Genomic DNA, 57,671 nt, shown 5'->3' with positions numbered 1-57,671 from the left:
TCAATTTATTCTTAATAAGTTCGAAATAAGTGTATTTATGATAATCTAACAATTCTACAAATTGCTTATCCTTTTCAGATTGTTTGCTTTTTAATCGAGAGTGTTCTATTGGTAGCCAAAGACCAGCCCAAAATATTCCAATAATGAAACAAATCAGTTGAGTCCGTTCAATATCTAAACTGGATGAAAGAATGTTTTTGTCAACAAGCCAATTTAGAAATAAATCATTTTTACCAATGAAGATTAATAAACTTGCTAATAAACTAAATCCAATTATTCTTATGTAATCTTTCATTTTATTGGATGGTCATAATTTCAATGTTATCAAGATTCACTTTTGTCTTTTTTATTTTTTCAACAATTTCTGATTGATTTTTATAACCATCAAATAGTTCTAGATAATTTTCAGTCGTTCGAAAGTGAGTTTGTAATTCTCTGATGTTTCCTGATAGGTAATGAGTATTTATAATGCTATTTATAAAAGCTCCTTTATTACTAAATTTACTTGGTTCATAATTAGTTTTTGAAACTATTTCAACTAATTCATATATAGCATTGTTAATGACTTCATTTGATACTAGTTTAAAGTTTCCTTCTAACTCGTCATCGATTAGTTTGTAAAGTAGGTAAACTATATATTCCTCACCTACATTTAATAAATTATCAAATTTTGTGGAAAATTCAGAATCTACAGAGTATTGACTTTTTCTATATTCCGACTTAAAAATTTCTATTAAGGAATAAACAAAAAACAATTGACTATAGAATGGTGAATCAATATCACCTTTTAAAATTTCATATAATTGGTGTTCCGATTTATTTGTTGCTTGAAAAACCTCTTTATACATAAGTTTTGGTGCACTTAATGCAATGTGTGGTGATTCATAAAATGCAGAATACCAGAAGGGAATTAAGGATGTGTTGTGAATTGTTTTGGTAAGTGTATCACTATTGTTTACAAATACTTCACCTCGTTTAGTTATATATCCAATCCCTTTATTTTCGAAAAGCTCTTTCGCATAAATATTGAATTTCTTGTTACTAATTTTATCCCTAAATCCAATTGCACTTTGTGTGTTGGTAGCATCTGTAATTAGTTCAACGAGTTCAGGGTCTTCAGTTTCATATAATCGAATAGTTATGTAAACATCATCAAGTATGTTTTCGTCTTTTAAGTATTCTTGATAAAGAATATAAGTAGTTTGTAGACCATTAACAATTACAGGATTTTTGGTTGGTAAATTATAAGTACCTAACTGCGGATTGTAAGGTAAAGTAAACTCATTGCAGATAATAGTTATCCCGTTATTCAGGAAAGGAAAATAAACGTTTTTATCACTATTTATTGTTTCAAGTATTTTTTCATTGGTTAAATTCTTTTTACCTAAAAAACCTCTGATATTTTCTGCAAATATTTTTTCAAAAGTGTCATTTTTCGATTTCTCAAGGTCAAGTAATTCACATAATTGTTTCGCAGGAATTCTGAAAATTGCTGCTTTTACTTGATAAATAGAAAAACTAATTAAACCCTGATTGTCTTTTTTCGAAGTTATATTCGAGTTTTCTGGTTTAAAAATAAAATTGATTTGTTTTCTTTTATTAAGAGATGTGACTAATCTCCTTATTTTTTGATACAAATCATTAGAATCCCAAATTTCAAATTCATCCTCAATATGAAAATTATCTGTCAATATCTTATTTGAGGCATATTTAGGGTCATCATATTTTCCGTTGTAAACAAAATATTGCTTACAATCTATCATTTTACCAGAAGTAATAATATGGCTAAATCGTTCTATTGACTTGTCAAGTCCTGATATATGCAGCTTATTTGATTTGTTTCCGTTGAAAAATATTTCTCTAAAATCATTTCGAAACTTTTCTATTTGATTCTGTCCAACTTTTTTTGAATTTTTACATTGAAAAATATGCATTGTATAGTTTCCATAATCTTCACTGAAAAATATTCCATCAATACCACCGTCTTCGTTTCCTTTAATTAATATATTGTCATAAACTTCATCAAAACTTCTGTCTAGAATTGCAGAAATAGAAAAAACTTCAAACGCATCATCTAGGTTGATGTTGAATTTTTTAGATATTTTATTCAAATAACTATCAATAAAAAGTTTACAGTTCATATTTTTTTATAATTAGGCACAACGTTTACTGTATGGTGTCGTAGCATCCCGCAGGGTGCTATGCACTATACAGATTGTTGTGTTTTCGTGTTTTTATTTTTCAAGTTTGTCAATTTCATATCCAATCTGCTTGAAGCGATTTATTTTGTCAATTGATAATGTCCCTTTTTTAAAATGTCTTTTCTGAGCATTAAACCAATTGTTTAATTGTTGAAATTGCTTGTTTGATGGAACTTTGAAGTGACCGTTATCTCGTTTAAAATTGACAAGCAATTCTATATTTCCTCCAAAATTTTTATCCTGAGGAAACCAAACAAATTCTAATTCTTCAAGTAGTTTTATTTTATCAGCTTTCAAAATGTCATTTCTATAATTTTGTCGTTGTTTAAAGCACCATTTACCTAATGCAGGGTTTTCTTTAAAAATTACCGGAATATTTGAATGCTTATGTTCATTGTAGTATGTTTTTAAATCACAATACAGAGCTTGCCAATGTGTTTCATTTGGATTCCAATCAAACCCAATTTCTTCAAGCTTGTCAATCTGTACTTGACTTAAACTATCTTTAACAGCTCTCTGTCTTACAACCCAAGTACCAATAGCTATTTTATTAATTTTTGTTCTTGCTGGTACATCAGTATTGCCGTTTGTCATTTTATATTGAACTAACAAACCGTAGTTTTTTAACCATTCATTATAATAATTCTGTTTTCTAGCTGCAATTCCATTATCTCCAGTTGTTAATTTCTTTCGAGGACTTTTTCTTGATTTTTTAGTAGGTTTTAAATCCTTTTGATTCTTTTCCATTATATCTGGAAAACCTTTTTCCACCCAATTATTGAACCTTGCCCAAGAAATTAGTTTAGTAGTGTAAATTGTCTTAGTTCCAACTGTTTTTGATTCACCAAAAAAATCTGGGTACATTTCAATAAATTGAGCAGAATTAAATGGTGTAAGAACAAATACATCATAAACAAATTTAATTTTCTCCAGTTCCAATGAAAGTTGTGAAAGTTTCTTACAAAAGTTTTCTCTTCTATTAAGGGCTTTAAATTCTTGTCCTAATTCAGTCAATTGAAATATTGATTTCTTTAATTCTATGATTTTTAATATTCTAAAATCCCTTAAGAACTCTTTGTCGGTGACTGAAACATCTAAGCCACTATTAATAAAATCATTAAACATTTCAAACGCTATAAAAGGATTACTCCTTAAAAAAATCGTTTCTTTCTCTTTGTCGAAATTTTTTAGTGCTTTTCCTTTTTGAGGTATAACAATTCTATCGCTAATGTCGATATTTAAAAACTTCAACCAGTTTGCGAAGTAATTGGAATATGTTTTCCAAGTCTTTTCTTTGTGTGAAACACTTTTAAATATATCCTGAAGAATACTTGAAATCTGAGAAATTTCTATGGTCTTAGATTTAAGTTCTGTAAGTTTTTTATAGGTAGAAAATTCTAACACCTTTCCTCGAATAACCTTTTTAAAGGTGCTTTCATTTATATTATACTTTTCAGGTACAGAAAATAAGTCCTTGCCAGGAACTTTTTTAACCAACTCAAAATTTCTAAGTTCTATCAATATATTTCCCAAAGTACCCTCTCCTAATCTGGCATCTTGGTTTGCATGTAACTCACTAAAACTTTGTTTTCGGGCTTTTTTAAAAGAAAGAAATACGTTAAGACATGGCTGAGCTCCTTGTTTAAAAATATATCCTCTTCTAATTAATGGTACTTTGCCATTTACTAAATAATCTCTAAAAATATCCCAATAAACATTGTAGTTGAAGCCTGAACGGATAATTAACCGTTTGTCAATTAATGATTTAACCTCTTTAGACAACTTGTACTCACTGATATCGTTTTCATCAAATAAATCACCTTTGGTTGCCTTGTTTGCAATTAATTCTAAAGCTTTTTGTTCCTTATGAACTATATTAGAAAGGTCAGATTTGAACAATGATTTTATATTTAAATTATCGTCGATTAAATCGTCTAAATTTTGACCATTTTTGATTTGCTCGAAAATGTGAATACATAGCTTTTTTATAAGCCATGGAAAACCTTGACTGTTCTCAATAAGTCTATTTTTGATATCACTATTTAGTTGTAGAGCAGCGTGTTCATAAATGGATTTCTCAAGTTGCTTTAATATTCCATTAGTTTCTTTAACTCCAAACTCTGGTACAATAAACTCAAGTGCCTGTTCTTTAGCTTGCTGAAACCATCCATAAGACGGGATGTCTGGTTGAATATAAAATTCAGATTTCCAAGAAAACCCAACAACAATATTTGATTGAGTTTCACTTACATCAGATAAGAATTTATAAAAGTATTTGAAAATATCAGTTTTACGAAAAACATCTTCAAATTGGTCAAAAATGATAATTAGCAGTTTATCCGATTCTTCTAAATAAGATAAGTAATCTCTAATAAAATCTGAATCTAGAAGACTATAATTTGATGTAAACTTGATTGCAGATTTATCTAATTTTTTATTGGATATGAATTCTTTTTCAAAAGTTTTTGATATTGCTTTTTGAAATGCTTTGGCTACAAAATTTTCAGTAATTGCACTACGGCAATCAAAGGCAATAGTAAAAAATCTTTTGTTATAATAACTTCTTTCGCAGGTTCCTTTAATAGCATTTACAAGTGAACTTTTGCCCCAACCTGAATTTCCTTTTAAATAAAATGCCCTTTTGGATGTGTCTTTAGAACGAACTTTTCTAAAAAACTTAAATGTGTCTGACTTTAAGTTTTCTCTCCCTACAAAATAGTCGTAATGTGCTGGTTTGTAATCAAACCAATCATCTCCAGCTTGAACTTCTGCAACTATTTCGAAATCATCTGTACTTTTTATTTTTTGTTCTTTCTTACTCTTATCTTCTTTAATTGACCTAAATTCTAATTGTTGAATTTCAGGAATTTTTGCTAAAATTGATTTAATTTTTGTTACATCAACTAAGGATTGTCCAGTTTGGGCATCAAAAATATAGTAGTAGGTAGGGTATGCAAGGCTAGACTGTCCAATATAAATTATATAATCGCCTAGATATGATACTATCAAAAATTGTTGCGTAATATGACCTAAAGCATCATAAGAAATAGTTTTTATTTTTTGAGAATCCTTTAACAAGTCAATGAGCATACTTGGCCCATAAAATGTAACATTTTTGAACGATTCATTATTGTCAAACTCATCTATTTTTAAGGCTGATGCTTGTTTGTCTAATTCAACTGTATGTATGAAATATGCATAATCAGGTTTCTTTGTAAATACATTAAATCCAAAATTCTTAATTTCAGTCGACTTGACCTTTTGTTTTGCTTTGCATTCAACGTAAAGATTTTTTTTATCATACTTATGTGTTGCAATTAAATCTACTTCCAACCCCGTGAAATGAACATTGGGGTTAATTTCATACTTCTGTAGTTCCAAAACATTTCTAATCAATTTTTCGAAACAGTTACCTTTTTCAAAGTTTTCCATTCCTTTAGTTGATTTTTGAGGTATGACAATTATTTCACTTTTCATTAAGTCTATTTCTTTTCAATTTGGCTCTTAGTTATCAATAATGTCAAATGAAACACAACGTATGCATAAAGACAATTGCGTTTATACAACCTATTAGTTGCTAAAAAATAAAGAGGGGAGTATGGGTAAATGTAAGAAAAAAAATGAAACCTCCTGCCTATCGGGAAATCAGGCAGTAGTATAGGGAATAAAAAACCTAAAAATAAATTACTTATTATTGAGCAACTTCTCTAAATAAGTGATTTTTTCTTGCTCTACTTGTATTAGCCTTTCATACAACTTTTTGTTTTCTTCTACAGTTTCCATTAATTTATCCAATGGGTTGAAAGTGCAGGTATTATTATGACCAAAATTACTGCTAGAAACTTTCTCATTAAAAGTATTAAAGTAGTTTATAACCTGTTCTTCTGAAAAATTCTCGATGGCTTCTTTAGTTACTCCTAAGATTTCAGCCACTTTTTCCAGCTTTTCATCTTCCAAAGTTTCACTTTGTTCAATAGTGGAAACACTCTGTTGGCTGATGCCCAGTTCTTCAGCCAGAGTCTCTTGTTTCATTCCGCGCAGTTCACGTATGCGGCTGATCTTTCTTCCGATGTGGTTGGTCTTTGCTGTTGTATTCATAGTATAAAAATAACTAAATATTCTAAAAGTAGCACCAAGCTACTACTTTTTAGTAAAAAACAAGTGGGTTTTGGTAAATAACAATACCGATTGGTTCGGTACGGTATTTTTTTAGGCTTACTTCAACAGGAATAATCAAAAGTACCTGTTATGAAAACACCCATCAAAATCCGAAATAATTTTCCTTATAAAAAAGAACTAGAAGGATTTATAGAACAAATTATCACCTTTATATCAGTAGAAGCGGTTTATCTCTCCAAAAAACATAACGAGGAAGAAGAGCAACAATATTGGGTAGTGGTTCTAACTGCTCAAGATATTCAGCACATTCCCCCACAACTACTTTCCTATGCCAATACATTTTCAACTGTTCATATGCATTTAAAAATTCGGGTCTATGGCATTTCATATGCTGCCATTGAATGTAAAAAAGGATGTTCCTTTTTTATGCAACAACTCTTTTTTGGTCAATGTGTCTATGGAGAACCGCCCCAATGGCTAGCCTATTTTAAAATGAAAAAATTTCCTGCGATTATACAGAAATTGAAAGACCACATCGATTACGAACTGGAAAAGATTCAAGCTTTTCTCTCGGCAGCCATTATGCACAAACAACAAGGAGCCTTTGAAGTAGCAGCCTTTAATTACCATCAATCCATTGAACTGTTTTTTCGGGTGGCTGAATGGCTGCTCATAGGAAAATGTAAAATCACCCATCACATTTTAGACCACATTACCTACCTGCAAGCTTTTGAGGGTTGTTTCAATGATATCCTTACGATAGATAATCCAGATAATAGAGTGATATTTGAAAAATTGGACAGCGCCTATTCAAATGCGCGGTACAGTAATGAATTTTCGGTAAGTAAAAATGAATTGGAACAGTTTCACCAAAAGGCAACCCAACTGATCACTTTAGCCAAAGAGCGATTTGAATTTGAGTTGGATATTGTACAATCACTCTACAACCAACAACCATTACAAACTAAAAAAAAAGAAAACAAACCTTTAAAAGGCACTTTATATACTGAGAATATACACCTTATAAAAGCTACTGAGCTTCTTAAGACAAAATTTGATTTGCAAAATGCCTATCTCCTTCACAAACAATCTCAGTCCACAATTCAGAAGCGATATTTGGACTTTTTGGAGGGTTCAAAAAGTCTTTTCAACACCTATACGGTAGTACTGTTTACCCCTAAAAAAATAAAGCTGCCTCCACAGCGACTCACCGATACTTTATATAAAAAAAGCAATCAAGGATGTAAAATATACTGTATTTGCTATACAGTAGGGGAAGCTGTTACTGCTATGGATGAAGGGGATAACTTTCTCTGCCACATACGAGACCGGGCAAAGCAAGTGTACTCTCATAATTTTTCCCTTCAAGAATTAAATCAAAAAGCAGTCTACTACAAGCCGCTTTGGGAAGCGATGTACAGCAATTGGAGCATTCGCTATAGAAGAGCCCGATACCTGTGTTCTATCTTTACATACGAACAATATTTAGCAGAACCTTCCGCTCAACTTTCTATATTATATACCGCTTTTTGTCAAATCTATTTAGGGCTGTTGTTTGTCTTTTGGGAGTATACCCCAAAACGGTATTCCCTTGAGTATCTCATAGGCCTTTGCAATGGTATCACATCAATCCCCTACAATGGGTTTGACTTTTCTACTATGTTGCCCCCTAGTTGGTATGAAAGTTTACTTGAACTGCCCAATCATTTAAAAACAGCGAAGCAAACAACACTAAACAAAGAAGAGATTGATCAAGTTGCAAAGGTATGTAATGCATGTATAGACCATTGCCGGCAATTGGCCGAATCAGAATTGGAAAGGAGCAAACCCATCTATTATAGAGTAGCCCATTAAACTTAACTATCCTAATAAACAACTAAAGCAATAAACGATGAAAACAAAAAAAACACTTAAAAAACTTAATAAATCCCGGGATGTTCATTTGTATCGACTCAAGCCAGAAAACAATAATAGAATGGGTGACCATTATGAAGTTTCCTTTCCAGTAACCGGTCATATGGATTTGATGTTCCTGATCGGTAATTTACTTAAAGTCTGCATACGTGCCTTAAGCGAAGGAGAGCATCCTGATGATCCGCTTATTCCACAACCGTATTATAATGTACAGGAAGTATTACGCCATATTTTAAACCTCATCCCTTTTGGAGAACAGAAATTTATAGATGAAGTCACAGAGCTACTGGATAAGCTTGAAAAGAAAAAAAATAATCCGAAATAGTATTTTTTAAGTTAATGGGATAAACTATTGTAAACAAAAAAAGCGAAGGAAGCATTATATGTTTTAAAAAGCTAACAACCCATAAAACTGGAAACCGTGATTTAAAATGATGAAAATTGGTTTTCACGGAAATTTGTCGCAAAAAAGAGCCTGTTTTCAGGGGTTTACAAGGCGTTTGACGCAAATTCACGGAAAAGCAAAAACCCACATAGTTTTAATTAATTGAAAATGAGTGTATTATAAAATATAACATCGCAGCGCGTGTTATCCTCTTGCTACTCGATTCCTTCATTACATTTCAGGATCTTCATACTTTTCAACCAAGGTCGAAAAGCTATTTTGGGTACTTTAAACACCTTTTTTTTTAGTAATAAATTGAAGTTGATTATCTACAAAAACTGACAATCATTTAAATAAACTAATTTTCATATTCATTTTGGATGGTTCATTTGATATAATTTGACATACCTTACCTTTTAAAATCACATACTTATTATATCTTGAGCGTTTTCCTTTTCTTTTGATTATGAGTTCTAATTTTTTTATAAGTACCAATATTATTTGTAGTAAAATGATATAGATCAGGACACAATTCAATTTCGTTCACTTACTTCCCATAGCGCTCTCGCCGTTACCTTTTCAGTAACCGACATTAAAATTATGAACGAGTAAGAACTTATAATAGAGAGTGCGCGAACGGTTATGCAGTTCGTCTCGGGCAGAATTTTAAACTTTGTGTAGAAAAAGGTTGTGGTAATCTTTTTGCTTGACGAACGCTGTCGCTTTTTCTGCGACTGGGTTCAAGATAATATAGTGAACCGCTTTTCTTGGAATGAAGCTTTTTGCGAAATGCAGAGGAATGGGGTGGAACGGGTAGTAATTGGTATGCTAATTTTATGTTATGAGCTGATTAGGAATGCTATTCGGCTCATATTTTGGGATATTTTGAGGTGATTACTAATGCTTATTTTACAATGGTTTAATATCATTAATATCACTCTCCATACCCTGTTCTTTGCTTGGATTTGAAATACCTAACTGTATAATTCTCCGATTCTTTTTCCAAAGTAAAAGCCAATTAAAAGATATTGTAGTTTGAACTAGAGGTTCTTTGTCAAGCTCTTCTTTAGAATAGCCAGCATTTAACCATTCTGATTTAAGTTCTTCATTTTTATTTAACTCAATAATTGAACTATAAAGTTTTAAACTTTTAGAAATAGGTTTTAATGCTAATTTAGTCTTTTCTTTTTTGGAAATATCTCTCTTCTGCAATCTAGGTAAATCATCCCTATTTAAAATAAAGAAAATATTTCTAAAATGATTATTAGTACTATGTCTTAAAAGTATATCAATTTCGGCATTTTTAATTTTTTCTTTGATTTGATAATCAACATTAAAACCTAAAATTATTATATTCTTTTTTTTAGTTTTACCACTTATTGTTTTTTCTAAAGCGCCTAAAATATTATCTGAACTAACTAAATATTTTTCCGTTTTAGCAACTGAGAAAGAAGTTGGAATATTTTTTTTCACAGAATTACGCACAATACTTTGTGCAAGTGCATCATCAAAGTTTAAATGAGGAATATCATTATCAACAAATGAAGATTTAGGCATAATGTCAACTCCTCCATTTACAACTAATTTTAGCGTGTCCTCATAATCTAATTTTTTATCATAATCAAGAAGTATATTCTTATACTCATTAAATGCTTTTTTAATAATAAACTTTGACCTTTTATTAAATTGAGAAATTTTACTTTCAGACAATTCTTTTACTTCTTGAGTATAATCTAATTTTTTTATAGCAGCTTCTTCTACTTCTGATAAATGCTTCTTTATTATCTCCTTTTTTTCTTTATTTATACTATCTAATCCAACCTCACTCAGTAATTTGTCATTTTCAAGAATTTTATCTAAATAACTCCTAAAAACAGGTATTCCATTGAGTATTCCTTTTAATTCTCTTTTTTCATCTGGTAGATTTGGCATTCCAGTATGATTATGAAAAGTCATAAATCGAACTAATGTAAATTGGCGGATATATAATACACAGATATACGAGCAAATCCAAAATTTTATTTTATGGCTCACTCCGTAATTATCTAAATCAGGGAATTTGAAATAAACTTCAATATCTTCCATTCTTAGATTTGAACTATTACTAAATCTTTCAAACCAATAAAAAATATCACTAATTGATTGAGGTAGTAAAACATAATTCGGTGGTGATGAGGATGAGTAATTGAATAGATAATTCATTACACTATATTTATTTTTTTGCAATAGTAATCCTCCTAGAGTATAATGAAACTCTAAAAACCGTAAGCGCTCCTTTTGTTTAATCTCAATTTCTTCCTTGTTAATAGGTTCCGTCTCACCATCTGCATACTCAGGATAGACCCTAAAAGCATAGGTGTAATATTGATTTGCTTTTGACCAATACATCTTTAAATTCCTATCATTATCTAAATTAAGAATCAAAATCTTCCAAACCCATCGGTAAGTTAGTTCTGAAATTTTGAGTTGATGATAGTCTTTGCCATATAGCCACCATCCACTTGTAGCATTAAACTCAAGACTTGTAGTAAGGTAATTAGTTGTGTTTTTTGTTTCTAAATTAATTCTGTAGATTAATTCGTATAATTCTATTGGATATTCAACCCCTTGAGTCAATAATTTTTTATATTCTTTTTTCTTTTTTTTATTCTCGATTAAACTGTCTAACTGTTCCTTATGATTTACTCGACATTTCTCAAATTCACTCCAATAAAAATCAAGTAATAGTTGTTGCAAGTGATTATCTTGGCTTTTAATTGTATAATAGGCAAAATCATTGATTCCTCTTAAAAAGTATTTTTTGGTTTCTGCTTCAGGATGATCAATCTTTTCGTATCTACTAATAAGGTGTTTCAATAGTCTAACTGATTTTCCATTATATAATGATACGGTCTGCATCCAAAAAATAAAGCAGAAAATCAATATCAGGGTAAGGGCTAGAATAATTAATTCTGCTGAATTATTGATTATTATATTATCCCATCCAAATAATGGTTTCCTATTAAGGATTAAAAAAAGAAAAGAGGTTATCGTTGAAAGTAATATCAGTTGAAAAAATGATACTCGGATTGACCAAAAACGAATTTCTTTAGAAATCCATTCTAAACGGAATAACTCTGATAAATAGTTAGAGTCGTACTTATCTCCAATTTTATTAATTTCAGTTATTATAATTGGATATGCAATGCCAAAGATAGCAACGTCTATACCTACACATATTTCAACGATATATTTCAAACTCATATTTATAAGTGTTAATAAGCCACAAGCAAATCATTCAATTCTCTTTTATAAGTTTTCCAATTTGGCATAAATTTATCTAAAAGACCTTTGAAATTATCGTTATGATTACGCTCTAAAAAATGCATTAACTCGTGAACAATAACATACTCTAAACAATGCCTCGGTTTTTTTGCCAACTCAAGATTCAACATTATTTTTCTTTTTTCAATATTGCAAGAGCCCCATTTGGTACGCATTTTTTTAATGTTCCAATTCTCACAATTCAAATTGGTCTTTTCTTCCCAGTTTTTAATTATGTTCGGAACAATTTCTTTTAAATGGTCTCTATACCATTCATTAAATACTTTTTCTTTTGCCTCAATAGTAGCTTTAGGACTGACATACAATTCTAAATAGCTTTTGTTTTTTATTTTCAGCTCGTGTTTTCCGTATCGCTCTATTACTCGTAATAAATATCGTTTACCATCAAAGTAGTGACTTTCTCCATCTATATACTCTCTTGATGTTTCTCTTAGTTGTTCGTAGAAGTTTTTTTGGTGCTTTTTGATCCACCTTATCTTGCTTATAGCAAATAGTCTAATGGCTTCGTCATTCAAGTCTTTAGGTGTAGCAATACGGATTCTTCCCGTCGGTGGATAAACGGCCAAGTGCATATTATTGATGTCTTTTTTTACCACATCAATGGTTAAATCCAAAACTTGTATTTGCTTTTCTTTAATACTCATTTTGATTTTTTATAATTTCAAAAATCTCATCAACGCTGTAACCATCTGGAAGTATATGCTTAATAGCAATTTTAATCTTTTTCTCTTTTAATTTATTGCCCCTGAAGTCTGCTTGCTTATTATACTTTACAGCTTCATCCATTAATACTGCAAGTGCCTCATCTTTTCCTAAATTATCATACAATGCTCTTTTTGCATTAGTGTCTAATACATTTGGATATTCCGAAGTTTTATTTGGATGAGTAACCCTTTTAGTAAGTTCAATTATTTTATGAAGATACTTTTTGTAATCAAATGCTTCACGCTTGCGCTCCAATATCAATTCGTCCAAAATAACTGACATCTTCTCAAAATATCTTGGATTAGTTGGTGCTTCTTCAATAATTACTTTACGCAAATTATTTTCAATGGTTTCTGCAACTGCTTCTTTATCTTTTCTGATGCCCTCGGGCAATGATTCAACAGCACCCTCGCCACGTTCAATAATTAACTGAACTAAGGATAAATCATCAAAAGCTGAAATTTTTTCACTTTCATCTGCTCTGATGTAACTATCAATTAAGTGTCGCATTGCCGGCTCAAATCGTTTTAAGTCGATGTAGTCGCCACTTGCTTTTTCGATTTCATCTCTTAAATTCGTATAGAATTTAACCTCTTGTTTTATTGTTTCGATTTCACTTATTGAATATCCAGCTTCTTTCATTTCATTAGCAACATTTGCATACGAACGAATTAAACTAACAGTATATTTATATAAATGAACTCTTAAAGGTTCTGTATTTTTTAAATCTTCCTTATTCTCAGATACACCACAAAAAAAGCGTTGAAAGTTTAACGTGTTTTGAGGGAATACTGGCTCGCATAATGCCTTGATAGTTTCTCTTGCATTTTCTAATCGTTCTTTTGCTTTGTCAAGTCGATTATCCAAAAGCCCTTGTACATCGTCGTTTTCAAATTCGCCAAAGGCCTCTTTTGTATAATCATTAATCGAGTTTTCTAAACTTTTAAATAAATCTTTGTAGTCAATGATGTAGCCATATTCTTTGCTTTCTCCATCCAATCGGTTTACGCGACAAATTGCTTGAAATAGACCGTGGTCACGCATCTGCTTATCAATGTATAAGTATGTAGCAGATGGCGCATCAAAACCCGTTAGCAGTTTATCAACCACAATTAAGAGCTTCATTTGAGCAGGTTCTTCGATAAACTTTGTTTTTGCCTCTAATTCAAAGTCTTCGGTAGTTTTTCCATCAAGCATTCTTTTATAGGTTTCATACTGCATCAATTTTTCAGTATAGCCTTCCTCTCCAGTTGTTTCGTCTTTTATGCTTTGAAGTGTGGGATTATAAGATGTTATAATGGCACAACGCTTAAACCCTTTCTGTTGAAATATTTCGTAATAACGACAGGCTTGATAAATACTTCCTGAAACCAACATAGCATTTCCTGTCCCATTTTGCAGCCTATCTTTAATTTCAAAATCCATTAAAATATCATCGACAATTCTATTTAATCTGTCCTGAGAACTCAATACCTTTTGCATTGTTCCCCAACGGCGCTTTAATTTTTGCTTAGCTATATCGGTTAAGCCTCTCGTTTTAGCATCGAACCACTGGTCTATTTTGCTTTGTGAAGTAATATTTTGTTCCACATCCCGAGCTTCGTATCTCAAGTCCAAAACCACTTTGTCAATAACCGCTTCATCAAATTTGTAGGTATGAATGTATGAACCAAAAATCTCTATACTTTTTTGCTTGTCTTTTTTAAGTAAAGGTGTTCCTGTAAAACCAACAAATACAGCATTGGGAAGTATTTGCCTCATAGCTTTATTCAAAGTGCCAGATTGTGTCCTGTGACACTCGTCTACAAATACAAATAGATTTCCTTTTGCTTTAAAGTTTTTAGGTAAGCTGCTCGTTAATTCATCAGCAAACGCATCAAAGTTGGCTTCGTCCTTGCCTCCAAATTTGTGGACTAATGAACAGATAAGCCATTCATTTTTTTGATTTAGCGTATCAATTAAATCCCGGCCACTTGTTGTCCTGTAAATATCCTCTTGAACTCCTTTAAAAACTTTTTCAATCTGGCTATCTAATTCTTCTCTATCGGTAATTATCAATACTCGCGCATCATCTACATTTTTGCGTAACCATTTGGTAAGCCAAACCATCGTTAGGCTTTTTCCACTACCTTGTGTGTGCCAAATGATTCCGCCTTCTCTTTTTTGAACCTTCTCCTGAGCGGCTTTTACTCCAAAATATTGATTGTGTCGGCACAATTTTTTAACACCTTTATCAAATACTATAAAATCGTGAATGATTTCTAAAAAACGTTCTTTATTACATAATTGGGAAATGTGTTTTATAAGTTTACTTTTTTCGTGCACTGAGCTCGTCGAATTGTTTTCTTTCCATTGCAGATAATATTTTTCTGAAGTTTCGATAGTTCCATAACGCAAACCCTCAGTATCATTTCCAGCCATTACAAACTGAATTGTTGTATAGAATGAACCAATTACATCCTTTTCTTGGTTCAATAAGTTCTGCCTAATACCTTCTGTAACCCCTACAGTACTTCTCTTTAATTCTATCACGCCAAGAGCGATACCATTTACATAAATAACAATATCTGGTCTTTTGGTATGGTTTCCCGAAATAGTAACTTCTTCAGCAATGGCAAAATGATTGTTAGTTGGTTTTTTCCAATCTATAAGCCAAACGGTTTCTTTATTTTCGCCAACGTCAGGTCGTACTTTAACGCCATAACGAAGCAAACTGTAAATATCTTTGTTGGCATCATACAAGCTTTTGCCTAAATCATCTGCATCTTTGGTCAATCTTTCAATGGCTTTGGTAATAAGCGTATCTGAATAGCCTTGTTTTTTTAAGAACGATGTTAAGTATTGAGGTTCTATATTACTGTTTTCGGTTCTGTCTTTCCAGTCGCCCAAATAATCATAGGTCAAACCCAATTCAAAAAACTGAACTACTTTTTTTTGCGTAATGCGCTCTATTTGACCTACGTTTCTCATATTTAATATGTTTGTAATTCCGTTAATCGACTTAAAAAATTTAACTCTTCTCGCTTAACTTTTTCTTCGTTCAAATCTGTATAATCAATCCCGTCGATTAGATACTTTGTCTTCGTTGTTTTTTGACTAAAAAGTGTTTCGGATTTATTTTTGAATTGCCTATCTGTATTAAACTCTTTTGATAAAGGATATAAAAGTCCGCCGGCAATGACATTTTTACTTTGATGGTAATAATTTATATAAGTATGTATTTGAAAGAAATCGGCTCTGTCATAATCGTAATAATCAAACTCCATTCTCTTGTACTTAGCATCCCATACCATCAAATTATTATCTCTTTCCAAAACAATATCCGGAATGAGCAATCTTTTAAAATCCTTATTCTGGTATGTCCATATTTTATCTTTTTTCAGTTTCCAACCGGACTTCGAAAAATGTCTTTTTAAAATTGTCCTTAAATAAATCTCCCAAACTTCCGCCATATCAATAAAAAAACTAAAACTATCAGAAGATTTATCATCGTCATTACTGAAATTTTTCTTTTTGATTATATCCCAAGAGAGGTCTACAACAGGCTTAAATGACTTATAAATATCATTGTATTTTACTTTTTTAAAATCTAACTCAGTCAAATAAGTTTCTCTTGTGCTGGAAGCCAATAATTGTTCGATTGCGTTTTTAGCGCCTAATGATACTTTGATTGAGGACAGTTTGTAATCTGCTTTTAAAATCTTGTAGGCTTTAAGAAGAATTTTAGAAATATTAGAATCAACTACCTTCTCCGTATATCTACTCACAATTTTTTCTTCGACTTTAAGGGGAATAATACTTTTTCTAACATCTAACCGACCTCTTACAATTGCGCCTTTGTAATATTTTGTAACATTGTGTTTTGGAATACCGTGTTTATTCGCTTTCGACAAAAGGTTTAACCATAAAAAAGCAATCAGTTGTTTTATTAAGTATTGGTAGTCGTCCTGTTTTTTAATGGAACTCTTAGATTTGGTTAGCTTGATGTTAAAAACCTCTTCTAACATCCTAAAAAGCTGCAAATTTCCAAATCTTGGCTTAATTATTATTTTGTATTCAACGTCCTTAAAAATAAAATGAGCCTCTCCAACTAATCTTCCTGCGTACCATTTTGCATCTTTTGTATTGAAGTATGCTATCTCTAAATCATCGTCCTTATGAAGGTCTCCAATGTGAAATAAATTCAACTTTTGTTGATTAGAAATAAAGTATTGGATTGCCTCGCCATTTCCTTCTTGATTTTCAAAAGGAAAGCAATCTTTAGCTTTTATAATAATTGGCGATTTTGACATTATTTACTGAAGAATATACTTTTAAGCTCTTTCAATATTTCATCTCGTAAATCAAGATCCATATTACCCAGAAATGATACAAGCATAGGTTGAATAGAAATATTCCATAAAATGCCTGTTGGACCTCCATCATTTCGATAAAGTTGATTTTGTAAGCTGGTGTAACCACCTATTTCTTTATAGCTTTTATAAATCTCAACGATTTCTCCAAAAAATGTCTGTCCTATTTGATATTGTTTGCCGAGTTCTGGGATAGTGGAAATTTTTTTGTTGAGATTTGTCACATTACGAACATATCTCTCCATTTCATCTTCCATCTTTAATCGTGTATCTAAAGCATCGTTTTTCTTATGTATTATTTGCCAAAGTATATCCTTATTATATCCATAAAAGAACCATAAAAAGCGTCTTCTCAATGCAAAATCAATACGCTCCAATGAAAAATCAATCTCATTCATTGTCCCGATTACGTATAGATTATTGGGTATCGTGAGCATTAACTCACCAACTCCTACTTCAATAGGCTCGTCTCTATTTTCGAGTGCTGAAAAGACCTCTCCAAATAGCCTTGATAAATCAATTCTATTTATTTCATCTAAGATTAAAACGTGTGGTAGCCCCGCTGAATCTTCTTCTGCTGCTTTACAGATATTGAACAAAGTTCCCTTGGTTTTCTCTGTATTACCATTTTTTAATTGATAGCCTGCAATAAAATCTTCATACGTGTAATTTGGATGAAGCTGTAAATGGTGTATGCGATTCGCTGTAAAGTCTGGTTTATCCTTAAAGTATTTTACAACATTCTGTCTGTCTTTTAAAAAGCTATGTGAGATTATGGCTTCGGCCAAATGCTTTGCAGTATGTGTTTTACTTGTTCCTGGTGGACCATATAGAATTATAGCTTTTTTATATTGCAAACCTTGAACTTCAGAAAAGCCTTCTTCTGTCAATGAATAATTCCAAATCTTAGAATATTCTCGTTCATAAAAGTCAAAACCTATCTTTGTATATTCTCCTAACTTTTCCCTGATTGCAAAGATTTTTTCATCTGCATTTAAGTTCTTTTTCTCCTCATCACTCAATAAACCGTTGAAAGAAACAATGATTTGATTTTTATGATTTTCAGAGGCAATGCGTTCGTAATTATCAGGACTACTGGTGTATGTTAAAATGTTGGTTAGCGCCAGTTTACTTTTTGGTAGTGCTTCTTTAAATTCTGATGATAAACCATACCCTTCAATTTCATTTCCGTATTTGTGATATAAACAGATATTTTCAATCCAATCCTTAACTTCTTGTAATTCGCTAATTTCATTACTATTTACCTTTTCTTTGATAAATTGGATTATTAGCAAGCAAAAGGTGATTTCATAATATTTATTATTTGTGTGCCATTGTCCTGCACTTCCAAATCCTCTTGGATAAATATCTTTTACCAGCTTGTCTTCACTTAGTTCGGTTGTTCTTCGAGTGTAGTGAATTTTTTTATGGTAGCCAATATCATCTACTGCAAAAGCCCAAAGCCATTCAGCGTGGGCAAACACCAATCTTGTTTCTAAATCTGCATCTTTAAATTGTTGTGTTATTTTTGAATCAAAATTGCTCCCTTGTTCATCGTTATAATTTTCAACAAAGTTTTTAAAACACTTGTTTATGGTGGTTTTATTAAGAATATCCCGATGTTCAGTAGTTAGAATACTATTTCCTTCTAAAAGAAACTCACTAATAAATTTGTCGTAGCATCTATAAACATCCTTTGCGTGTTCTTGTCTCATATTTTAATTCGTTCTTTTAACCAAACAACTGGTTCACTTTAATAATTGCACTTTTTATATTTTCATCTGAAAAGGTTGGCCTCTTAAGTTTTGGTCTCCATTCTTTATCGTCATTAATTAATTGTTTTACGCTTTGAAAATTCACTACTTTGTTATCCTTCAATAAATCTTGCATCGCCATATCAACCGTTGCCCAAAGCTCTAATTGATTTCGTTTTGTGTATTTGAACTGTTGAATCCATTGTAATGCATTTTCTCCGTACCATTTTTTGAAGTATTCAATTGCTTGCGTGCAATTGTCGCCTGCAACAAAATTTTCGTATTTCTTTCCTTTATAGTTAGAAATATGTTTTTTTACATATCTATTCTGTAATGCAATTTTTTCAGCTCCTCCATATCTTGTCTTGGGTTTGTAAGGGCCAGCAGCTTTTTTCAAATACCCATTATCTTCTTCTTCCTTAAATCGTTTCAATAAATAAGAAACTTTAGTGTACATAAAGCGGGTTAACGGGAACTCATTACTTCCAAATGTATCTGCCATTGTCCCAATTAATACTGCATCGGTAATATGTTCATTGTGCGGTTTTTCAATTTTATAATCCGCCTCTGGTTCGGCAGCAATTGATGGTATCTCGCTTTCTGACTTTGCTTTTAATTTTATGGGTGTGCTTTTCTTTGTTGCTTGATTAACAGGTTTAACTAACCTAATTTTACCAGTCAATAACTCTTGCATCATCCCTTGCTTTAGGTTTTGCGTTTTTTGTAGTTGAGTTTCTAAAGCTTCAATCTCTGAATCCATATCACTTAATATTTGGGTTATGGCTTTTTGTTCTTGAAGACTTGGGCAAAAAAATGAAATACTTAACAATAAATTATTATACAGTCTTTTTATAGTGCTTCCCTCTGTGTTGAACTTCATTGAGTTATATATATAATAGAGAAAGCTATTTGTTACTAAACTCTCATCATTTGCAATCCAAACTATATTTGAATCTTGATAATAAGCAGTTTCTCCATCATATACCACAGTTCTACCAATAGTTCCAGAAGCAGATATTAGTATGTCACCAACTTTTGGATAGGAATATTTATTTTTGAATTCATTGAATAAACGTTTGGAAATAAATGAATTTGCTTCTTTTCCAAAAGTTCCAATTTTATAAAAGGGAACGTCACCTTCATCTGTTGTTTGGTAAGAAAATATCCTCTTACACATTTTAACTTTGCCAATGTCACCAATTGTTTTAGTTTCCCACTTACCTGTAAATCCTTTTAACCGTTTTCTGCCAGTTAACAACTCTTGTGTTGCACCTTGCATAACGGCTTTCTTTTTTGCAATGAGTGTTTTTAGATTTTGGATTAAAATATCTGTGTCACTTAAAGTATTAGCAATTAATCTTTGCTCTTCTAAAGTAGGTGGTGCAGGAAAGGTGTAATGAACAAAATCTTTTTGATATAAATGGTTGATTGTAGAACCTGCTGTAAGTTTCGATAGGAAGTCGGCAAAATGTCCTGACCTCAAAATATAGTAAAGGTACTTTGGGTAAAAACTCTTTCCTAAAGGTCTGATAACAAAAACACCACTGTTTAAAGTAGTTGGTTTTACAATCTTGTCCACAATAGCAACTTTTCCTATTGTACCGTCTTTAGTTACAAGAATATCATCTACTTGTAATTGGATGTATTTGTCTTGGTCGTAACGCTCTTTTTCAACGTGAACACAATTATCCCAATCAATAAATCCATTTAAAAAATCTGTACCAGTAACAAGATAGTAATCTCCAGAACTTAAATATTCAGCAGTCGTTAAACCCTGCCAACCTATTCTTGCTTTAAGTGTTGCAGATTTTCCAAGATTAATTTGTTTCCAAGAATCCATTATTTCCATACCATTCCCATTTTTTGTAAATGCTCTGTAACCTTGGTTTGTAATTCTTTTACTTGTTGATCTACTTGTGGTAATGGGTATTCGTAACGGTTTGCCAACTCGGTAATTCGGCTGGTTAAGCGTTGGCTGATTCGGTCTATCTCACTATCGATACTATTTTTTATAACAGCCAACCATTTATCTTCTACAATCAGGGTTTTGATTTCTCGTTCGGTTAGTTGCGGGTATTTGGTATATACTTGTTGCTTTAGCTTTGATTCTTCTTCCTTCAAAGATTTTTTATTAGCAGCTTCTAAAGTCATTAGCTTCTCGTAGCTGTGGATAATATAATACTCTTCAGCATATTCATCATCGCCTTTTATTTCTTTCAATCTTTTAGAAATGTCTCCTTTTGTAATGTTGCCTTTTTCATTAATTATTTCATTTAATAAACCTTCATCGGCTGAGTGTTCCTCTTTGAGTTCAGTCATTTCGGCAGACAACGTATCTAAATAAGCTTCAATGGTTTTTACTTCGGTTTGTTCTTTATTGAAAAAGCGGCTTATAACTAAATCAAAAGGGATTAATTCACTTTCAAATTCTCCTTTTTTAATCTTTCCTTTTTTATCCTTTAATGGTGTTAGAGTGGCAACCCAACCATCTTCTTTTATTAAAAAACTATCGTCTTTTAAAATGTCATTCCAGTAATCCATTAAATGCTGGTAAATATCATACGGATTGATTAATGCCTTGTTTTTATAATGCTTCAAAAGACTTTCAGAGATTTCAAAAATGAGTTCCTTTGGTTTGGTAGTTTCCTCAATATTCCAAAGTTTCGGTTTGGTTTCGCTTTCCCAATCGTTATAAACTTTATTTAAAGTTTCTCTATATGCTATAAATTCAGCGTGATTAAAAATAGTTTCTTTAATATTTGCTTTAGGTACAACCAAACTACTGTAATGTTCTCTTTTTGCAGGATGGAACAAATGCTCTTTTAAGTTTGGATAAACGTTCCAATAATTGTGCAAGGCTTCAATATCTCTATTAGGAATGTCGCCCAATAAGTGGGCTTGGATATCTTGAATGTCCTCTTCGTCTTGGCTATCGATATATCTTGGAATGTTAAGATTATATTCGTTTGCTTCAATTTCTTCGTACGATACCATTCTTGAAAATTTAGCAACCTCCATTTGATTGTTGAATACATCTACAATTTTATGCAAGTCCTGCTCTCGTAATCGGTTTTTGTTTCCATCTTTGATATAACCTTTGCTGCCATCAATCATAAATAGGCCTTTACGAGTTCCAGCATTTGCTTTGTCAATTACAATAATACAGGCAGGAATACCTGTGCCAAAAAACAAGTTGGCAGGCAGGCCAATGATGCCTTTTATTAAACCACGCTTTACAATATTGGTTCTAATGGTTGCTTCTGCATTTCCACGGAACAAAACACCGTGAGGCAAAATAACTGCTCCTTTTCCTTTCGTCTTTAAAGAGCGGATGATATGCAATAGAAAAGCATAGTCTCCATTTTTATTTGGTGGGATACCAAAACCATCAAAGCGTTTGTAGATATCGCTCTCTGGAAGAAAGCCATTGCTCCAAGATTTAACCGAAAATGGCGGATTTGCCACACAGAAATCGAAGCGTTTTAACTGCTCTCCATCTTTATGTATTGGATCTGCCAATGTGTTGCCTTGTACAATATCTTGAACTGCTTCTGGGTTGTTATGCAGCACCATATTCATTTTTGCCAAAGCTACCGTGGCATTGTCCTTTTCTTGACCATAAATGGTTAGTCCGTGAGGTGCTTCATCATTCACTTTTAAAAGTAACGATGCCGAGCCACACGCTGGGTCATACACGGTTTGTGACTGCGAAGTAGCAGTATCAACACCTATAATTTTAGCCATTATTCGGGACACTTCAGCAGGCGTGTAAAACTGTCCTTTGCTTTTTCCTGATTCCTTTGCAAAGTGTTGCATCAGGTATTCGTATGCATCCCCTAAGAGGTCGTCATCTTCTGCTCGATTATTACTGAAGTTAAGCGCAGGGTTTTCAAAAATAGCAATGAGCTTGCTTAGTTTTTCAATGAGTTCTTTTCCTTTCCCTAATTTATCTTCATCATTGAAATCTGCCATTTTAGACAGCATATTAAAGCCATTCTCTCTATCAATAGGTGCTAATACTTTTTTATTGATATAATCGCCAATCCCATCTTTACCTTTCATTTTAACCAAGTCGTCAAAACTTGCACTTTCAGGAATGGTAATTAATGCATCTTCATCATTTGCATATTTATCTGAAACGTATTTTATAAATAGAAGTGGAAGAATGTAATCTTTATATTGGGAAGCGTCCATACCGCCTCTTAATTCATCACAGCTTTTCCAAAGTGAACTATATAATTCTGATTTTTTTATTGCCATTTATATCTTGTTTATCAATTTGCTTTTAAGCCACTCAAAAGCTTTTTCTTGATTATATGCTATTCCCGTTCTCAACAATGCCTCCATATCTCCTGTGAAATTTGGGTCTTGTTCTTTTTCTTCAATATTTAGTAGAAACTCTTTTTGACTTGGTGGTTTATTTCCTGTTGAGAATGTTGTGTATTCTTTAAAGCATTTAATTATCTGGTCTATGTCCAATTCCATATGCAATCTGGAATAATCCAAATCAAACAAATCCCGTCCTTTACTGCGTTGGTATAATGCTCGTAATTTTGTGCCTAATAACTCATTAATGTTATAGGTTCTAATTTTTGCACTTCCTGTAAACCAATCGCTTTTTACTTCAAAAGGAAATTCTACCCAAGGCAATACGTTAAAATGCTCTTTACAATTGATTTCTAATTTTAAGCGCAATCTAATCTCTTCATATTCAGAAGTGAAACGATATAGTGCTTTTGCTCCGTGTCCTTTAACTTGTGTTTTTCTTGGTTCCTCAAAAAATGTGATTAATTCATTGAGACGTTGCATTATTGGTTTTATAGGACCTGGTTTTATTTGTACTAAGTCAATATCCTCTGAGTATCTTGGTGCTGGATTCAAATACAGCTTATGCAGGGCAGTACCTCCTCTAAATGCAAGGTTTTCATTTAAGAATTCATCGGAAAATATATTTATAAGGGTACGACTGATTACCAAATCTTGTTCTACCTGTGAAAATTCTTTCCAAGGGGCGTGCATTTGCCATTTTGCTATGTCTGGTCTTGGAATCATAAATCACTTTCCATTTTTACGTTTACATCTATTTTCCATCTATTCTCAACCGCACCTGCCTTTTCATTTGACCTTGGACTCAATAAAACTGGATAGAATTTTTTATATTTTAGATGTTCATGTATAAGATTCGCAATTTCAGATTTGGGATTGATTTCATCCAATAAAAATCCTAAACGCTGCAAAACACTTTTTTGAGAGTACCATGACAACAAATCTTGAGCGTCTTCCAACTTTATTTCTTCTGTCAGTTCTTCTATAACTGAAAGCATTCTATTTAACCCACCTATTTTGGTCTGATGATAAATTAAGTCCACAGCTGTTAAGCAAGGACTGGATATATTGAACATTCCAGCATCTCCCTTTCTTGATATTATATTTTTTCTTGGCCAGTTAGAAACGGTAAAGAAATCAATATGAATGGCACTCTTAAGGATGGATAATAAAGGTGCTTTATTGTGTAAGACATACTCCTTTTGAATTTGTTGATGCCCAGCACCATAAAATTTTGCTGCTGAATATAAGCCCACATAATAATTACGGTCTAAGTACTTGAACAAGCTATTTACATATAGCTCTAATGGTAACTTACCAAGCCTTGAATATCGGGGTGGAATAATTAAATAGAAGTGATGCCTTAGGGGAATGATATTTCCATTTTTGGTGGCATACTTTAAATCATTTTGTACCGAATCTTCAGACTTACCTGAGTAAGCATCAGCTATTTCATCAAAAGTGAATGAGTAGTTTTCAAAGGATAATTGATTATTTATGAAATCAGATAAAGTCAATTTTAGTAAATTTTCGAGAAAGGTAGTAAAAATTACCCTTTTTCTCGAAAGTTTACTAAAGTATTATATAATTATATTAAATACATTTAAACTGCCTTCATATGTAAGATTAAAAAAATCAAAGATTGATTCCTTGCTCTAGAAATCCACAACCCTATCCAACGCGTCATCCACATCATCCTGCATAAAATTAGATTGATACATAATGGTAGTAGTGACTGACGAGTGCCTGTATAACTTCTGTAACATTTGAATAGGTATTTTACTTCCTGATATGTTACCAAAACTATGTCGGGCTATATGCATACTCAAATTCTTTTCAATATCAAGATGAGCAGCGATTTTTTTAAGATGTCTATTACAAGTTCGTGTGACGGTTTTAATTCTCGTTCGCAAAGTTTTTGCATCTTTTGGGTCAACCATTCTCAATTCTTCAAAAACAAAATCATCTTGAGCTTTTTGTTTGTATATATTAAGGAGTGGTTTCGCCTTCTCTGGGATTTTTAACGAGACTAATTTCTGGTTTTTACCCATTCGATAGCGCAGTCGGTTGTCAATAAAGTCAGACCACTTAAGCTGCATCACATCTCCTATTCTTATACCAGCAAAATAGAAACTAATTAACCAGATATTAAGCGCGTGTTGCTGTGATGGTGTCAATCCTTCAGCATTTTCCAATAACTTTACCTCCTCAACAGTCAATCCAATTTTTTCGGATTCCAAGAACTTAATGGTATATCCTCCTCTTCCAAACGGATAATGATTCCGCTCTGCCCACTTTTCACCAATTGCAATATTATATATCGTTCTAATTGCAATCATATAATTCACTGTAGTGCGATGGGCCAGTCCTCTTTCATTTTTAAGATATGCCTCAAACCGTTTTAATAAGTCCACCGTAATTTCGTTAAAGTGCAATTTTTCTGTTTTCGCAAATGCCTTGAATTTTTCCATTCTTCTTTTAACGACATCTTTTTGGTGAAATTGACCCCGTTCCTCCAATCTTCTTAGCTGAATCTTAACCGCACTGAAAAAATCGAAGCGTTGTTTTTTGACAATATTGGTTTTAATTGCTGAAACAGATTGATACTCCCGCTCAGATTCGGCATTTAAAAGACGCTTGTTAGCCTCGCTTAATTTTGAGAAAATTAGCTGATTTATATACATTGCGTCTGGATGTGATTTTCTTACCAGACCCTTTTCCTCGTTCCACTGTAATTTATCGATGTATTGACCTGTGAAAATGTAGGAGGATTTTCTATCTTTTGTAATTCTGATAGCGATGGGATACAATAATCTTGCATTTGGTTTGTTCCTAAGTACAGTTTGAATAGATGCCATAATCAAAAATTTAGACAATTAAGATACTAAATTTTAGGTACAACATAGGTACAACAAATGGCCCTTTTCCTTGATATCAAATGATATTATGTAAAATAGAATTTTATGTAACTGATTGATTTTAAGGTTTTTTGACGTGTTTTGAAGGACGATTTTGAATTTTCATAACCCGGAGGTCTGGGGTTCAAGTCCCCATCTCGCTACAAAATAATTAGGCAATTACATTTATTTGTAATTGCCTTTTTTATGTTTAGTTAAAACGTTTTTAAAACTTTAAGTAGCTCTAACTAACATTGCTTTAATTTCTTCCTATAGTTTAACCCCCTATTACTTAATTAAGATTCCAGATAAACTAAATTTTAAATACTGCTTTTCTACATTTATTATAAAACTTTCTTAAAAATTTTTTTAAACCTAACCGGTTGTTTAGTTTTGTGGTGTACTAAAAATAATGGCACGAAAAAAAGAATATATAGAAGAAGAGGTTATTGATAAAGCAATGCATTTGTTTTGGCAAAATGGTTATGAAAATACGTCAATGAAAATGCTGGAGCAAGAAATGGGTATCAATAAGTTCTCCATATATTCAAGTTTTGGGAGTAAACACGGTCTCTTTCTTGAAAGTTTGAAGTGTTACAATTCTAAAATTAAAAAGATATTCGAAAAGCTCAAAAATGCATCAAATGGTGTTAAAGATATAAAACAGTTTTTCTATGATTCGGTAAATATTGGTCATCAAGTAGGAAACAAAAAAGGTTGTTTAGTAACCAATACCTATAATGAGTTTTCTGAAAGCGATGATATATTGATAAAAAATCAGATGAACGTGTTTATGGATAATCTTAAAAAAGTATTTATTGAAAAACTGAAAACTGATTCAACTAAAGATGCAGAAACAGTATTAAAACAAGCAAACTTTTTATTATTAGCCAAACACGGTCTGGCAGCGGCATCTCGAGTTAATAACCAAAAAGAAATAGAAGACTATATTGAAATGACATTTAAAAACATTTAAAAATTTTTTAACCCTAATCTAAACGGTTGTTTAGATATTTATTAATAAGAATTAAAGTTTAAAATTATGACAAGTTTAAAAATTCAGAATCTAGAATCTGCTCCAAAAGAGAGCAAGGAATTATTAGAGAAATCTAAAAAAGCATATGGTATGATACCTGGCTTACACGGTGTTTTAGCCGGAGCGCCTGGCATCCTTGATGCTTACCAAAAATTACATGAGTTATTTGTAGATTCCTCTTTTAATAATGAAGAGTTAACTGTAGTATGGCAATCTATAAATGTAGAGCATGAATGTCACTATTGTGTGCCAGCACACACAGGTATCGCTAAAATGATGAAAGTAGACGATGCTATCACAGAGGCGTTACGTAATGAAACTAAATTAGAAGATCCTAAATTAGAAGCATTGCGAACTATGACATTAAAAATTGTTCGTAATCGTGGTAATGTAACTCAAGAAGATTTAGATGCTTTTTACGAAGCTGGTTATGGCGAGAGACAAGTACTTGAAATTATCTTAGGCTTATCTCAAAAAACTATTAGTAATTATGTAAACCATATTGCTAATACACCAGTTGATGAAGGATTTAAAAAATATGAGTGGAGTAAATAAATCTTCGTTTTTATTCTAAAACTTAAGATAGGTTAGTTGTTATAAACCTTCCGTTTAGTCGGAAGGTTTATAAATTAAAAAATTAAGAATCTAAAAAATAGAATTATGAGTATGGCTGTAGAAAATAAAGTAGCATTAGTAACTGGCGCAAACAGAGGAATTGGTAAATCGATTGTAGAATCATTTCTAAAACACGGTGCTAAAAAGGTATACTTAGCTGTTCGTGATTTAGACTCTACGAAAGAATTAGAAGAGAAATATGGAAACAAAGTTTCAACGGTAAAAGCAGATCTATCTAATGCAAAATCTATAGAAGAGTTAGCACAACAAACAACAGATGTAGAGATTGTTGTTAATAATGCTGGTATTGGTAACCCACAGGCAACCATTGGTGAAGAAGTAGAAAAAGAGCTTCAAAAACAATTAGACGTTAATGTATTCGGTTTTTTACGAATGGCAAATGCTTTTGCTAAATCACTAGAGAAAAATAAAGGAGCAATGGTTCAAATGAATTCTGTAGCTTCTTTAAAAAACTTCCCTCATCTTTCCATCTATTCTGCTTCAAAGGCAGCTTCTTATTCTTTAACGCAAGGTTTAAGAGCAGACTTAAAAGATAAAGGAGTAAATATATTAAGTGTGCATCCAGGTCCTATAGATACTGAAATGGCAGCCGAAGCAGGTTTTGATAATCCCTCTTCTCCAGAAACTGTTTCAGAGGGAATTGTGACCGCACTTAAATCTGGAGATTTTCATTTATTCCCCGACGAGATGGCAAAAGAGGTAGAACAGGCTTACCAGAGTTTTTCTGAAAATGTTGTTTTAACAGAATAAATATTTTAAATAAAAATATGATAAAAGTATCCGTAATGTATCCGAACGGTAAAGATGTGCAGTTTGATGCAGAATATTACAAAGCAAACCACTTACCAATGATCGTAAATGCTCTAGGTGATGCCTTAAAAGGTTTAGAATTAGATTTAGGTGTGGCTAGTAGGGTTCCTGGAGAACCTGCACCTTACGTAGCAATCGCACATTTAAAATTTGATAGCATAACCTCGTTTCAAGAGTCCTTTGGACCCCATGGAGAAACCTTTGCTGCAGATGTTAAAAATTATAGTAATGTGCAAGGAGTGCTTCAAATTAGCGAATTGATTACTTTTTAAAAAAGACTAGAAAGGTGTTGTAATGAAAATTAAAGAAGAAACTATAAAACATATAGCAGAAAAGAACTTTAAATCCGTTTTTAGAACTACTACTGAAGCTCCAGGTTTTGTGCATCTAGTTTTTAACAAAAAAGAAATTACACCTTATCGATTTAGGTCTATTATGATAGATCTAAAAAAAGAATTATCAAAACTTAGTGTTTCTGCATTCAACAAAAAACTAAGCTACCATTGGCTTGTACGCTTTGACCAACAAGTAAACACACCTTTTCATGTAGACAATGCTGCAGATGAATCTATACTTATGTTAGGTTATGAACCTAGTGAAATTAAAAGTGAGTTGCATGTAGCAGATTACCACGCTTACGCTAATAAAGCTTATAAAACACTCGAAGACTATTCTAATAAATTTCCACCTGTTTTTAAAAAGGACGATGATTTATTAAAGCCTTTTACATCAAAAATAAATTCAGTAAATAAGGATAATTATTCTATTGTTATAATTAATAATAGTAGTCCAAAATCTAATGTTTCTACATTAGGTATGTATCATAAAGCATTAATTATAAATAAAGATTTAAGTAAAAGCAGAGTTGTGAATTCTATGGTTTTAAATATGGTATCAATAGATAAAATCACAGAAGATGAACAAAAGGAAAATATTTTCCTCAGCACTAATCTAATTAGTAAATAACTAGATTAGTTTTGTAGAAATAAATATAAAATTCAATTAAAAAATAAAATTATGGCTGATAAATTAAAAATAGATATCGTTTCAGATGTAGTGTGTCCTTGGTGTACTATTGGATACAAGCGTTTGGAAAAAGCAATTGCAGAACTTGGTGTTCAAGATCAAATAGAAATAGAATGGCAACCATTTGAGTTAAACCCGAATATGCCCGTTGAAGGCCAAAATGTAAAAGAACATATTACTGAAAAATATGGATCTACTCTTGAACAACAAAAAGAGTCCCAACAGCATATGACCGAAGTAGGAGAAGAGCTTGGTTTTAAGTTTGATTATTTTGATGATATGCGAATGGTAAATACTTTTAATGCTCATATTTTATTAGATTATGCAAAAGACTTCGGAAAGCAAACCGAACTTAAAATGCGATTAACTGCCGCTTTCTTTAGTGAACGAAAAGATGTTTCAGATAAAGAAATTTTAAAAAAAGCTTTATTGGACGTGGGTTTAAATGCAGATGAAGCACTTGCAAGGCTAGATAATGAAGAAGTACGCTATGATATAAGAAACAAGCAAGGCTATTGGAAGAACATGGGAGTTAATTCGGTGCCAACAATTGTATTTAACCGAAAAAGTGCAGTAACCGGAGCGCAACCTGTAGACGTGTTTAAAGAAGTACTTTCAGAATTAATTACTGAATAAGTGGATTATGAAAGACAGAAGGAAATTTATAAAAAACCTGGGGTTATTAGGTGCAACAGGAGTTTTGATGCCTAATATAGGACTAGGACAAACAACAAATAATATGGAAAATAGCGACAATGTAAGACCAAAAGTTTTATTCTTTGATGTTAATGAAACTTTGCTAGATCTTACCGATATGAAACAAGTAGTGAGTGAAGCTCTAAACGGTAGAGATGATTTACTTTCTTTATGGTTTACTACCATGCTTCAATATTCTTTAGTTACCACAGCAAGCGGTCAATATGAACATTTTGGAAATATTGGAGCTGCAGCTTTACAAATGGTAGCAGCTAATAATAATATTAAATTGTCAGAGGAAGAAGCACGTAAAACTGTTTTAAATTCCTTACGTGGTTTGCCAGCACACCCCGAAGTAAAAGAAGCTTTAGCTCAATTAAAAAAAGACGGTTATAAACTGGTATCTTTTACAAATTCTTCAAACGAAGGGGTGAAAAAGCAATTTGAAAGCGCGGGTTTAACGGAGTATTTTGATGAACGCTTAAGCGTAGAAGACATTGGGAAATTTAAACCTTTTACAGATACATATACTTGGGCTGCACGAAAAATGGGAGTAAAGCCAGAGGAGTGCATACTTATAGCTGCCCATGGTTGGGATGTGGCTGGTGCGTTGTGGGCTGGCTGGCGAGCAGCATTTATAAGCAGACCAGGACAACAAATATTCCCATTGGCTCCACAGACAGAGATTAGTGAAGATGATTTAAAAAAAGTTGCTCAGGTTCTATTATCGTATAAATAATTCAGTGTTTATTAGAAAATTACACAACAGATAATAGTCTAAAAGGAACTTGATAAATATTATATTTGTAATCCAAATCTTCATAAAACCATTTTGCAAGAAAATTTAATTAGAAAGCATACTATAAATGAGCTAATTGAGATTATGGGGGACAACCCCCAAAATGACGATTTACACGTACATATTTCAAAAAATAAATACGAAGAAATTCCTATTACATATCCTTTTAGGACAGATGATTATTCGTTGATATTTGTTGTTAAAGGAGAAATTAAAATTCAATTAAATTTACGTGAAATCACAATTAAAAGCGGCGAAATTATTCCAGTTAAGCCAAAGGTAGCTGTACAATTGCTTAAAATCAGTAAGAATTTAGAAATTATCGGAATTTGTTTTAGCGTAGATTTTATTCTAAAAAACTCTTTTACGAAGATAGAATTCGATAAAATTGAGTTTTTTACAAGAGAAAATGTAGTTAAGCTCAAATTATCACCAACTGAAAGTAAAACAACAGTATCATTATCAAAACTTTTAAAGCAGTATAATAATCCGAAGGAATCTGACATACCTTTTAAGGGGGAATTAATTAAACACACTTTTGGTGGGTTGGTTTTTCATTGTTCTTCTGTCTTTAAAAAAAATAATCCCAACCTAGAATTATCTGTATCTAGAAATGAAGAATTAGCACTTCGTTTTTTAAAACTTCTCAATGATAACTTTAAAGCAGAGAAATCTGTACAGTTTTATGCCGAAATTTTATCAATAACCTCGGGCCATTTATCTAAGGTTTTAAAAGAAGTATCTGGCAAGACGGCTGGAGAGTTAATTGTAGATACTGTAATTTTAGAAGCTAAAATATTGCTAGGTAATCCATCTCTTTCCATAGCACAAATCTCGGACGATTTACAATTTAGCGATCAATCTTTCTTCGGAAAATATTTTAAAAAACATTCTGGTTTTTCTCCATCTCAATTTAGAAATCTTAAGTTACAATTACAGACTTAGACCAAATGTTATTTTGTTGTGAAATTATAAACTCTTGATATTTATAATATTGTAATTTTTGTAACTTTTCACATCAATCTATAAAATCCCTCATATTGACCAATTACTCCCTCTTATAGACCTTTCCTATTGGTGAATATTAAGGCATTTTTGCGAGTAAATTTTTTTCCAATGAGGTAAAAAATAATATTAGAAAAACTTTAAATGCTAATTAAATGCTACGTAAACCTTTTTTGTATTCTGTAATGCTAGGATTTCTATTGCTCTCGTGCAATGACAAAGAAACCTCTAAAGAAATAACACCTGTTGGAGTAGAAACTTTAACTATAGGAAACACCAATAATGAATCTAGCATTACTTCAGAAAGCTATCCTGGAACGATACAAGCCGAAATGGATGCCCAACTGAGTTTTCAAGTATCTGGAGATGTCAATAAAATTCATGTAAATATTGGAGACTATGTTGAAAAAGGGAGTCTCATTGCAAATATAGATCCTACTACTTATGTAGAACAATATGAGGCACAACAGGCACAAGCTGACTTAGCAGAAGAAAATTATACTCGTATTAATGAGGTGTATAAAAAAGGCAGTATTGCCGAGATTAGAATGATTGAAGCTCGTTCTAATTTTAAACAGGCTCAATCTGCCGCAAATGCAGCATATCAAAATGTAAAGAAAACAAAGTTAAGAGCACCATTTTCAGGATATATTGGTAATAAGATGATGGAAACTGGGGATGTAGCAAGTCCGGGAAAGCCTGTAGTAGAATTACTTGATATGGATCAAGTACAAGCTATTATTTCCTTATCAGATAAAGAAGTGAATACCTATAAAGTAGGGGATAGTGCTACGGTTACTGTAAGTGCCTTAGACAAAAAATTTACAGGTGTACTTACCGAAATAGCTGTTCAGTCTGGAAGGCAAAACCCTGTGTATAAAGCTAAAATCACTATACCAAACCCAGATAAAATATTAAAACCGGGAATGGCTTGTCAAACTAGCTTTAATAAATCAACAAATAAAACCGAAACTGAAAATAACTTGCAATCGATTGTACTTCCTGTACAAGTGGTTTCTATAACCGATGAAGGACAAAACTTTGTTTATGTAGTAGATACTGAGAAAAATACAGCACAACGTAAATTCGTTGAAATCGGTACACTTTACAATGACGGTATTGCCATAGAAAAAGGTTTGCAAAAGGGTGATGTCATTATTACATCTGGATATCACAAACTTACCAATAACACTCCTGTAAAAGTTCTAAGCAAGTAATTTATGAAAAAGAAAGGAAACCTTATAGAATGGGGGATGAAGCATAAAGCTTTTCCCCTAGCATTAGCTTTCACCTTATTTATTATCGGACTTATCGGGCTATTTAATATGTCCCGAAATGAGTTCCCCAATTTTACAACCCGAACTGGGCTTGTCATTGGATCATTTCCAGGAGCAAGTTCAGAAGAGGTTGAAACACAATTGACTTCTAAACTTGAAGAATACTTATTTACGTTTAATGAAGTGGATAAAACTAAAACCTATTCCTATTCAAAAAACGGAATGAGTTACGTGTATTTAGAAGTTTCAGACAGAATTGGAAAAGACGAAACCCAACAGTTTTGGAACAAACTAAAAAATAATTTATTTGTATTTCAGCAGCAATCCTTACCTAAAGGAGTACGAGGTATAGCCGTAAATAGTGATTTTGGTAATACCGCTGCCATGATTTTGTCGGTTCAGTCTAAAACTAGACCTTATAAAGATCTCCAATTTCATGTAGAAGATATTATTGACAACCTGCGCCAGATTGAAGATATGGCAAAAATCACCTATTCAGGTGGACTTACGGAACAAATAGCTATTTCGGTAGATCAAAATAAGTTGGCTCAGTACGGTATAAGTCCGGGAATGCTAATGCAAAGTCTACAAACCCGAGGAACGATATTACCAGGAGGGACTTTAGAAAATAAAAACTTTGACCGCCCTATACAACTTGATGCGTTTTTAAATAATGTTACTGATGTAGCACAACACATTATTAGGTCTGATGAAAATGGAAATGTAATTAGGTTAAGTGATATTGCAAACATAAAGAGGGAATATGAAGACCCAGACTCTTACATACAAACAGGAGGTACAAAGGCAATGATTATCACTTTAGAGATGGCTAAAGGGAATAATATTGTACAATTTGGAGAGGAGATTAAAGAGCATTTAGCTCAGCTAAAACAAGACTTACCAGAAGATATTGAAGTTAAAACTATTGCAGACCAGCCTGTAGTGGTAGATCATTCTATAGGCCATTTTATGAAAGAATTTGGCTATGCGCTTTTAGGAGTTATTCTGGTATGTATGCTATTACTTCCTTTTCGGATAGCTTCTTTAGCTGCAGCGACAATTCCTATTACTATTTCTGCTACGCTTGCGCTTATGTATCTTTTCGGGATGGAACTTAACACCGTAACATTAGCCGCTTTAATTGTCGTACTTGGTATTGTAGTAGATGATCCTATTGTTGTAATAGACAATTATGTAGAAAAACTGGATGAAGGTGAATCTAGATTTGAAGCAGCTTATCATAGTGCTGTAGAATTATTCCCATCTGTTTTTACGGCTACACTTGCCATTTCTGCTACGTTTTTCCCGCTTATGTTTTTTATGAGTGGAACGGCAAAAGACTTCTTAAGTACGTTTCCTTTTACAATTTCTATAGCCTTATTTCTGTCTTTAGCAATATCCATTTTACTGGTGCCTTTTCTTAATACCGTTTTTATTAAAAAAGGATTGCATTCAGAAAAGGATGAAGATGAAGCTAAAAAGAAAAAATCTGTGTTAGATAGGCTTCAAGATTTTTTCAATAAGAGTGTAGAAAAAGCTATGAAACATTATAAAATAACTGTTTTCATGGGAGTGCTCTCTGTTGTATTAGGAATGTTTCTCTTTTCGAATGTAAGTCAAGAGTTATTTCCAATTGTAGAAAGAGATCAATTTGCAGTAGAGGTCAATCTCAGCAAAGGAAGCAATTTACAAGAAACGGCAGCTATTGTAGAAGAATTCGAAGAGATTTTATCAAAAGATGAGAGAATCTTAGACTACACCAGTTTTATTGGAGAAAGTTCTCCTCGATTTCATATGGTGTATGCTCCCAATCTTCCAGCGAAAAATTATGCTCAAATATTAGTGACAACAGCTTCAAATGATGCTACGGAAGAAGTATTAAGAGAATACGACGATAAGTATTCTGAAATGTTTCCAAACGCCTATTTAAGGATGAAACAACTTAACATGGTAGGAAAACCTGCCCCAATTGAGGTAAGGCTTTACGGAAATGATATTTCAGAATTAAAAAAGTATGGAGATCAAATTATTGATGTGGCTAGACAAACTCCCCAAACCATCTGGAGTAGAAGCAATTTTGGAGAATTATACAGTTCGGTAAGTATTGATATTAAAGAAGAGCAAGCCGCTCAAGCAGGTCTAACCAAGGAAGATATAGGTTATACCATTGCTATGAATATGGAGGGCTTACAAGCGACTCAAATTTATGAGGATGATTATGCCATTAATATTAAAATAAAAGCAGAAAATCATGCGGCGCAGACAATTTCAGATTTACGGCAACTTTCAGTGATTGCACCTAACACAGGTAATGTAATTCCATTAAAACAAGTAGCAAATATAACCCCAACTTGGGAGCAAGAACAAATTGTAAGACGTAATGGGATGCGCTGTTTAACCATTAGAGTTGATATTGAAAAGGGAGCTGTAGCTAACGTTGTTCAAGGCAAAATGACGCCTAAAATAGAAGAATTAGATATTCCTAGTCATATTAGAATAAACTATGGGGGAGAACATGAAATGTCTGAAGAAAACTTGCTGCCCATGGGAATCTCGTTATTGATAAGTGTACTACTTATTATCCTAATTCTTATTTGGCATTTTAAATCCTTCAAACACGCAGCTTTAAGTTTTATTACTATGCCGTTAAGTATTCTAGGAGCTGCATTAGGTTTATTACTTATGCAATATCCTTTCGGGTTTACTTCTTTCTTAGGAATATTAGCACTTTGTGGTATTGTAGTAAGAAACGGAATTATCCTCATTGATTTTGCAGACGAATTACGCCTTCACCATGGCAAAAATGTTCTTCAAGCTGCAATTCTATCTGCGCAACGTAGAATGAGGCCTATTTTCCTTACCTCATCTGCTGCCGCAGTAGGAGTTACCCCTATGATTATTAGTAGGTCTAGCTTATGGGGACCGTTGGGTACTGTAATCGCTTTTGGTCTTTTAGTTTCTATGGTTTTAACACTCTTTGTGTTGCCTGTACTTTACTGGTTATTCTTTAGAAATGAAGAAGAAGCTAAGGATGAAAACAATGATGACGAATTAAAAACAATAAACTCATAAAAAATGGACGTTATAAACCATTCATTCTATAAAAAAATAAGCGTTTTCTTGGTATTCCTTTTAACATTGGTGACGACTAACGCACAAAATAAGGAGCTTAATCTCGAGAATGTAAAAAAATCGGCCCTAGAATATAGTCACAATATTAAAAATGGAAAGCTTCGTGCTGAAAAAGCTGAAGTAGCTAGACAAGAAGCCTTTTCTCAATATTTTCCTGAAGTAGAGGCTACTGGATTTGCGCTATACGGTTTTGATGACCTTGTTCCACCTATCCCAGAAGTATTACCAAACGGAATTGATAATATTTATAGCATTGGTGCTACTGCTACGCAAGCAATTTATGCTGGTGGAAAAATTAGGTTGGCCAATCAATTAGCTCAAGTACAATTAGACAGTCGAGAGATAGGTATGGAAGAATCTATTGATTCTGTTATTCTTACTGCTGAAACAAAGTTCTGGCAGCTTATTAATATTCAGGAACAGCAAAAAGCTATCCAAGCTAGTAAAGTTTATCTCAATAACCTTCTTAAACAACAAGAAGATCTTTTGGACGCCGGACTTATTGCAAAAAATCAATTGCTGCAGGTTAAAGTGGAGAAAAGTGGCCTCCTGTTAAGGGAGAATGAACTCTCTAATCAAAGAAAGATTGCTTTGTTAGATTTAGCTTTGTACGCAGGAATTTCATACGATACTAGTATGGTGGCTACAAAAAGTGTAAAAACTGAAATTGCCTCGCCAGAATTAAAGTATGAAAATCCCAAACTCGGCTTACAAAGCAATAATATGTATCGCTTGTTAGAAAAACAGGTACAAGCAGCACAATTACAAGTGAAGAATGAAAAAGCCGACTTATTACCTCAATTTGCAGTGGGATTAAATGCTTCAAAGTTCGATTCTTTTAATAATGATTTTGGAATAGATGTACAGCCTATTGCCTTTGGAACAGTTACTATACCTATTTCTGCTTGGTGGGGTGGAGAAAAAAAGCAAATACGACAAAGCAAAATTGAGGTTGAAATAGCAGAAAATAAATTAAAAGACGGAAAAGATCAATTGACAGTTGGTATTATGAAAAGCTGGTACGACCTTCTTAATGCGTATAAGCAGATTCAATATGCAAAAGATAAAGTACTTTATGGCACCGAAAATTTAAAAACTCAAAAAGATAATTACGATAGCGGGTTAAATAATTTAACCGATTTGCTGAATGCACAACAATCTAAAGAGGAAGCAGAGGCGGAGTTGGCAAATGCTTTTGCTAATTATAAACAAAAAGAAGCGCTATATCGCTATAGAACCAATCAATTAGAAATCCCTATAATAGAAGAATAATAAATCAATTTAAAAGTACAGACCACGATACAAAAAGAAAAGTTTCTTAAAATACACTCTATAAAGCATCAATTTTAAGTAAAAAATGAATAAAAAAATTAGCCGGTATCTATTAGCAGTTACTTTTGTAATAGGCTCGATTTGTCAAGCTCAATCGATAAAAAGAGAAAAATTTAAAGACTCAGTACAGCAATTACCCTATTTCACTATTCATAAAGATAATTTCTTTTTAACAGGAGTTCCAACAAATACTGCTATTAATAGTAGTTCAGCAGATGCAAAATATCAAGTAAGTTTTAAACAAATCATAACAAGAGATAAACTCCCTTGGGATACTTATTTGTTTTTAACCTATACCCAGCAAGCTTTTTGGGATATCTATGAAGAGTCTTTTCCTTTTAGGGATGTTAATTTCAATCCATCCATAGCTATAGGTAAACCTATATTTAATAAAGATGATGTTTTTAAAGGAATAGCAGGAGTGGCTATAGAGCACAATTCTAATGGTCGTGATAGTATTTATTCTAGAAGTTGGAATAGGATAACTGCAAGTTATACTACGAACATTCTTCATCGAACTACAGCAAATTTTGAAATGTGGTTGCCTTTTGGCTATAGAAATGATAACTCTGATATTTTAGAGTATACAGGTCTTGCAGAAATAAATATAGAACACGAAGTAAAGCAAAACAAACTTTATTTTAATTTAATGCTTAGAAAAGGGTTAAATTTTGATGGGAAAGGAACTATTCGTTCACGAATTTATTATAACCCTTTTAAAAATAATCGTTCTAATCAATATATAATGTTAGAGTGGTATTTAGGTCAAGCAGAAGGCTTGCTCGATTATCAAAAGTCACAAAGCATGATAAGGTTAGGGTATGTAATTAAAACGAATGAATTTGATTTTTTTAAATAGAAATTTGAAATTCTATTTTTTAAAAATATTTACAGATTACTTATTCTGTTAGCTAAACCTTAAAAAACACCCATTAATAAGTATTTTATTAATGGGCGTTTTTTAAAAGATACTTCTTATTAAAATAGAATCACATTCTTTCCAATACTTTTACCAGATTCTTGAATGCGATGTGCTTCTTTAAGGTTTTCTACTGTAAAACCATCAAGTTGAGTAGTCATGGTGCTTTTTAAAGTACCATCATCCAATAACTCTGAAAGATGATTAAGAATATCGTGCTGTCTCTGCATATCATCTGTTTGGTGCATAGAGCGTGTAAACATAAACTCCCAAGAAAAGGTGATGCTTTTATTTTTTAGCAAATTTAAATCTAAAGATTCATTGCTTCCTGTAATGGAAACAATATGTCCTTGCGGTTTTACAATTTCTGTCATTGTTTCCCAATACCCTTGCAGGTCAACAAAATCTAAAACGTAATCTACCTCACTATGACCAATTTTTTTCAGTTCTTCTTTAATGTCCTTATGATGATTAATTACAAAATCTGCTCCCATATCTTTACACCATTCCACTGTATCTTCACGTGAAGCGGTTGCTATAACAGTGAGGTTTCCTAATTTTTTTGCTAACTGAATAGCAATAGAACCAACACCGCCAGCACCTGCTAAAATTAACACAGATTTTCCTTTATCTTTTTCTGGATCAACTCTAATGCGGTCAAAAAGCGCTTCATAAGCAGTTAAGCCCGTTAATGGGATCGCTACAGCTTCGGCAATGCTTAGGTTTTTAGGTTTATGGCCTACAATACGCTCATCTATTAATTGATATTCTGCATTACTTCCGCTTCGTGTGATATCGCCTGCGTAGAAAACTTCATCTCCAACTTTAAATTTTGATACTTTATCTCCAACTGAAGTTACAATACCCACTGCATCCCAACCGATAATCTTGGGCTCGTCTAGCGTCTCATCTTTTGCAGCATTTTGGCGTACCTTAAAATCTACCGGGTTTACTGAATTTGCCTGCACTTTCACTAATAGATCATAGCCTTTTGGTGTGGGAGTTTCGGTTTCAAATTCAATAAAACTGTTTGTCTCTTCTATGGGTAATGATTCTTTAAATCCTATTGCTTTCATTATCTTTTCAACTTTATGTATAAATTTATTGTTTATTCTTAATAAGTAATAACTTCAAATTTTCCGTTTGACCGAATATAAATAATACTTTCTTTTTCTTCTGAAGTAAGTGTATGAACTGAATTTTCAGCAGCTCCAAAATAGGTTCCAGCATCCAAGGTCGATTTATTGTCTACTCCAGAGACTTGGTGTCCAATAGTTCCTTGAATAATAACGGCTCTAAAGTTAGGACTTTGATTTTTGATTTCACCTTTAAAACCTTTAGGTAATTTTATAAGCGAACCATTTAATTCACCTTTTTTATGACTTCCCCATAAAAAAGCAATTTTCGGTTCTTTTTCGTCATTTGAGTTGCCGTCTTGTAAAACCCATTTAATATCTGAAGCATTTAACCACACCAAGTTTGATGTGTCAACATTTACAGGACGTTCACCATTATCAAAGGCTTCATCGGTTGGTTTTACTAAATAAGGACCTTCTTGTATTTCAATGTAAGCTAAATTTTCCTCTCCTGAAGCTGCAGTAATATGTGCTTCTCCAGCTGGTTGTTGCCAGAATGATCCTGCTGGCAACCACATTTCTTCAGCTTTTTCATCATCATTAAATAACAAACCTTCTATTACCACGCCACGATAGGTAACATTGTGAATATGCGGAGGTGAGGAAAAACCCTTTTTAAACTTCACTAAAAATCCTGAAGCAGCTGTTTCCGTGCGATCACCCCAGAGCTTTCCAGCTGCCGGACTTTTATCGCCTCGTAACGGGTTTAAATAGCCCCACTCAACATCTGAAGTTGTAACTACCTCGTTTATGGATTTTTCCGGATCTGTTTTAGGTGTTTGCGCTTGCATATAAAGTCCAGACAGTATAGCTAATGCAACTAATATATTGTTTTTCATTTTCTTGTTTTTATTTGTTTAAAATATCACTGGTGGTACTTATTAATGCATCTATTTTGTATTGGTCGTACGCATCTTGATGAGCATTCCCAAAATAACCTCTGTCATTGTCAAAATACTTTCCTGTCACGCCATTATATTCATCTGAAACAGCCAAATCATACAATATGTTTGCTCCTTTATCTGCTTCAGAATTATGATGGCCAAAAGTTTCTTTTACCATTTTGGTATTTAATAACGATCCTGGATTTACGGAAATTACTTGTAAATCAGGTTCTTCTTCCGCAAGGTAAAAACTCCACATAAGTAAAGCTAATTTACTTTGGGCATAGGTTTGTTGCTCCATGACTTGTTGTTCTCCCATTAAAACAGCCTTTGAAACGGTAGATTGCGCGGCAGAACTTAAATTGATAATGCGTGTAGCTGTTCCATTTTTTAATACCGGAAGAATCTCGTTTGTTAATTTATAGGGTGCCAAATAGTTTACTACCATTCTTAAATCCAACCCTTCCATGTTTTGAGATTGCGAGCTGCCGTAAATCCCTGCATTATTGATCAAAACATCAATTTTTGAAATTTGACTACTGATTTCTTCTGCCATTTTTTGAACGGCTTTCAAATCTGAAAAATCGGCAACAAATCCATGTATGTTTTCATTATTTGATATTTCTTTAATTTCAGCGATGGTGGCTTCGAGTTTATCTACATTTCTTCCGTGTAGATATAAGGAATGACCATCTTTAGCCAATTTAATAGCGGTTAATTTTCCGATGCCGTCGGTGCTTCCTGTAATTAAAATTGTTTTGCTCATAATATCAATTTTTCTTCTTTATTAGTATGAAAATGAGGTAATACTTTTTTAGCAAGTTGCTCCAATGTTTCTTGCATATCCCTTGAGTTGAAACGAAGATTTAATGCCACGTGATTAACTCCAATCTCTTCTGCTTTTTGCAAATAGTCAATCAAATAATTAGCGCCAATCCTGAAGCCTAATTGTATGGGTTCTGGTTTAAAATTATCGTCTTTTTCAAGAATCACATACAAAGGCTGCATAAAAGGTTTATCAAATTTCTGATTTTTAGCAATTAATTCTCGCCATTGTTTTATGGTTAACATTTGGTTATACAAATCTTTCGGATAGGACATCCAACCATCTGTATATTCTACATTCCACTCTAAAGTTTGACGGCTACTTCCAGTCATTAACAACGGTATTTTATGTTCTATGGGTTTTGGTAGAACGTCAAGATGGCCTTTTAAATTTCCGAAATGAGTTGTTTCCAAACTTGGAAAACTTTTCTGCGCTTTTCTTATGTAATTAAAACTTTCACGAAAACGTTCCCCACGAGATTCAAAATCAATGCCCATAGCGGGATATTCATCTGGTCTGTCGCCAGATGCCACTCCCATAATTAATCTTCCGTAGGATAATTGGTCAATAGTTGCTGCAGATTTTGCCACGTGAACCGGATGGTGCAATGGCAGTGCAACACTTGCAATACCCAAAGCAATTTCATTGGTTTGTCCAGCAAGATATCCTAAATAGGTGAATGGATCGAACGTTTGTCCTGCATCACCAAAAGAAGGCACGTTAAATGGTACATCCCGAACCCAAAGTGATTTAAAACCCAATTTTTCTACAAGCTGTACCCGTTCTATATGATCTTTCATTGTGGGTACGGGTCCCATTGCGTAATGTTCAATGGGAACCACTATACCTACGCTTAACCTATTGGGTTTAAAAACGCTGTTATAACCTTTATTTATTTGTTCGAATTCAGTCATGTTAAAAGGGTTTTAATAGCCTTTACTATTAATTTTCCACAACAACTTTTCCTATAGCCTTTCCACTTTCTAAATGGTTATGTGCTTTTCCTACTTCTTCCAATGAAAAATGATGCTCATCAACTACGGGTTTCAAATTACCAGCTTCAATAATCTGGGTGATTTTGTTTAAAATGTTTCCGTGCTGTTCTCTTTTAAAATTGTGCAGCATAGGAATAAGCATAAAAACAACATGTAACGATAATCCTTTAAAGTGAGCAGGAGAGAGGTCTAACTCACATAGCGATACGGTAGTAGAAACCTGTCCATTCAATGTCGCTGCTTGAAATGAATTGGTTAAGTTTGCTCCCCCTACAGTATCAAATACAACGTCAAATCCTGCTCCGTTCGTGTAGGCTTCAACATAATTTTCAACTTTTTCATTTTTATAGTTTATAGCTGTACCATTTAATTCTCGAATTAAAGCTATTCCTTTATCATCACCTTCAGTTGCATACACTTCTGCACCAAAATGGTTGGCAAGCTGTATTGCAATGTGACCTACGCCACCAGAACCCCCTTGGATCAACACTTTTTGTCCTTTTTGGATATTTGCGCGTGTTAAACCTTCATAAGCTGTAATAGCAACGAGAGGTAAAGCTGCGGCTTCTCGCATGGATAGGTTTTTTGGCTTGTGTGCGATTAGTTTGGTGTCTGCAACCATATATTCTGCCAATGTTCCTTGTAAATCTGAAACCCCGCCAGCACAGCCATAAACTTCATCACCTACAGAGTATCCTTGCACATCATCACCCACAGATTCAATAGTTCCTGCGAAATCCATTCCTAGAATAGCGGGTGCTTTTGGAGATAATGGAAGGTCTGTTCCCATTTTACGAATCATGGTATCGACCGTATTCACACTTGATGCTTCAATTTTTATTAAAACGTGTCCTGATTTTACTTCTGGTTTTGCAACTTCACTTACTTCAAATGTTGCATTTTCACCGTATTCTTTAATTAGCATTGCTTTCATATCTCTTATTTTAATTATTTATATTACAAAGATACTTTGAGTTTCAAGTCATTTTTTGGTATAAAAAATGGGTTTTTATGTATTTTTAAAGGTTTGTTATCTTAAAATAGAGTTATTTAAGTTCTTTTTACATAAATTTGGCCATAAAATATGATAAAATGCAAGTATTAGAAGCGTACAAACCTTTTGAAGTACAAGAATTGAAACTGTCAGAATGGAAACAACGTCCTGTTAAAAACAATTTTTTCGAACTCGTTTTAATTAAGGAAGGAAATGGAACACAGTGTATCAATTACAACCTTCATCCCTATAAAGAGAATAGTATATTTTTGCTTCCGCCATTAAAGTGTCACTCTTTTAACATTGAATCCGCTTCCACGTTTGTGTTTTTAAAGTTTACGGATGCGTTCTTTAAAAACTCTAATCGGGTTTCTGTAGATAGATCAGAATGGTTTAGTGAGGCTGCATATATTCTTTCAAATTACAATCAATTACCTGGCGATGTGATTAAAAGCGATGTGGATAGACAGCATTTAAAAAGGCTTATAGCGATGATTTTACAGGAATCGAGAAATTACGGGGAGGAATCTATTTCTTTGGTATCCAGTTTAATGACAAGTATTTTAGAAATATTAATTAGAAACATTAAAAAGGGTAGTCACTATGAAATTGCAGAAAAGAGTACCGATGACAGAGCTACCAGAATGCTAACCTACATTAGTGAGAATATTAATAAAACAGAACTTCTGAAAGTAGAACACTTGGCAGAAGAATTTTTAATGTCGCCAACTTATGTAAGTGAATTTTTTAGAAAGCAGGTTGGAGTATCATTACGGGAGCACATTATTAAAGCTAAACTAAAATTGGTAGAAATACGACTTTTAAACTCAGATTACACACTTACAGAAATAGCTGACGAGTTAGGTTTTACAGATGTAAGCCATCTTTCCAAAACCTTTAAACGCTATGTGGGAAAATCGGTTCGGGATTTTAAAAACCATGGAGAATATATGCTTTTAAAACGAGCTGAATGCGCAACTTCTTAACACTAAGTTTTAAGAATAAAGCTAACAAACGAATTTAAAATATAAATTTTATTATGACAGGCAGCATCCTTTTTCAATCCATTGTTTTCCTAGCTGGGGCGATATTATGTGTACCCATTGCCAAACGTTTTGGCTTAAGCTCTGTAATTGGTTATTTATTGGCAGGTATATTAATTGGGCCATATATTTTGGGCTTCGTAGGCGAAGAAGGAGAAGACATCTTCGAGTTTGCTGAATTTGGAGTAGTAATGATGCTTTTTATTATTGGTCTGGAAATAAAACCCAAGAGTTTTTGGCAGATGCGAAAACTTGTTTTAGGAATGGGTAGCATACAGGTTTTTGGAACTATAGCCCTCACTTTTGCCGTCATGTATAGCTTCGGAATTGAATGGAAATTGTCATTAACTGTTGCAATGGCTGTGGCACTTTCATCTACGGCGATTACACTGCAAACCAATAAAGAAAAGGGGTTGATGCAAACTATTTATGGTACTTCTTCCTTTTCAATATTATTATTTCAAGATATTATTGTTATTGTAATGTTAGCGGTATTGCCATTATTATCAAATATTTCAGACAATGCTGCAGTTGAGACAGGTGGGCACGGCTCTCACGAAAGCCTTCTTGAAAGCCTACCACTAGGATTACACGCATTAGGTATCGTATTATCTATTGTTCTTATTATTATAGCGGGTAGGTATTTAATCGTCCCTATGCTGCGAATTGTTGCTAAATCGAGGGTTCGGGAATTATTGGTAGCTTCGGCGTTGTTAATTGTAGCTGGAATTTCTTTTTTGATGGAATTAGTAGGATTAAGTCCGGCATTAGGAGCCTTTTTAGGAGGCGTAGTTTTGGCAACAAGCGAATTTAAACACGAACTGGAAAGCACGCTCGATCCTTTCAAGGATTTACTGCTAGGGTTATTTTTTATGGCAGTTGGTGCTTCTATTAACTTTGTGGTTATAAGTGAAAATCCACTATTGATATCAGGCCTGGTAATATCTGTAATTATAATTAAAGCGATTGTACTTTTTGTAGTAGGAATTATTTTTAAACTAAAAATAGACCAACGCTTACTGTTAATGGTAGGTTTAGCTCAAATTGGGGAATTCGCTTTTGTTTTGCTTTCTTTCGCTTTTCAGCTGAATATTTTTGAAAGAGAACAACTTGATATCATGTTGGTTGTTACTGCACTTACAATGACGTTAACGCCAATTCTTTGGATATTGAATGAACACATATGCCTACCTAAAATCGGCACAAAAGAATCTGAAAAAAGACCCATGGACGACATCCAAAAAAGTAATAGGACTATCTTAGTTGGGTTTGGTCATTTTGGTAGTACTATAGGAAGATTTCTTCGGGCACATGGTATACCCACTACGGTTCTTGATATAGATTCAAATAGAGTAGATTTTTTAAGAAAAATGGGGTTTGAAGTTTTTTATGGAGATGCCTCGCGGATGGACTTGCTTGAATCTGCAGGAATTACAGAAGCCGACTATTTAATCTGTGCCATTGATAATCCAGATGCAGCCCTTGGCATTGTGAAAAAAGTAAAGGAGAAATATCCAAATGTAAAATTATTGGTCCGAGCGAAAAATCGCTACGATGCGTATGATTTGCATAATTTAGGTGTTGAACATATTTATCGGGAATCACTAGATACATCAGTAAAAATGGCTAGTGATGTACTTCACTTTATGGGTTTTGATAGAGAAGCTACAAACGATCAAGCTAAAAAATTTATAAATCTTGATGTACAAAGCCTGAAAAGACTGGCAACTACTCCAAAAAATGGAAAGGAATACATATTTAAAGCAAGGGAAGAAATTGAACAGCAAGAAAAGCTATTAGTAGACGACTTGAATATTGGTAGTAGTAAAGTTGAACCTTTAAAAACTAGTTAACTGATTAAAAACACTTTCAAGTCAATAGAACAAAAAGATAATCGCATACTATTTAGTATAGATTATTAATAGCAGGAAATAGCACTTAATTCAATTCTTATTTACCGATGAAGAGCCAATTGCCACGAATAGATTTTGATAAGACAAAGCCTTTAAATATTGAGGTAATGAAGCTTTCGGAAATATATGAACGAATTACAGCCAAACTAGATCACAACCCATTTTTATCACACCGGATAGATTTTTATATAATCTTAATGGTAACTAAAGGTACATACTCCCATTTTGTAGACTTTAAGTCATATAAACTAATTGAAGGGAGTGTTTTATTTATTGCAAAAAACCAAGTACATCATTTTACAGAAGATTTAAAAAATGTAGAAGGATATTTTATAGTTATCAATGGTAATTTTTTTGAACAAAATTATATTTCTTCCAAAAACCTAAAACTTTACAGGTTGTATAACTATCATATTGAATCTCCAGTTATTCATCAAGCAGATATGCACCAAGATGACTTTAAGGTTGTTTTTTCAGAAATCTATTTTGAGTATCATTACCCCGATTCTTTTGCTAAAAATGAAATACTTAGGCATAATCTCCATTTAATACTTCTTAAAGCAGAGCGGATAAAAAATAACGTACCCGCAAAGGCTCTAAAATCAAGATGGATTGAAAAGTTTACAGAGTTCAAAAATTTATTGGAAAGAAATTATGTGCAAACTAGAAATTCAAAGGTGTATGCTTCAGAATTAAATATATCCTACAAACTTCTAAATGAAATAACGAAATCCCTCCGAGGAAAAACACCCAAAGCTTTTATTGATGATTTTGTAACCACCGAAATTAAGCGTTACCTAGCATCTACATCCTATACTGTTAAAGAAATTAGTTATATAACTGGATTTGATGAGCCTGCTAATATGTCCAAGTTTTTTAAAAAGAATGCATTACTTTCTCCGCTTCAATTTAGGACTTCAAATAATTAATAATAGGTTACACTTTTACACTAAATAGGTAAGTTTTTACCTTTTCTAAAAATAGTTAACACGCTACTTTTGAAGTATGATTTTTTTGTTGTCAAAAGAATATTAAAGAACGATAAATTAGTGTAGTTCAGGTTATTATTAAACAAAAAACAGAAAGAAATATGAAAATCGCAGTAACATCAGCAAGCGGTCAATTGGGTACAGCAATTGTAGAACATTTGATTACAGAAGTAGGAAAAAACAATGTTATTGGTATAGCTCGCACCCCTGAAAAAGCAAACCATCTTGGAGTAGAAATCCGAAAAGGCGACTACAGCAGTCGAGAACAATTTAATGAAGCCTTACAAGATATTGACACTCTGCTATTGGTTTCAGGAATGGATAAACCTGAAAAAAGAATACAACAGCATAGAAATGTAATTGCTGCTGCAAAGCAAAATGGAGTAAAAAAGATAGTCTATACAAGTATTGTTGGTTCAGAAGAAGGTAATGCTTTTAGTCCCATTGTTAAAAGCAATAGACAGACAGAAAAAGATATTGAGGAATCAGGTTTGCAATTTAGTATTGGAAGAAATGGTGTCTATATTGAACCAGACCTAGAATATATAGATCAGTATGTAAAAGAGGGTGAAATTAGAAATTGTGCAGCAGATGGAAAATGTGCTTATACCAGTAGAAATGAATTGAGTTTTGCCTATTCCCAAATGTTAACAGATGAAAAGCATAATGGACAGATTTACAATTTGGTAGGGGAGGCTATTACCCAAACGGAATTAGCTGAGTTTATTAATCAGGTTTACCATACAAACCTCTCGTATCATCCTGTCTCAGTTGCGGCTTATGAGGAAGAAAGAAAAATAGCACTGGGTGATTTTTTAGGTACTGTAATTGCTGGTATTTATGAAGGGATAAAAATAGGTGTAAACAATGTCCCGTCAGATTTTGAAGCTGCATCCGGTAGAATCCATAAAGCAATTCCTCAAATAATTTCAGAATATAAATCAGTAAATTAGTTAAATATGTCAGATGTAAGAACGTGCCCCACTTGTGGAGCCAAAGCAAAGTATAAGGAAAACGAAGGTGATGCCACCTATAAAGGACTCCAAGACGATGATCTTTTAGCGAAGGTTGGACAAATGAAAAAGGCCTTAACAACCTTTAAAGAAAAAGCCGAACGCCTGGAAAAGGAAAATAAGCTTCTAAAATCTTAATAAATAGAAGTATGTGGAAATAGTTATATTACAGGAATTTAATGATAAAAAGTAGAAACAAAAGCTTAGATAGATTACTTTTTGTAAAACTCATATTTTTTTGCTGCATTACATTTCTATCTTGCACTACGCTGCAGTATAGGAAAACCGATACTGAAATTATTGAAGGATTTAAAGAAAAAGGTGTTCTAACAGAGTTATCCTTTTTTCAAGTAGATAGCTTAAATCTCAATATTCGGATTCAAAAAGTTGCTTTATCAAATGAAGAGATCAATGTGGTCTTTTTTCACGGGTCACCGAGTTCCCTTACTGCTTGGCATGCGTATATGGCAGATAAAGAGCTAGCACAGGCTGCAAATTTATATGCTATTGATAGACCTGGTTATGGCTATTCTAATTTTGGAGATGAGATGCCTTCCATTGAAAGACAGGCAGAATTGATGAATGCTGCTGTAAGCGATTTGCAGTTGGATAATATTATCGTGGTAGGAACATCTTATGGAGGTCCTTTGGCAGCACGATTAGCGGTAATTAATCAAAATGTAAAAGGGGTTATACTTTTATCTGCCGCAATGGATCCTCAACAGGAAAAGGATATTTGGGCGTCTCGACTTACACAATGGTGGGTTACACGATGGTTGGTCCCAACAGGGTACCGGGTTGCTGGCGACGAAAAAAGTGTTCACGCAGCAGAATTGTCAAAAATAGAACAAGATTGGCATACCCTTAAAATTCCAATAGTACATTTTCACGGCTCTAAAGATAATGTGGTTCCTGTAGGAAATATAAAATATACAGACAGTATATTTTCAAACAGCACCGTAACAATCATTCCAAATGTAGGGCATAATTTAGCTTGGGAACACATTGATATTGTGAAGCCCGAAATACTCAAGTTTATTGAAGTTGTATTCAAGTAAACAGTCCACTTGTTGTAAAAACTATTCTAATGAACACAAAAGACAACAAAGAAAAAGCAATTGCATTTTATAAAACCGCTTACGAAGGCAATCCTAAAAAGGCAATTGAGCAATATGTTGGTGATGTATATATTCAACACAATCCAGATGTTAGTGATGGTACACAAGGCTTTATAGACTATTTTGAGAAAATGCAGAAAGAATATTCTAATAAGTCCATTGAATTTGTGAGATGCATTTCAGAGGGAAATTTAGTGGCTTTACATACGCATCAAACTTGGCCAGATAATGATGAATACATTACAATGGATTTTTTTCGCTTTAATGAAAACGGGAAAATTTGTGAGCATTGGGATTCAATTCAACAAATTCCGAAGGAATCGATGAATGAAAATAAAATGTATTGATAGTTTCACATTAAAGACGATTTATACTTGCCTTCATATTTTGTATTGAGCTTATTTAGATAATTATTTTCTAAAGTTTCGGTAAAATTCGACTTCCCATTTCGTTAAAACAAAAATTGGTCAGTTTCTATTCTAACCAATTTCGTTTCTAGTTCTTGTTTAAGCTATATGCTTTATTCCTTTTAATTAATAAAGTTTCTTGTTATTCAAAGACAGTAGGGATTAATGTTTTTATTAAGCTGTTTTACAGTCAACTATTTTCTTTTAGATAAAGTTTTATAGTTTTTTTCAATTAATTCTAAAAAGGAAAAAATCAATCCTCTTTCTTTCCAATATTAGAATTAATCTATATATTGGGCTCTAACTAAGAAAAAACTATGGAAGACAAAATAAAATACGAAATGGAATTTCCTATACAGGTTTCTCCATCATTGTTATATCAATATATTTCGACTCCTTCAGGAATGAGTGAGTGGTATGCCGATAATGTAAATTCTCGTGGTGAATTTTTTACTTTTATGTGGGAAGGAAGTGAAGAAAAAGCTAAACTGCTAGGAAAGAAGAGTGGTGAACGAATAAAATTCCGTTGGTTAGATGACGAGGATACCGATTACTTTTTTGAACTTCGTATTCAGGTAGATGAAATCACCAAAGATGTTTCCTTAATGATTACAGATTATGCCGAAGAAGATGAAATTGATGAAGGGAAAATGCTTTGGGATAATATGGTTTCAGATTTAAAACAGATATTGGGTTCTAAGTAACAGTTCCGCCTAATTTATAATATCTTTGCGCCGCACTATTTTGAAAAAATTCAGAATAAAAGCGGCTTTTTTATGATCAATTTTAACGGAACACTACAAGAAAACAATTCAACAATTTTACCGGATAACCGCGGATTAAACTACGGGGATGCTGTATTCGAAACCCTTCGAGTTTCTGGCGGTAAAATATATTTTTGGGAAGACCATTATTTTCGCCTAATGGCTTCTATGCGTATTTTACGTATGGAAATACCCATGAGTTTTACTCCAGAATATTTGGAAGAGCAGGTGTTGAATACCATAGCATCTTCAGAAAATAAAAATGGGGCCTTTCGAGCAAAAATATTAGTGTGGCGTAAAACAGGAGGGAAGTATTCTCCAACGACAAATAATGTAGCATTTTTAATTACTTCTGAAGAACTTGCGAATCCATTTTATACTATGGATGATACTTTCTATGAAATAGAATTATTTAAAGACCACTATATAAATTCAGGCTTGCTTTCTACGTTAAAAACGACCAATAAAGTATTGAATGTTTTGGGAAGCGTCTATGCAAAAGAAAACGATTACGCCAATTGCTTGTTGTTAAATGAAAAAAAGCAAGTGGTGGAAGCTTTAAATGGAAATATTTTTCTGGTAAAAGATTATAAAATAAAAACACCACCAATTACAGATGGTTGTTTAAATGGTATTCTTAGAAAGCAGATTATCAAAATTTTAGGTCAGATGCCAGATTATGTTTTGGAAGAAACATCAGTTTCACCTTTTGAACTTCAAAAAGCAGACGAAATTTTTATTACCAATGTAATTACAGGAATTCAGCCAGTATCTAAATACCGTAAAAAGGAATATAGACAAGAAGTGGCTAAAGAATTGTTAGCTAAATTGAACGTAAAAGCACGGTTGGGTTAATTATAGGCAGGATTTTCTGGTGAGTTAGACCAAATAAGGTAATCACCGCCAAACTCAATCATTTTTTCTTTCCAAAAATTGGTGTAAGGTTTACCAATTATTTCATTTTTATAATCATTGGGTGCAACCACCCAGCTGTTTAGCTGTAATTCTTGATTAAGTTGTGTGCTTTCCCATCCAGAATACCCTAAAAAGAATCGTATTTGTGATTCATCTATTTTATTTTGAAGCAATAGCTCCATCACCGAATTAAAATCACCACCCCAATAAATACCACTTGATATTTCAATACTCTCAGGAATCAACTCAGGTATTCTATGAATAAAGTACAAATTATCCTGCTCAACAGGCCCTCCATTGTATACGGGAAGTGTGGAGTCTATTTCAGAAATAAAGTCTTTTAAAGTGTACGCGAGAGGCTTATTTAAGATAAAACCAACCGATCCCTCTTCGTTGTGTTCGGCCAAAAGCACCACAGACCTATTAAAAGAAACGTCACCTATAATAGAAGGTTCAGCTACTAATAACAATCCTTTGGCTGGTTTAAGAGTAGTCATGAAGTTAGTTTTGTAAATTAAATCTAAACATTAATTTTTGAATATCCAACACTTAAGACAATTGATGTGGAAAATATGGCTATAAAAAAATCCCACCGAAAGGCAGGATTTGATTTAAGTAGACAATTTCTTGCTTAATTTACAGCACTCTGTAAATCTGATCCTGCTTTAAACTTAACAACGTTTTTAGCAGCGATTTTAATAGTTTTACCTGTTTGTGGGTTTCTTCCTTCACGGGCAGCTCTTCTAGATACTGACCAAGAACCGAATCCTACTAAAGATACTCTGTTTCCTTTTTTAAGCGCTCCCTCTACGTTTTCAAGGAAAGACTCTAATGCCTTTTTTGCAGCTGCTTTTGTAATTCCGGCATCTTCTGCCATTGCGTCGATTAAATCTGATTTGTTCATAGTTTAAATTTTAAAATTAGATTGTTGGTTAAACTTTATTTAATTGCTCTACAAATTTAAACGGATTATCGGTTCATGCAAGGAATAGCGCACTAAATCGGGGTATTTGTTAATAACTTTGGGTGTTTGTTAACAACCAAAGCTTTTTTTTTACTCATTTTAACAAAATCAGTAGTGACAAGGGATTACACAAGTTTCGCTTCTTTTGCAAACGAAAAACCATTTAATAGAGAGCCAATATCCATTTTCCGTTTTCCTGGCAGTTGCAATACCTTAATATATATATACCCGTTTTTTGCAGCTACTTTCATATTTTTTTTATCTGTTGTAACAGTACCAGGTTTTTCTGAATGTGCAACCATTTCTTTGGTCGCAGAATAGATTTTTGCTTTTAAAGTTTCTCCTTCATTTTCTAGCATGCTCCAAGCAACCGGATAAGGGGAAAGTCCTCTAATAAAGGCGTCAATGGTTTCAACCGATTCATTCCAATTTATTCTTGTGTTTTCTGAAGTAAGTTTAGGCGCATCTTTTATAGTTATATCCTTAATTTGAGGAATTGGGTTAGCTTCATCAATTTCGATTTTAGAAACCGTTTTCACTACCAATTCGCTACCAAGCTCCATTAAGGTATCGTGAAGACTTTCAGCAGTTTCGTTTTCTGAAATAGAAACTTCTTCTTTTAAAATAATAGCTCCAGTATCTATTTTTTCGTCTATAAAAAAGGTAGTAACCCCGGTTTTTTCTTCTTGGTTAATAATTGCCCAATTAATAGGTGCAGCACCACGATATTGTGGTAGGAGGGAAGCATGCAGATTAAACGTACCATAATCTGGTAAGGACCAAACTACTTTTGGCAACATACGGAAAGCTACGACAATTTGCAGGTTGACTTCAAGCGCTTTTAATTCAGTTAAAAAATTGTCGTCTTTTAAGTTTGTAGGCTGTAAAACAGGGAGGTTTTTAGACAACGCAAATTCCTTTACCGCTGAAGGTTTTAATTTTCGTCCTCTCCCGGCAGGTCTATCAGGAGCTGTTATTACTCCGACTATATTTTTATCTTCTTCTAATAGTTTTTTTAGAACCCCAACAGCAAAATCTGGTGTGCCCATAAAAACAATCCGTAAGTCTCTCATGAATGTATGTAATATTGGTTTTTGGTATTCAGTTTAATCTTGCCATTATCTAGCAATAACCGTAATACGTGAATCATTTTTTCGGTTGCAAAAGTACTTTTTTCTGAAAGCTCCCGCCCATCCATTTCCTTTTCTTCTAATAATTGTAATATTTTTTCTGAAATAAGCTTCATTTCGCTTTTGCTTGCCACTTTTTTTTGTGAAGCACAAACAGAGCAAACTCCACAAACGTTAGCTTCCACATCTCCAAAATATCGCACCAACTGCACGCTTCTGCATTCTTTGGTATTTTCAACATATTGTAATACCGAAGCTACTTGCTTTCGCTTTTTTTCATTGAGCGCTTCAATCTCTTTGGCAATTACATTGATGGTTTTATCGTCTTCTCTGGGTTTTAAAAATGTGATGGTCGCATCGGTTACTTTTAGCAATAGATCAATCACATCATCACGTTCCATTTTTTGTAATACTGAAATGATAACTGTAACCGATTGTCCCGTTTTTTTTGAAATAACATCCAAGTCAACCCCTGTAGGCATTTCAAAAATACCACCGTATAGCCGGAGTATTGTTTTTCCAATAACTGAGGTAGTTATATCTCCTGAAAAATAATCCAATACTTTTTCTGAAGGCCATAAAAACTGTACGGTTGACTTACGGCCAAACTCCTTTGATAGTTGTATAACTGCCAATCTATCCAGTGAATTTAGGGCATTGTAAGCTAATAAGGTGTTCAATTTGTAGGTGCTGCAAAACTCGGTAAAACTAAAACTGAATTGTTCAAATTCTCCTTCTCCATATGAAACCTGAAAATAATTGTTCAGTTTTCGGTAGATTTTTTTTAAATGTTTAGGTGTTGGTAAAGCATCAATAAACTGTTTTTTCACCAAGATTTTATCGTACTCACTATACAATAATACGGCTTGAGCATAATTTCCATCACGGCCAGCGCGACCTGCTTCTTGAAAATAACTCTCTAGACTTTCGGGTAATTGAATATGGATGACAAACCGAACGTTTGGATGATCTATTCCCATTCCAAAAGCATTGGTAGCTACCATGGTGGGAATGCTTCCCGTTTGCCATTGTTGCAAGCGGTTGTCTTTTTCCTTTTTTGAAATTCCGCCGTGATAAAATGTACTACGAAACCCTAATTGATTTAGGTGATTACTGGTCTCAACGGCACTTTTTCGACTTCTCACATACACAATGGCCGATCCGGTATTGTTTTTTAAAAGTTGTTCTATGTGGTATAATTTGTCGTCAACTTTGTGTACTTGGTATGAAAGATTAGAACGGACAAAAGAGTTTTTATAAACAGCGGGAAGTTCTAAATTTAATTCTTTGATAGTATCTTCTAAAACTTCTGGCGTTGCCGTGGCAGTTAACGCAATAAAAGGAGCCAAAGGTTTTAGTTCTCTTAAAACAGTAATGTTTTTATAAGCTGGCCGAAAATCGTTGCCCCATTGCGAAATACAATGTGCTTCATCTACAGCAATTAGACTTACGTTTAATTGCCTAATAGTATTTTGTACCAACTCTTGTTGCAAGCGTTCGGGGGATAGGTATAAAAACTTATAATTTCCGTAGAGAACATTATCCATACTGGTTTGCAATTCAGAAAAAGAAATCCCTCCCGAAATGTGCATCGCTTTAATACCACGATCTTTTAAAGCGTTTACTTGATCGGCCATTAAGGCAATTAATGGTGAAACAACAATGCAAGTTCCTTCTTTTAGCAGTCCCGGAATTTGAAAACACATTGATTTCCCCCCGCCAGTAGGCAGCAGGGCAACGGTGTCTTTATCGTTTAATACCGAAGCGATAATGGCTTCCTGCATCGGTTTAAAGGAAGTAAAACCCCAATAATTTTCAAGGATTTGCAGTGGTGTTTTCAAATAGTTTACTTCAAATTATCAAGTATGTATGTAATTCGTTCTTCTACAGTACCTACTGGAACTAATTGAACGTCATATCCATAATTTTCATAGCCCTTCAACAGTGCAGTATGAATTTTCTTAGCTTCTTCAAAATTTTCATACCGTTCATTGTCTTGCTTATATATTTTTTTCCAAGGTGGTAATAAAAAGACCGTATCGTATTGATTATCGAGGCAGCTATTGGTAAAGCTTTCAGGATATTCTGTTTTAAAGTAATCCATATAAGCGGTTACATCTGGTAGTCCACGATCGTAAAATAAATACTCTTTTTGGTATGCCTTAGCTTCTATAAATTGTGCTAATCTGCCGTCTAATAATCGTTGACTAAAGAGAATAGGATCGGTTAAAAAAAGTTGTTCAACTCCCTCTTCTTGCGCTTTTTTAGTAATTTCTCTAGACACTTCGTGTAAGCAAGTGTAGCCTCTTTTTTCCAGTTCATCTATCAAGGTTGTTTTTCCCGTTCCGGGGCCTCCGGTTATTACAATTCGTTTAGTTTTCAAGCGGAATGATTTTTGTACAAAATAAGCAAATATTTATTGATACTGAAAAGTGTATCTTTGTGTAAAAGAAAAAGAAATAAATTGATGAAAGACGAAAAAAAAACTGAAGACTTCTATAATCGTCTTCGAGAGCAACTAGAAGCAGACACCACTTGGCCTGCAGCATATTTGTATAAATTCATTGTTCCTTCAGATTTAGAAAAAATAGCTGAAATTGAAGCTGTTTTTAATGAAACAGATGCTGAAATTAGTACTCGTGACTCTTCAAAAGGTAAATATACCAGTTTGTCTATTAAAGTAACTATGGATTCACCCGATGCTGTAATAGAGAAATATTTGCAAGTTTCTGAAGTGGAAGGTGTCATTTCGCTATAATTTTAGTATTTTGCAATCATAATTACTTCAAGAAGAATACTTCCTTAAATTTTTAATTTTGTTAGATAACATAGAATACAATACAGAACGCACGCATTTAATTATTCCTGAATATGGTCGCCATATGCAAAAAATGGTAGAACATGCGGTTTCTATTGAAGACCGCGATGAAAGAAATAAGGTTTCAAAAAGCATTATTTCGGTGATGGGTAACTTAAATCCACACTTGCGAGACGTGCCTGATTTTCAGCACAAACTTTGGGATCAATTGATTATTATGTCCGATTTTAAATTGGACGTAGATTCTCCATTCCCGAAACCTTCGCGTGAAGAGTTAGCTGAGCCACCACAACCACTTCCTTATCCTCAAAACCATCCAAAATATAGGTTCTACGGAAATAACATTAAGCGTATGATTGATGTTGCTAATAGCTGGGAAGAAGGCGATAAGAAAGAAGGTTTAATCCTTAACATTGCCAACCATATGAAGAAATGTTTCCTTAACTGGAACAAGGATACTGTTGACGATGAAGTAATTTTTAAACACCTTTTTGAGCTTTCTGAAGGAAAAATAAACCTTAAAAATAGTGATGAGGATCTATCAGAAGCTAAAAACCTTTTAAAGAACAAAAAAAGGTATAATAGTAGCAATAATAAAAAATCACACAAAAATAGCCGTGGTAGAAAGCGGTACTAACCTCTATTAATCAATATTAATGGGAACTTTTCAAATTGAAGGCGGACATAAACTGAAAGGTGAAATCCGTCCGCAAGGTGCCAAAAACGAAGCCTTGCAAATACTCTGTGCCGTATTATTAACTCCAGAAGAGGTAATCATTGAAAACATACCGGATATTCGGGATGTCAATAAATTGATTGCAATACTTGGAAACCTTGGCGTAAAAATTCAAAAACTAGGTAAAGGAAAATTCGCTTTTAAAGCAGATGATCTTAAGTTAGAATACTTAGAGTCTGAACTTTTTAAACAAGAAGGAAGTTCACTACGTGGTTCTATAATGATTGTAGGACCTTTATTGGCGCGCTTTGGTAAAGGCTATATTCCACGACCTGGTGGCGATAAAATAGGCCGAAGACGTTTAGACACCCACTTTGAAGGCTTTATAAAATTAGGAGCTAAGTTTCGTTATAACAAAGAAGAACGGTTTTACGGCGTAGA

The 57,671-nt window shown here is 33.2% G+C and carries 49 protein-coding genes and 1 pseudogene (1 of these 50 running past the window's edge); 26 read left to right on the top strand and 24 right to left on the bottom strand.

The window, feature by feature from the left end; translation table 11 throughout:
• From AACZ92_RS05990 to AACZ92_RS05975, 4 genes are all read right to left on the bottom strand, one after another.
• A protein-coding gene (locus AACZ92_RS05990) for a hypothetical protein (protein WP_339698360.1) crosses the window boundary here: on the bottom strand, positions 1-295 show its start. Its footprint begins 452 nt before the window's first position; only the first 295 of its 747 coding nucleotides appear in the window; its start codon is at positions 293-295; its stop codon lies beyond the left edge, outside the window.
• Between the two features lies 1 nt (position 296).
• Positions 297-2,141 (bottom strand): AIPR family protein, encoded by a 1,845-nt coding sequence (locus tag AACZ92_RS05985; RefSeq protein WP_339698357.1) that lies wholly within the window; start codon positions 2,139-2,141, stop codon positions 297-299.
• A gap of 93 nt (positions 2,142-2,234) precedes the next feature.
• Complete coding sequence (locus AACZ92_RS05980) at positions 2,235-5,678, bottom strand: Helicase associated domain protein (RefSeq protein WP_339698354.1); 3,444 nt, start codon at positions 5,676-5,678, stop codon at positions 2,235-2,237.
• A 207-nt stretch (positions 5,679-5,885) separates the two neighbouring features.
• Positions 5,886-6,299, bottom strand: coding sequence for a helix-turn-helix transcriptional regulator (locus tag AACZ92_RS05975; RefSeq protein ID WP_339698353.1), 414 nt, complete (start codon positions 6,297-6,299; stop codon positions 5,886-5,888).
• Positions 6,300-6,449: 150 nt separating this feature from the next.
• Here AACZ92_RS05975 and AACZ92_RS05970 point away from each other — a divergent pair, with 150 nt between their 5' ends.
• Together AACZ92_RS05970 and AACZ92_RS05965 are read left to right on the top strand one after the other, a co-directional pair.
• On the top strand, positions 6,450-8,174 hold the full coding sequence (locus AACZ92_RS05970; protein ID WP_339698352.1) for a HEPN domain-containing protein: 1,725 nt from the start codon (positions 6,450-6,452) through the stop codon (positions 8,172-8,174).
• 37 nt (positions 8,175-8,211) lie between these two features.
• Complete coding sequence (locus AACZ92_RS05965) at positions 8,212-8,559, top strand: hypothetical protein (protein WP_339698349.1); 348 nt, start codon at positions 8,212-8,214, stop codon at positions 8,557-8,559.
• Positions 8,560-9,528: 969 nt separating this feature from the next.
• Here the strand turns inward: AACZ92_RS05965 and AACZ92_RS05960 are convergent.
• From AACZ92_RS05960 to AACZ92_RS05915, 10 genes are all read right to left on the bottom strand, one after another.
• Positions 9,529-11,862, bottom strand: coding sequence for a hypothetical protein (locus tag AACZ92_RS05960; RefSeq protein WP_339698346.1), 2,334 nt, complete (start codon positions 11,860-11,862; stop codon positions 9,529-9,531).
• An 11-nt stretch (positions 11,863-11,873) separates the two neighbouring features.
• Positions 11,874-12,587: a SprT family zinc-dependent metalloprotease gene (locus tag AACZ92_RS05955; RefSeq protein ID WP_339698343.1), complete on the bottom strand. Its 714-nt coding sequence runs from the start codon at positions 12,585-12,587 to the stop codon at positions 11,874-11,876.
• Positions 12,577-15,618, bottom strand: coding sequence for an HsdR family type I site-specific deoxyribonuclease (locus tag AACZ92_RS05950; protein WP_339698340.1), 3,042 nt, complete (start codon positions 15,616-15,618; stop codon positions 12,577-12,579). The genes AACZ92_RS05955 and AACZ92_RS05950 overlap by 11 nt, the downstream gene beginning before the upstream one ends.
• A 2-nt stretch (positions 15,619-15,620) precedes the next feature.
• Positions 15,621-16,940: a hypothetical protein gene (locus tag AACZ92_RS05945; RefSeq protein ID WP_339698337.1), complete on the bottom strand. Its 1,320-nt coding sequence runs from the start codon at positions 16,938-16,940 to the stop codon at positions 15,621-15,623.
• Positions 16,940-18,715 carry an AAA family ATPase gene (locus AACZ92_RS05940; protein ID WP_339698334.1) on the bottom strand — a complete coding sequence of 592 codons (1,776 nt, stop codon included), beginning with the start codon at positions 18,713-18,715 and terminating at the stop codon, positions 16,940-16,942. Before AACZ92_RS05940 ends, AACZ92_RS05945 begins: the two co-directional genes overlap by 1 nt.
• A gap of 16 nt (positions 18,716-18,731) precedes the next feature.
• Positions 18,732-20,603, bottom strand: a complete 1,872-nt coding sequence (locus AACZ92_RS05935; protein WP_339698331.1) for a restriction endonuclease subunit S — start codon at positions 20,601-20,603, stop codon at positions 18,732-18,734.
• Positions 20,594-23,014 carry a type I restriction-modification system subunit M gene (locus AACZ92_RS05930; RefSeq protein ID WP_339698328.1) on the bottom strand — a complete coding sequence of 807 codons (2,421 nt, stop codon included), beginning with the start codon at positions 23,012-23,014 and terminating at the stop codon, positions 20,594-20,596. Before AACZ92_RS05930 ends, AACZ92_RS05935 begins: the two co-directional genes overlap by 10 nt.
• Positions 23,015-23,806: a nucleotidyl transferase AbiEii/AbiGii toxin family protein gene (locus AACZ92_RS05925; RefSeq protein WP_339698325.1), complete on the bottom strand. Its 792-nt coding sequence runs from the start codon at positions 23,804-23,806 to the stop codon at positions 23,015-23,017.
• Entirely contained in the window at positions 23,803-24,597 is a 795-nt protein-coding gene (locus AACZ92_RS05920) for a type IV toxin-antitoxin system AbiEi family antitoxin (RefSeq protein ID WP_339698322.1), read from the bottom strand. Before AACZ92_RS05920 ends, AACZ92_RS05925 begins: the two co-directional genes overlap by 4 nt.
• A gap of 138 nt (positions 24,598-24,735) precedes the next feature.
• Complete coding sequence (locus AACZ92_RS05915; RefSeq protein WP_339698319.1) at positions 24,736-25,938, bottom strand: site-specific integrase; 1,203 nt, start codon at positions 25,936-25,938, stop codon at positions 24,736-24,738.
• 451 nt (positions 25,939-26,389) lie between these two features.
• On the opposite strand from AACZ92_RS05915, the gene AACZ92_RS05910 reads away from it, so the two are divergent.
• The 12 genes from AACZ92_RS05910 (at position 26,390) to AACZ92_RS05855 (ending at position 38,585) form a co-directional block, all read left to right on the top strand.
• Positions 26,390-26,953 carry a TetR/AcrR family transcriptional regulator gene (locus AACZ92_RS05910; protein WP_339698316.1) on the top strand — a complete coding sequence of 188 codons (564 nt, stop codon included), beginning with the start codon at positions 26,390-26,392 and terminating at the stop codon, positions 26,951-26,953.
• Positions 26,954-27,019: 66 nt separating this feature from the next.
• Positions 27,020-27,568: a carboxymuconolactone decarboxylase family protein gene (locus AACZ92_RS05905; RefSeq protein WP_339698313.1), complete on the top strand. Its 549-nt coding sequence runs from the start codon at positions 27,020-27,022 to the stop codon at positions 27,566-27,568.
• Between the two features lie 105 nt (positions 27,569-27,673).
• Positions 27,674-28,399: an SDR family oxidoreductase gene (locus AACZ92_RS05900; RefSeq protein WP_339698311.1), complete on the top strand. Its 726-nt coding sequence runs from the start codon at positions 27,674-27,676 to the stop codon at positions 28,397-28,399.
• 17 nt (positions 28,400-28,416) lie between these two features.
• Positions 28,417-28,731 (top strand): EthD family reductase, encoded by a 315-nt coding sequence (locus AACZ92_RS05895; protein ID WP_339698308.1) that lies wholly within the window; start codon positions 28,417-28,419, stop codon positions 28,729-28,731.
• A 22-nt stretch (positions 28,732-28,753) separates the two neighbouring features.
• A complete protein-coding gene (locus AACZ92_RS05890; RefSeq protein WP_339698305.1) occupies positions 28,754-29,425 on the top strand; it encodes a hypothetical protein in 672 nt (223 codons plus the stop codon).
• Between the two features lie 51 nt (positions 29,426-29,476).
• Positions 29,477-30,121, top strand: a complete 645-nt coding sequence (locus tag AACZ92_RS05885; RefSeq protein ID WP_339698302.1) for a DsbA family oxidoreductase — start codon at positions 29,477-29,479, stop codon at positions 30,119-30,121.
• A gap of 7 nt (positions 30,122-30,128) precedes the next feature.
• A complete protein-coding gene (locus AACZ92_RS05880; protein WP_339698299.1) occupies positions 30,129-30,920 on the top strand; it encodes a haloacid dehalogenase type II in 792 nt (263 codons plus the stop codon).
• Between the two features lie 93 nt (positions 30,921-31,013).
• Positions 31,014-31,925 carry an AraC family transcriptional regulator gene (locus tag AACZ92_RS05875; RefSeq protein WP_339698296.1) on the top strand — a complete coding sequence of 304 codons (912 nt, stop codon included), beginning with the start codon at positions 31,014-31,016 and terminating at the stop codon, positions 31,923-31,925.
• A gap of 215 nt (positions 31,926-32,140) precedes the next feature.
• Positions 32,141-33,202, top strand: coding sequence for an efflux RND transporter periplasmic adaptor subunit (locus AACZ92_RS05870; protein WP_339698293.1), 1,062 nt, complete (start codon positions 32,141-32,143; stop codon positions 33,200-33,202).
• 3 nt (positions 33,203-33,205) lie between these two features.
• Positions 33,206-36,334 (top strand): efflux RND transporter permease subunit, encoded by a 3,129-nt coding sequence (locus AACZ92_RS05865; RefSeq protein WP_339698290.1) that lies wholly within the window; start codon positions 33,206-33,208, stop codon positions 36,332-36,334.
• A 3-nt stretch (positions 36,335-36,337) separates the two neighbouring features.
• Positions 36,338-37,666, top strand: a complete 1,329-nt coding sequence (locus AACZ92_RS05860) for a TolC family protein (RefSeq protein WP_339698287.1) — start codon at positions 36,338-36,340, stop codon at positions 37,664-37,666.
• A gap of 85 nt (positions 37,667-37,751) precedes the next feature.
• Positions 37,752-38,585 (top strand): phospholipase A, encoded by an 834-nt coding sequence (locus tag AACZ92_RS05855; RefSeq protein ID WP_339698284.1) that lies wholly within the window; start codon positions 37,752-37,754, stop codon positions 38,583-38,585.
• Positions 38,586-38,704: 119 nt separating this feature from the next.
• Here the strand turns inward: AACZ92_RS05855 and AACZ92_RS05850 are convergent, their stop codons facing one another.
• From AACZ92_RS05850 to AACZ92_RS05830, 5 genes are read right to left on the bottom strand one after another with little or no spacing between them, the layout of a single operon-like run.
• Positions 38,705-39,721, bottom strand: a complete 1,017-nt coding sequence (locus AACZ92_RS05850) for a zinc-binding alcohol dehydrogenase family protein (RefSeq protein ID WP_339698281.1) — start codon at positions 39,719-39,721, stop codon at positions 38,705-38,707.
• A 38-nt stretch (positions 39,722-39,759) separates the two neighbouring features.
• Positions 39,760-40,620 (bottom strand): DUF4437 domain-containing protein, encoded by an 861-nt coding sequence (locus AACZ92_RS05845; RefSeq protein WP_339698278.1) that lies wholly within the window; start codon positions 40,618-40,620, stop codon positions 39,760-39,762.
• A 10-nt stretch (positions 40,621-40,630) separates the two neighbouring features.
• Complete coding sequence (locus tag AACZ92_RS05840) at positions 40,631-41,431, bottom strand: SDR family NAD(P)-dependent oxidoreductase (protein ID WP_339698275.1); 801 nt, start codon at positions 41,429-41,431, stop codon at positions 40,631-40,633.
• A complete protein-coding gene (locus AACZ92_RS05835; protein WP_339698273.1) occupies positions 41,428-42,405 on the bottom strand; it encodes an LLM class oxidoreductase in 978 nt (325 codons plus the stop codon). The genes AACZ92_RS05840 and AACZ92_RS05835 overlap by 4 nt, the downstream gene beginning before the upstream one ends.
• Positions 42,406-42,433: 28 nt before the next feature.
• Positions 42,434-43,420, bottom strand: coding sequence for a zinc-dependent alcohol dehydrogenase family protein (locus tag AACZ92_RS05830; protein WP_339698270.1), 987 nt, complete (start codon positions 43,418-43,420; stop codon positions 42,434-42,436).
• Between the two features lie 158 nt (positions 43,421-43,578).
• On the opposite strand from AACZ92_RS05830, the gene AACZ92_RS05825 reads away from it, so the two are divergent.
• The 9 genes from AACZ92_RS05825 (at position 43,579) to AACZ92_RS05785 (ending at position 51,582) form a co-directional block, all read left to right on the top strand.
• Positions 43,579-44,466, top strand: coding sequence for an AraC family transcriptional regulator (locus tag AACZ92_RS05825; protein WP_339698267.1), 888 nt, complete (start codon positions 43,579-43,581; stop codon positions 44,464-44,466).
• A gap of 53 nt (positions 44,467-44,519) precedes the next feature.
• Positions 44,520-46,376: a monovalent cation:proton antiporter-2 (CPA2) family protein gene (locus AACZ92_RS05820; RefSeq protein WP_339698264.1), complete on the top strand. Its 1,857-nt coding sequence runs from the start codon at positions 44,520-44,522 to the stop codon at positions 46,374-46,376.
• A 167-nt stretch (positions 46,377-46,543) separates the two neighbouring features.
• Positions 46,544-47,365 (top strand): helix-turn-helix transcriptional regulator, encoded by an 822-nt coding sequence (locus AACZ92_RS05815; RefSeq protein WP_339698261.1) that lies wholly within the window; start codon positions 46,544-46,546, stop codon positions 47,363-47,365.
• 161 nt (positions 47,366-47,526) lie between these two features.
• Complete coding sequence (locus AACZ92_RS05810; protein ID WP_339698258.1) at positions 47,527-48,378, top strand: SDR family oxidoreductase; 852 nt, start codon at positions 47,527-47,529, stop codon at positions 48,376-48,378.
• Between the two features lie 6 nt (positions 48,379-48,384).
• On the top strand, positions 48,385-48,576 hold the full coding sequence (locus AACZ92_RS05805; RefSeq protein WP_339698256.1) for a hypothetical protein: 192 nt from the start codon (positions 48,385-48,387) through the stop codon (positions 48,574-48,576).
• A gap of 41 nt (positions 48,577-48,617) precedes the next feature.
• Complete coding sequence (locus tag AACZ92_RS05800; protein WP_339698253.1) at positions 48,618-49,496, top strand: alpha/beta hydrolase; 879 nt, start codon at positions 48,618-48,620, stop codon at positions 49,494-49,496.
• Positions 49,497-49,525: 29 nt separating this feature from the next.
• On the top strand, positions 49,526-49,903 hold the full coding sequence (locus tag AACZ92_RS05795; RefSeq protein WP_339698250.1) for a nuclear transport factor 2 family protein: 378 nt from the start codon (positions 49,526-49,528) through the stop codon (positions 49,901-49,903).
• 377 nt (positions 49,904-50,280) lie between these two features.
• Positions 50,281-50,667, top strand: coding sequence for an START-like domain-containing protein (locus AACZ92_RS05790; protein ID WP_339698247.1), 387 nt, complete (start codon positions 50,281-50,283; stop codon positions 50,665-50,667).
• Between the two features lie 72 nt (positions 50,668-50,739).
• Entirely contained in the window at positions 50,740-51,582 is an 843-nt protein-coding gene (locus AACZ92_RS05785; protein WP_339698244.1) for an aminotransferase class IV, read from the top strand.
• On the opposite strand, the gene AACZ92_RS05780 is transcribed toward AACZ92_RS05785, so the two are convergent.
• The 5 genes from AACZ92_RS05780 to AACZ92_RS05760 form a co-directional block, all read right to left on the bottom strand.
• Entirely contained in the window at positions 51,579-52,139 is a 561-nt protein-coding gene (locus tag AACZ92_RS05780; RefSeq protein WP_339698241.1) for a YqgE/AlgH family protein, read from the bottom strand. The genes AACZ92_RS05785 and AACZ92_RS05780 overlap by 4 nt on opposite strands.
• 134 nt (positions 52,140-52,273) lie before the next feature.
• A complete protein-coding gene (locus tag AACZ92_RS05775) occupies positions 52,274-52,546 on the bottom strand; it encodes an HU family DNA-binding protein (RefSeq protein WP_116695066.1) in 273 nt (90 codons plus the stop codon).
• Between the two features lie 185 nt (positions 52,547-52,731).
• Positions 52,732-53,679 carry a methionyl-tRNA formyltransferase gene (gene fmt / locus AACZ92_RS05770; protein ID WP_339698235.1) on the bottom strand — a complete coding sequence of 316 codons (948 nt, stop codon included), beginning with the start codon at positions 53,677-53,679 and terminating at the stop codon, positions 52,732-52,734.
• On the bottom strand, positions 53,676-55,577 hold the full coding sequence (locus AACZ92_RS05765) for an ATP-dependent DNA helicase RecQ (RefSeq protein ID WP_339698233.1): 1,902 nt from the start codon (positions 55,575-55,577) through the stop codon (positions 53,676-53,678). The genes fmt and AACZ92_RS05765 overlap by 4 nt, the downstream gene beginning before the upstream one ends.
• Positions 55,578-55,582: 5 nt before the next feature.
• Complete coding sequence (locus AACZ92_RS05760) at positions 55,583-56,119, bottom strand: ATP-binding protein (protein WP_339698231.1); 537 nt, start codon at positions 56,117-56,119, stop codon at positions 55,583-55,585.
• Positions 56,120-56,203: 84 nt separating this feature from the next.
• Here AACZ92_RS05760 and AACZ92_RS05755 point away from each other — a divergent pair, with 84 nt between their 5' ends.
• The 3 genes and pseudogenes from AACZ92_RS05755 to AACZ92_RS05745 form a co-directional block, all read left to right on the top strand.
• A complete protein-coding gene (locus AACZ92_RS05755; RefSeq protein WP_339698228.1) occupies positions 56,204-56,494 on the top strand; it encodes a DUF493 family protein in 291 nt (96 codons plus the stop codon).
• 58 nt (positions 56,495-56,552) lie between these two features.
• Positions 56,553-57,191 carry a DUF4290 domain-containing protein gene (locus AACZ92_RS05750; protein WP_339698225.1) on the top strand — a complete coding sequence of 213 codons (639 nt, stop codon included), beginning with the start codon at positions 56,553-56,555 and terminating at the stop codon, positions 57,189-57,191.
• A gap of 19 nt (positions 57,192-57,210) precedes the next feature.
• Positions 57,211-57,671, top strand: a pseudogene (locus tag AACZ92_RS05745) (UDP-N-acetylglucosamine 1-carboxyvinyltransferase); the annotation flags it as partial.

Origin of the sequence: uncultured Marixanthomonas sp. (genome assembly GCF_963974425.1) — a bacterium.
In the GTDB taxonomy this organism is placed as follows: Bacteria; Bacteroidota; Bacteroidia; order Flavobacteriales; family Flavobacteriaceae; genus Marixanthomonas.
This window is presented reverse-complemented; position numbering and strand designations above follow the sequence as displayed.

Coding starts and splice junctions, on each gene's coding strand:
- AACZ92_RS05860 (WP_339698287.1), top strand. CDS start 36,338: ATGGACGTTATAAACCATTCATTCTATAAAAAAATAAGCGTTTTCTTG.
- AACZ92_RS05890 (WP_339698305.1), top strand. CDS start 28,754: ATGAAAATTAAAGAAGAAACTATAAAACATATAGCAGAAAAGAACTTT.
- AACZ92_RS05845 (WP_339698278.1), bottom strand. CDS start 40,620: ATGAAAAACAATATATTAGTTGCATTAGCTATACTGTCTGGACTTTAT.
- AACZ92_RS05905 (WP_339698313.1), top strand. CDS start 27,020: ATGACAAGTTTAAAAATTCAGAATCTAGAATCTGCTCCAAAAGAGAGC.
- AACZ92_RS05790 (WP_339698247.1), top strand. CDS start 50,281: ATGGAAGACAAAATAAAATACGAAATGGAATTTCCTATACAGGTTTCT.
- AACZ92_RS05880 (WP_339698299.1), top strand. CDS start 30,129: ATGAAAGACAGAAGGAAATTTATAAAAAACCTGGGGTTATTAGGTGCA.
- AACZ92_RS05775 (WP_116695066.1), bottom strand. CDS start 52,546: ATGAACAAATCAGATTTAATCGACGCAATGGCAGAAGATGCCGGAATT.
- AACZ92_RS05800 (WP_339698253.1), top strand. CDS start 48,618: ATGATAAAAAGTAGAAACAAAAGCTTAGATAGATTACTTTTTGTAAAA.
- AACZ92_RS05805 (WP_339698256.1), top strand. CDS start 48,385: ATGTCAGATGTAAGAACGTGCCCCACTTGTGGAGCCAAAGCAAAGTAT.
- AACZ92_RS05870 (WP_339698293.1), top strand. CDS start 32,141: ATGCTACGTAAACCTTTTTTGTATTCTGTAATGCTAGGATTTCTATTG.
- AACZ92_RS05825 (WP_339698267.1), top strand. CDS start 43,579: ATGCAAGTATTAGAAGCGTACAAACCTTTTGAAGTACAAGAATTGAAA.
- AACZ92_RS05950 (WP_339698340.1), bottom strand. CDS start 15,618: ATGAGAAACGTAGGTCAAATAGAGCGCATTACGCAAAAAAAAGTAGTT.
- AACZ92_RS05930 (WP_339698328.1), bottom strand. CDS start 23,014: ATGGCAATAAAAAAATCAGAATTATATAGTTCACTTTGGAAAAGCTGT.
- AACZ92_RS05935 (WP_339698331.1), bottom strand. CDS start 20,603: ATGGAAATAATGGATTCTTGGAAACAAATTAATCTTGGAAAATCTGCA.
- AACZ92_RS05965 (WP_339698349.1), top strand. CDS start 8,212: ATGAAAACAAAAAAAACACTTAAAAAACTTAATAAATCCCGGGATGTT.
- AACZ92_RS05885 (WP_339698302.1), top strand. CDS start 29,477: ATGGCTGATAAATTAAAAATAGATATCGTTTCAGATGTAGTGTGTCCT.
- AACZ92_RS05970 (WP_339698352.1), top strand. CDS start 6,450: ATGAAAACACCCATCAAAATCCGAAATAATTTTCCTTATAAAAAAGAA.
- fmt (WP_339698235.1), bottom strand. CDS start 53,679: ATGAGAGACTTACGGATTGTTTTTATGGGCACACCAGATTTTGCTGTT.
- AACZ92_RS05780 (WP_339698241.1), bottom strand. CDS start 52,139: ATGACTACTCTTAAACCAGCCAAAGGATTGTTATTAGTAGCTGAACCT.
- AACZ92_RS05925 (WP_339698325.1), bottom strand. CDS start 23,806: ATGATTCCAAGACCAGACATAGCAAAATGGCAAATGCACGCCCCTTGG.
- AACZ92_RS05850 (WP_339698281.1), bottom strand. CDS start 39,721: ATGAAAGCAATAGGATTTAAAGAATCATTACCCATAGAAGAGACAAAC.
- AACZ92_RS05810 (WP_339698258.1), top strand. CDS start 47,527: ATGAAAATCGCAGTAACATCAGCAAGCGGTCAATTGGGTACAGCAATT.
- AACZ92_RS05835 (WP_339698273.1), bottom strand. CDS start 42,405: ATGACTGAATTCGAACAAATAAATAAAGGTTATAACAGCGTTTTTAAA.
- AACZ92_RS05840 (WP_339698275.1), bottom strand. CDS start 41,431: ATGAGCAAAACAATTTTAATTACAGGAAGCACCGACGGCATCGGAAAA.
- AACZ92_RS05980 (WP_339698354.1), bottom strand. CDS start 5,678: ATGAAAAGTGAAATAATTGTCATACCTCAAAAATCAACTAAAGGAATG.
- AACZ92_RS05895 (WP_339698308.1), top strand. CDS start 28,417: ATGATAAAAGTATCCGTAATGTATCCGAACGGTAAAGATGTGCAGTTT.
- AACZ92_RS05960 (WP_339698346.1), bottom strand. CDS start 11,862: ATGAGTTTGAAATATATCGTTGAAATATGTGTAGGTATAGACGTTGCT.
- AACZ92_RS05985 (WP_339698357.1), bottom strand. CDS start 2,141: ATGAACTGTAAACTTTTTATTGATAGTTATTTGAATAAAATATCTAAA.
- AACZ92_RS05900 (WP_339698311.1), top strand. CDS start 27,674: ATGAGTATGGCTGTAGAAAATAAAGTAGCATTAGTAACTGGCGCAAAC.
- AACZ92_RS05755 (WP_339698228.1), top strand. CDS start 56,204: ATGAAAGACGAAAAAAAAACTGAAGACTTCTATAATCGTCTTCGAGAG.
- AACZ92_RS05795 (WP_339698250.1), top strand. CDS start 49,526: ATGAACACAAAAGACAACAAAGAAAAAGCAATTGCATTTTATAAAACC.
- AACZ92_RS05955 (WP_339698343.1), bottom strand. CDS start 12,587: ATGAGTATTAAAGAAAAGCAAATACAAGTTTTGGATTTAACCATTGAT.
- AACZ92_RS05865 (WP_339698290.1), top strand. CDS start 33,206: ATGAAAAAGAAAGGAAACCTTATAGAATGGGGGATGAAGCATAAAGCT.
- AACZ92_RS05975 (WP_339698353.1), bottom strand. CDS start 6,299: ATGAATACAACAGCAAAGACCAACCACATCGGAAGAAAGATCAGCCGC.
- AACZ92_RS05820 (WP_339698264.1), top strand. CDS start 44,520: ATGACAGGCAGCATCCTTTTTCAATCCATTGTTTTCCTAGCTGGGGCG.
- AACZ92_RS05830 (WP_339698270.1), bottom strand. CDS start 43,420: ATGAAAGCAATGCTAATTAAAGAATACGGTGAAAATGCAACATTTGAA.
- AACZ92_RS05910 (WP_339698316.1), top strand. CDS start 26,390: ATGGCACGAAAAAAAGAATATATAGAAGAAGAGGTTATTGATAAAGCA.
- AACZ92_RS05945 (WP_339698337.1), bottom strand. CDS start 16,940: ATGTCAAAATCGCCAATTATTATAAAAGCTAAAGATTGCTTTCCTTTT.
- AACZ92_RS05940 (WP_339698334.1), bottom strand. CDS start 18,715: ATGAGACAAGAACACGCAAAGGATGTTTATAGATGCTACGACAAATTT.
- AACZ92_RS05855 (WP_339698284.1), top strand. CDS start 37,752: ATGAATAAAAAAATTAGCCGGTATCTATTAGCAGTTACTTTTGTAATA.
- AACZ92_RS05915 (WP_339698319.1), bottom strand. CDS start 25,938: ATGGCATCTATTCAAACTGTACTTAGGAACAAACCAAATGCAAGATTA.
- AACZ92_RS05815 (WP_339698261.1), top strand. CDS start 46,544: ATGAAGCTTTCGGAAATATATGAACGAATTACAGCCAAACTAGATCAC.
- AACZ92_RS05785 (WP_339698244.1), top strand. CDS start 50,740: ATGATCAATTTTAACGGAACACTACAAGAAAACAATTCAACAATTTTA.